This is a genomic window from Streptomyces sp. NPDC107559, assembly GCF_055657365.1.
In genome coordinates this window covers 342,763-400,145 of sequence record NZ_JBVKBD010000006.1, presented here as the reverse complement: position 1 = coordinate 400,145, position 57,383 = coordinate 342,763, and the positions used below count along the sequence as shown (strand labels likewise).

Annotated in this window: 49 protein-coding genes and 1 pseudogene (1 of these 50 running past the window's edge); 39 read left to right on the top strand and 11 right to left on the bottom strand. The window is 72.8% G+C overall.

Annotation, left to right across the window (positions count from 1 at the left end; all coding sequences use genetic code 11):
• The 5 genes in view from ACZ7OY_RS20990 to ACZ7OY_RS20970 are tightly spaced (at most 32 nt apart) and all read left to right on the top strand, a layout consistent with a single transcriptional unit that may run on beyond the window.
• Positions 1-2,685 carry the end of a non-ribosomal peptide synthase/polyketide synthase gene (locus ACZ7OY_RS20990; protein WP_471912753.1) on the top strand. Its footprint begins 24,240 nt before the window's first position, so only the last 2,685 of its 26,925 coding nucleotides appear in the window; the start codon falls outside the window, past its left edge; it ends in the stop codon at positions 2,683-2,685.
• Positions 2,686-2,688: 3 nt separating this feature from the next.
• Positions 2,689-2,904, top strand: coding sequence for an MbtH family protein (locus tag ACZ7OY_RS20985; RefSeq protein ID WP_471912752.1), 216 nt, complete (start codon positions 2,689-2,691; stop codon positions 2,902-2,904).
• A 10-nt stretch (positions 2,905-2,914) separates the two neighbouring features.
• Complete coding sequence (locus ACZ7OY_RS20980) at positions 2,915-4,162, top strand: cytochrome P450 (RefSeq protein ID WP_471912751.1); 1,248 nt, start codon at positions 2,915-2,917, stop codon at positions 4,160-4,162.
• 30 nt (positions 4,163-4,192) lie between these two features.
• On the top strand, positions 4,193-4,936 hold the full coding sequence (locus ACZ7OY_RS20975; RefSeq protein WP_471912750.1) for an SRPBCC family protein: 744 nt from the start codon (positions 4,193-4,195) through the stop codon (positions 4,934-4,936).
• 32 nt (positions 4,937-4,968) lie between these two features.
• The gene (locus ACZ7OY_RS20970) at positions 4,969-5,157 is read left to right on the top strand and encodes a hypothetical protein (RefSeq protein WP_471912749.1); all 189 of its coding nucleotides are present in this window, start codon (positions 4,969-4,971) and stop codon (positions 5,155-5,157) included.
• Positions 5,158-5,237: 80 nt separating this feature from the next.
• Here the strand turns inward: ACZ7OY_RS20970 and ACZ7OY_RS20965 are convergent, their stop codons facing one another.
• A complete protein-coding gene (locus ACZ7OY_RS20965; RefSeq protein ID WP_471912748.1) occupies positions 5,238-6,584 on the bottom strand; it encodes an NAD(P)/FAD-dependent oxidoreductase in 1,347 nt (448 codons plus the stop codon).
• A gap of 158 nt (positions 6,585-6,742) precedes the next feature.
• Here ACZ7OY_RS20965 and ACZ7OY_RS20960 point away from each other — a divergent pair, with 158 nt between their 5' ends.
• The 6 genes from ACZ7OY_RS20960 (at position 6,743) to ACZ7OY_RS20935 (ending at position 11,759) form a co-directional block, all read left to right on the top strand.
• Positions 6,743-8,503 carry a DUF885 domain-containing protein gene (locus tag ACZ7OY_RS20960; protein ID WP_471912747.1) on the top strand — a complete coding sequence of 587 codons (1,761 nt, stop codon included), beginning with the start codon at positions 6,743-6,745 and terminating at the stop codon, positions 8,501-8,503.
• Between the two features lie 187 nt (positions 8,504-8,690).
• Entirely contained in the window at positions 8,691-9,068 is a 378-nt protein-coding gene (locus ACZ7OY_RS20955; RefSeq protein WP_471912746.1) for a DUF5132 domain-containing protein, read from the top strand.
• A gap of 116 nt (positions 9,069-9,184) precedes the next feature.
• Positions 9,185-9,307, top strand: coding sequence for a hypothetical protein (locus ACZ7OY_RS20950; RefSeq protein ID WP_471912745.1), 123 nt, complete (start codon positions 9,185-9,187; stop codon positions 9,305-9,307).
• Positions 9,304-10,101, top strand: coding sequence for a thioesterase II family protein (locus tag ACZ7OY_RS20945; protein WP_471912744.1), 798 nt, complete (start codon positions 9,304-9,306; stop codon positions 10,099-10,101). The genes ACZ7OY_RS20950 and ACZ7OY_RS20945 overlap by 4 nt, the downstream gene beginning before the upstream one ends.
• Before the next feature lie 51 nt (positions 10,102-10,152).
• Positions 10,153-11,295, top strand: coding sequence for an alpha/beta hydrolase (locus ACZ7OY_RS20940; protein ID WP_471912743.1), 1,143 nt, complete (start codon positions 10,153-10,155; stop codon positions 11,293-11,295).
• Positions 11,296-11,498: 203 nt separating this feature from the next.
• A complete protein-coding gene (locus tag ACZ7OY_RS20935) occupies positions 11,499-11,759 on the top strand; it encodes a DUF5132 domain-containing protein (RefSeq protein ID WP_471912742.1) in 261 nt (86 codons plus the stop codon).
• Between the two features lie 46 nt (positions 11,760-11,805).
• On the opposite strand, the gene ACZ7OY_RS20930 is transcribed toward ACZ7OY_RS20935, so the two are convergent.
• The 4 genes from ACZ7OY_RS20930 to ACZ7OY_RS20915 form a co-directional block, all read right to left on the bottom strand.
• The gene (locus ACZ7OY_RS20930) at positions 11,806-13,656 is read right to left on the bottom strand and encodes a CATRA conflict system CASPASE/TPR repeat-associated protein (protein WP_471912741.1); all 1,851 of its coding nucleotides are present in this window, start codon (positions 13,654-13,656) and stop codon (positions 11,806-11,808) included.
• Complete coding sequence (locus tag ACZ7OY_RS20925; RefSeq protein ID WP_471912740.1) at positions 13,656-13,979, bottom strand: CATRA system-associated protein; 324 nt, start codon at positions 13,977-13,979, stop codon at positions 13,656-13,658. The genes ACZ7OY_RS20930 and ACZ7OY_RS20925 overlap by 1 nt, the downstream gene beginning before the upstream one ends.
• 69 nt (positions 13,980-14,048) lie before the next feature.
• Positions 14,049-18,218 carry a CHAT domain-containing protein gene (locus ACZ7OY_RS20920; protein ID WP_471912739.1) on the bottom strand — a complete coding sequence of 1,390 codons (4,170 nt, stop codon included), beginning with the start codon at positions 18,216-18,218 and terminating at the stop codon, positions 14,049-14,051.
• Entirely contained in the window at positions 18,215-19,033 is an 819-nt protein-coding gene (locus tag ACZ7OY_RS20915; RefSeq protein ID WP_471912738.1) for a 5'-methylthioadenosine/S-adenosylhomocysteine nucleosidase family protein, read from the bottom strand. Before ACZ7OY_RS20915 ends, ACZ7OY_RS20920 begins: the two co-directional genes overlap by 4 nt.
• Before the next feature lie 140 nt (positions 19,034-19,173).
• Between ACZ7OY_RS20915 and ACZ7OY_RS20910 the strand changes: the two genes are divergently transcribed.
• From ACZ7OY_RS20910 to lysA, 3 genes are all read left to right on the top strand, one after another.
• The gene (locus ACZ7OY_RS20910) at positions 19,174-21,375 is read left to right on the top strand and encodes a CHAT domain-containing protein (RefSeq protein ID WP_471912737.1); all 2,202 of its coding nucleotides are present in this window, start codon (positions 19,174-19,176) and stop codon (positions 21,373-21,375) included.
• Between the two features lie 259 nt (positions 21,376-21,634).
• The gene (locus tag ACZ7OY_RS20905; protein WP_471912736.1) at positions 21,635-22,018 is read left to right on the top strand and encodes an SAV_915 family protein; all 384 of its coding nucleotides are present in this window, start codon (positions 21,635-21,637) and stop codon (positions 22,016-22,018) included.
• A 14-nt stretch (positions 22,019-22,032) separates the two neighbouring features.
• On the top strand, positions 22,033-23,379 hold the full coding sequence (gene lysA, locus ACZ7OY_RS20900; RefSeq protein ID WP_471912735.1) for a diaminopimelate decarboxylase: 1,347 nt from the start codon (positions 22,033-22,035) through the stop codon (positions 23,377-23,379).
• 293 nt (positions 23,380-23,672) lie between these two features.
• On the opposite strand, the gene ACZ7OY_RS20895 is transcribed toward lysA, so the two are convergent.
• Complete coding sequence (locus ACZ7OY_RS20895; RefSeq protein ID WP_471912734.1) at positions 23,673-25,091, bottom strand: DUF2252 domain-containing protein; 1,419 nt, start codon at positions 25,089-25,091, stop codon at positions 23,673-23,675.
• Positions 25,092-25,416: 325 nt separating this feature from the next.
• On the opposite strand from ACZ7OY_RS20895, the gene ACZ7OY_RS20890 reads away from it, so the two are divergent.
• The 5 genes from ACZ7OY_RS20890 to ACZ7OY_RS20870 all read left to right on the top strand — a co-directional run bounded on the left by ACZ7OY_RS20890 (position 25,417) and on the right by ACZ7OY_RS20870 (position 30,139).
• Entirely contained in the window at positions 25,417-26,061 is a 645-nt protein-coding gene (locus ACZ7OY_RS20890; protein WP_471912733.1) for a GAP family protein, read from the top strand.
• A 315-nt stretch (positions 26,062-26,376) separates the two neighbouring features.
• Entirely contained in the window at positions 26,377-27,327 is a 951-nt protein-coding gene (locus ACZ7OY_RS20885; protein ID WP_471912808.1) for a DUF389 domain-containing protein, read from the top strand.
• Between the two features lie 102 nt (positions 27,328-27,429).
• The gene (locus ACZ7OY_RS20880) at positions 27,430-27,876 is read left to right on the top strand and encodes a DUF6325 family protein (RefSeq protein ID WP_471912732.1); all 447 of its coding nucleotides are present in this window, start codon (positions 27,430-27,432) and stop codon (positions 27,874-27,876) included.
• A gap of 13 nt (positions 27,877-27,889) precedes the next feature.
• A complete protein-coding gene (locus tag ACZ7OY_RS20875) occupies positions 27,890-29,641 on the top strand; it encodes a cation:proton antiporter (protein WP_471912731.1) in 1,752 nt (583 codons plus the stop codon).
• A 207-nt stretch (positions 29,642-29,848) separates the two neighbouring features.
• Positions 29,849-30,139, top strand: a complete 291-nt coding sequence (locus tag ACZ7OY_RS20870; RefSeq protein WP_385529168.1) for an SHOCT domain-containing protein — start codon at positions 29,849-29,851, stop codon at positions 30,137-30,139.
• 230 nt (positions 30,140-30,369) lie between these two features.
• Here the strand turns inward: ACZ7OY_RS20870 and ACZ7OY_RS20865 are convergent, their stop codons facing one another.
• Positions 30,370-31,212 carry a CAP domain-containing protein gene (locus ACZ7OY_RS20865; RefSeq protein WP_471912730.1) on the bottom strand — a complete coding sequence of 281 codons (843 nt, stop codon included), beginning with the start codon at positions 31,210-31,212 and terminating at the stop codon, positions 30,370-30,372.
• Positions 31,213-31,801: 589 nt separating this feature from the next.
• Here ACZ7OY_RS20865 and ACZ7OY_RS20860 point away from each other — a divergent pair.
• The 15 genes from ACZ7OY_RS20860 to hypE all read left to right on the top strand — a co-directional run bounded on the left by ACZ7OY_RS20860 (position 31,802) and on the right by hypE (position 47,664).
• On the top strand, positions 31,802-33,763 hold the full coding sequence (locus tag ACZ7OY_RS20860) for a hydrogenase maturation protein (protein WP_471912729.1): 1,962 nt from the start codon (positions 31,802-31,804) through the stop codon (positions 33,761-33,763).
• Between the two features lie 119 nt (positions 33,764-33,882).
• Positions 33,883-34,971: an NADH-quinone oxidoreductase subunit B family protein gene (locus tag ACZ7OY_RS20855; RefSeq protein ID WP_471912728.1), complete on the top strand. Its 1,089-nt coding sequence runs from the start codon at positions 33,883-33,885 to the stop codon at positions 34,969-34,971.
• Between the two features lie 181 nt (positions 34,972-35,152).
• Positions 35,153-36,937, top strand: coding sequence for a nickel-dependent hydrogenase large subunit (locus tag ACZ7OY_RS20850; protein WP_471912727.1), 1,785 nt, complete (start codon positions 35,153-35,155; stop codon positions 36,935-36,937).
• Between the two features lie 50 nt (positions 36,938-36,987).
• Positions 36,988-37,560 (top strand): hypothetical protein, encoded by a 573-nt coding sequence (locus ACZ7OY_RS20845; protein WP_471912807.1) that lies wholly within the window; start codon positions 36,988-36,990, stop codon positions 37,558-37,560.
• Entirely contained in the window at positions 37,557-38,204 is a 648-nt protein-coding gene (locus ACZ7OY_RS20840; RefSeq protein WP_471912726.1) for a DUF5947 family protein, read from the top strand. The genes ACZ7OY_RS20845 and ACZ7OY_RS20840 overlap by 4 nt, the downstream gene beginning before the upstream one ends.
• Entirely contained in the window at positions 38,201-38,938 is a 738-nt protein-coding gene (locus ACZ7OY_RS20835; RefSeq protein WP_471912725.1) for a DUF6084 family protein, read from the top strand. The genes ACZ7OY_RS20840 and ACZ7OY_RS20835 overlap by 4 nt, the downstream gene beginning before the upstream one ends.
• Positions 38,935-40,377: a hypothetical protein gene (locus tag ACZ7OY_RS20830; protein ID WP_471912724.1), complete on the top strand. Its 1,443-nt coding sequence runs from the start codon at positions 38,935-38,937 to the stop codon at positions 40,375-40,377. Before ACZ7OY_RS20835 ends, ACZ7OY_RS20830 begins: the two co-directional genes overlap by 4 nt.
• Positions 40,374-40,937, top strand: coding sequence for a hydrogenase maturation protease (locus ACZ7OY_RS20825; protein ID WP_471912723.1), 564 nt, complete (start codon positions 40,374-40,376; stop codon positions 40,935-40,937). Before ACZ7OY_RS20830 ends, ACZ7OY_RS20825 begins: the two co-directional genes overlap by 4 nt.
• Before the next feature lie 10 nt (positions 40,938-40,947).
• Complete coding sequence (locus ACZ7OY_RS20820; RefSeq protein ID WP_384728049.1) at positions 40,948-41,052, top strand: DUF6893 family small protein; 105 nt, start codon at positions 40,948-40,950, stop codon at positions 41,050-41,052.
• A gap of 227 nt (positions 41,053-41,279) precedes the next feature.
• Complete coding sequence (gene hypA / locus ACZ7OY_RS20815; RefSeq protein WP_351621160.1) at positions 41,280-41,675, top strand: hydrogenase maturation nickel metallochaperone HypA; 396 nt, start codon at positions 41,280-41,282, stop codon at positions 41,673-41,675.
• 3 nt (positions 41,676-41,678) lie between these two features.
• Positions 41,679-42,575: a hydrogenase nickel incorporation protein HypB gene (hypB, locus tag ACZ7OY_RS20810; protein WP_471912722.1), complete on the top strand. Its 897-nt coding sequence runs from the start codon at positions 41,679-41,681 to the stop codon at positions 42,573-42,575.
• Complete coding sequence (gene hypF, locus ACZ7OY_RS20805; RefSeq protein WP_471912721.1) at positions 42,572-45,073, top strand: carbamoyltransferase HypF; 2,502 nt, start codon at positions 42,572-42,574, stop codon at positions 45,071-45,073. The genes hypB and hypF overlap by 4 nt, the downstream gene beginning before the upstream one ends.
• Before the next feature lie 98 nt (positions 45,074-45,171).
• On the top strand, positions 45,172-45,489 hold the full coding sequence (locus ACZ7OY_RS20800) for a HypC/HybG/HupF family hydrogenase formation chaperone (protein ID WP_471912720.1): 318 nt from the start codon (positions 45,172-45,174) through the stop codon (positions 45,487-45,489).
• Positions 45,486-46,610, top strand: coding sequence for a hydrogenase formation protein HypD (hypD, locus tag ACZ7OY_RS20795; protein WP_471912719.1), 1,125 nt, complete (start codon positions 45,486-45,488; stop codon positions 46,608-46,610). Before ACZ7OY_RS20800 ends, hypD begins: the two co-directional genes overlap by 4 nt.
• Entirely contained in the window at positions 46,603-47,664 is a 1,062-nt protein-coding gene (gene hypE, locus ACZ7OY_RS20790) for a hydrogenase expression/formation protein HypE (protein WP_471912718.1), read from the top strand. Before hypD ends, hypE begins: the two co-directional genes overlap by 8 nt.
• 112 nt (positions 47,665-47,776) lie before the next feature.
• Here the strand turns inward: hypE and ACZ7OY_RS20785 are convergent, their stop codons facing one another.
• Complete coding sequence (locus ACZ7OY_RS20785) at positions 47,777-48,409, bottom strand: DUF6629 family protein (RefSeq protein ID WP_471912717.1); 633 nt, start codon at positions 48,407-48,409, stop codon at positions 47,777-47,779.
• Between the two features lie 84 nt (positions 48,410-48,493).
• Between ACZ7OY_RS20785 and ACZ7OY_RS20780 the strand changes: the two genes are divergently transcribed.
• Positions 48,494-48,796 carry a DUF4177 domain-containing protein gene (locus ACZ7OY_RS20780; protein ID WP_471912716.1) on the top strand — a complete coding sequence of 101 codons (303 nt, stop codon included), beginning with the start codon at positions 48,494-48,496 and terminating at the stop codon, positions 48,794-48,796.
• Between the two features lie 101 nt (positions 48,797-48,897).
• Here the strand turns inward: ACZ7OY_RS20780 and ACZ7OY_RS20775 are convergent, their stop codons facing one another.
• A complete protein-coding gene (locus ACZ7OY_RS20775) occupies positions 48,898-50,112 on the bottom strand; it encodes a GDSL-type esterase/lipase family protein (protein WP_471912715.1) in 1,215 nt (404 codons plus the stop codon).
• 155 nt (positions 50,113-50,267) lie between these two features.
• Here ACZ7OY_RS20775 and ACZ7OY_RS20770 point away from each other — a divergent pair, with 155 nt between their 5' ends.
• Both ACZ7OY_RS20770 and ACZ7OY_RS20765 read left to right on the top strand, forming a co-directional pair.
• A complete protein-coding gene (locus ACZ7OY_RS20770) occupies positions 50,268-50,738 on the top strand; it encodes a VOC family protein (protein ID WP_471912714.1) in 471 nt (156 codons plus the stop codon).
• A 522-nt stretch (positions 50,739-51,260) separates the two neighbouring features.
• Positions 51,261-51,533 carry a hypothetical protein gene (locus tag ACZ7OY_RS20765; protein ID WP_471912713.1) on the top strand — a complete coding sequence of 91 codons (273 nt, stop codon included), beginning with the start codon at positions 51,261-51,263 and terminating at the stop codon, positions 51,531-51,533.
• 68 nt (positions 51,534-51,601) lie between these two features.
• On the opposite strand, the gene ACZ7OY_RS20760 is transcribed toward ACZ7OY_RS20765, so the two are convergent.
• Positions 51,602-53,383, bottom strand: a complete 1,782-nt coding sequence (locus ACZ7OY_RS20760; protein WP_471912712.1) for a serine/threonine-protein kinase — start codon at positions 53,381-53,383, stop codon at positions 51,602-51,604.
• A 257-nt stretch (positions 53,384-53,640) separates the two neighbouring features.
• Here ACZ7OY_RS20760 and ACZ7OY_RS20755 point away from each other — a divergent pair, with 257 nt between their 5' ends.
• Entirely contained in the window at positions 53,641-54,390 is a 750-nt protein-coding gene (locus ACZ7OY_RS20755) for a hypothetical protein (RefSeq protein WP_471912711.1), read from the top strand.
• Between the two features lie 480 nt (positions 54,391-54,870).
• Here the strand turns inward: ACZ7OY_RS20755 and ACZ7OY_RS20750 are convergent.
• Positions 54,871-55,248, bottom strand: a pseudogene (locus ACZ7OY_RS20750) (transposase family protein); the annotation flags it as partial.
• 201 nt (positions 55,249-55,449) lie between these two features.
• Between ACZ7OY_RS20750 and ACZ7OY_RS20745 the strand changes: the two are divergent.
• Positions 55,450-56,649, top strand: a complete 1,200-nt coding sequence (locus ACZ7OY_RS20745) for a calcium-binding protein (RefSeq protein WP_471912710.1) — start codon at positions 55,450-55,452, stop codon at positions 56,647-56,649.
• Positions 56,650-57,383: the final 734 nt, after the last annotated feature.

Below are 57,383 nucleotides of genomic sequence, written 5' to 3'. Positions count from 1 at the left end.
CTGTTCGAACCGGCCACCGTGGAGCTGCTGTTCGAGCGCTGGGCACGGCTGCTGCGCACGGCGGTCGCGGACCCGGGCCGGCCGATCAGCCGGATCGACATCATGTCCGGCGAGGAACGCCGCCGGCTGCTGTCCGACTCCACCGGCGCCGCGTCCGAACTGCCGCAGGCCGCGCTGCCGGAGCTGTTCGCCCGGCAGGTGCGCGCCACCCCGGACGCGGTGGCCGTCGTGGCGGGCGCCACCGAGCTGACCTACCGGGAACTCGACCGGCGGTCCAACCGCCTCGCGCGGGCACTGGTCCACCAGGGCGTACGACCGGAGACCCCGGTCGCCGTCATGCTGGACCGCTCGGCGGATCTCGTCGTGGCGCTCCTGGCGATCATCAAGGCGGGCGGCGCCTACGCGCCCCTCGACTCGCGCTTCCCGCAGTCCCGGATCGACCTGATCCTGCGGGAGGCCGGGGCCGCGCTGGTGCTCACCGAGGACGTGCTGACCGCGCTGATCGAGGGTGAGCCCGACTCGTCCGATCCCGAAGTGCGCTGCGACCAGCGGCAGTTGGCGTACGTGATGTACACCTCCGGCTCGACCGGCCGACCGAAGGGCGTGGCCGTCACCCACCGCGACGTGGTGGGTCTAGCGCTCACCCCCGAGTACCGCGGCGGCGGACACGAGCGGGTGCTGATGCACTCCCCGACCGCCTTCGACCTCTCGACCTACGAACTGTGGGTGCCGCTCCTCAACGGCGGCCGGGTCGTGGTCGCACCGCCCGAGCGGCTCGACCTCGACCTGCTCCAGCACACGATCAGCACCCACGGGGTGACCGGACTGTGGCTGACGGCCGGCCTGTTCCGGCTGGTCGCCGAGGAGCGGCCGGGTCTGCTCGCGGGAGTGCGGGAGGTGTGGACCGGCGGTGACGTGGTCTCACCGGCCGCCGTCGCCCGGGTGCTGGCGGTCTGCCCCGGCGTCGAGGTGGTCAACGGCTACGGGCCCACCGAGGCCACGACCCTGGCCACCTGCCACTCGGTGGACAGCGTCCCCGAGAACGCAGCGACCGTGCCGATCGGCGGGCCGATGGCGAACATGCGCGCCTACGTGCTCGACGACCGTCTCCGGCCGGTGCCCACCGGCCTGGTCGGCGAGCTGTACCTGGCGGGGACGGGCGTGGCCCGCGGCTACCTCGGCCGCCCCGGCCTGACGGCGGAGCGCTTCACCGCCGACCCGTACGGGCCGCCCGGGAGCCGGATGTACCGCACCGGCGACCTGGCGTGGTGGCCGGCCGAGGGCACCCTGGAGTTCGCCGGCCGGAGCGACCACCAGGTCAAGCTCCGGGGCTTGCGGATCGAGCCCGGCGAGATCGAGGCGATCCTCGCGAGCTGCCCGGGCGTCGCCCAGGCGGCCGTCGTCGCCCGCGAGGACCGGCCCGGCGACAAGCGGCTCGTCGCCTACCTGGTGCCCGCCCCCGAGGGTGTGCCCGACGCGGGCGAGCTCTCCGGGCGACTGCGCCGTGACCTGCCGGACTACATGGTGCCGTCGGCGTTCGTCAGCCTGGACACCCTGCCGCTGACCGCCAACGGCAAGCTGGACCGGGCCGCCCTGCCCGCCCCCGAGTACGGGGCGCAGGGCGCCGGACGCGGCCCCCGCACGCCGCGGGAGGAGCTGCTGTGCGACCTCTTCGCCGAGGTCCTGGGCCGGGAACAGGTGCGCATCGACGACAACTTCTTCGATCTGGGCGGGCATTCGCTGCTGGCCGCCCGCCTGACCTCCCGCGTCCGCGACACCCTCGGCCTGGAGCTGGGCCTGCGCATGCTGTTCGAGGCACCGACCGTGGCCGGTCTCACCGAGCGCATGGTCATGGACGACCCCGACGACGCGCTGGACGTGGTGCTGCCGCTGCGTTCGACCGGGACCGGCACGCCGCTGTTCTGCATCCACCCCGGTGGCGGCATCAGCTGGTCGTACAGCGGGCTGCTCAACCACGTCGGTTCCCAGCACCCGGTCTACGCGATCCAGGCACGCGGCCTCGGCCGGCCCGAACCGTTGCCGACGTCCTACGAGGAGATGGCGGCCGACTACGCCGACCAGATCCAGAAGATCCAGCCGGAGGGTCCCTACCTGCTGCTCGGCTGGTCCGCCGGCGGGCTGATCGCCCACGCGATCGCCTGTGTGCTCCAGGCGCGCGGAGAGCGGACCGGGCTGCTGGCCATCCTCGACGCCTATCCGGTGAAGGACGTGCAGTTCGAGGAGGTACCCGTGCCGACCGAGCGGGACGTGCTCGTCGGTGTGCTCGACGTCGACCCGGACGACTTCGGCGACCGGCAGTTGACCTACGCCGAGGTCGCCGAGGTCCTGCGCAAACGAGGCAGCGCACTGGCCGGCCTGACGGAGCGGCAGGTCGAGGTCATCATCCAGATCATGATCAACAACGCGAAGCTGGCCGTCGACTTCGTCCCCGCCAGGTACGAGGGAGACCTGCTGCTGTTCAACTCCACGATCGACCGGACCGAGGACAACGCAGGGCCCGGGATCTGGCAGCCCTACATCGCCGGCCGGATCGAATCGCACCAGATCACCACCCGGCACGACCGGATGGTCCAAGCCGGCTCGCTGGCCCAGATCGGACCGATCCTGGCCACCAAGCTCGCCGAGGCCACCGGTGACACCACCCTTTCCCACCAGGAGGACTGAACCATGACTAACCCGTTCGAGGACCAGGACGGCACCTTCCTCGTACTCGTCAACGACGAGAACCAGCACTCTCTGTGGCCGCAGTTCGCGGACGTCCCCGACGGCTGGAGCGTCGCCCACGGCCCCGACACCCACGCCGCCTGCCTGGAGTACGTCGAGCGGAACTGGACCGACATGCGGCCCAGGAGCCTCGCCGACGCCATGGACGCCCAGCGATAGCGCGGCCGACGTGACCTCCACCGACACCCTGGACGAGGCCCGCGGCTCCGCGGGCCTCGCCGGGCCCGGCGACCTCGCCGCGGCGCTCCAGACGCCCGAGGCCCGCCGGGACCCGTACCCGTTCTACGCCCGTATGCGCCGCGAGGACCCGGTCCACCGCAGCGCCCAGGGCATCTGGTACCTCACCCGGTACGCCGACGTCGAGGCGGCCCTGGGCGACCTGCGGCTGTCCAACGACCGGGACCGGATGACCCGCGCCTACAGTGCGCTCGGCGGCGACCTCAAGGCCTTCAGCCGGCTCACCGACCGGCTCGGCCGGGTGATGAGCAACACCGACCCGCCGGACCACGCCCGGCTGCGCAAGCTGGCCAACCGTGCCTTCACCGCCCGGCGCGTCGAAGCCCTGCGCGACGGCATCCAGCGGATCGTCGACCGGCTCATCGACGAGGCGGTCGCGGCAGGGCCGACCATGGACCTGATCGAGGCGGTCGCCTCCCCGCTGCCGCTGTCCGTCGTCTGCGAGCTGTTCGGCATTCCGGACGAGGACCGGCCGCAGGTCAAGAGGTGGTTCCGCCGGTTCGGCCGGATGGGTGAGGACATCGACAAATCCGAGGCGGCGATCGAGCAGTACGAGGAGTACCTCGCCCGACTCGTCCGCCGACGCCGGGCCGACCCCGGCGACGACTTGATCAGCGCCCTGGTCGCGACGCAGGCGCAGGACGACCGGCTCACCGACTCCGAACTGCTGGCCACCTGCTTCGTCCTGATCACCGCAGGCGACGAGACCACCACCCACCTGGTCGGGAACGCCGTCCTCGCACTGCTGCGCCACCCCGGCCAGCTGGCCCGGCTGCGCGAGGACCCGGCGCTCGTCCGTACGGCCGTAGAGGAACTCGCCCGCTACGACACGCCGACCCAGGCGATCGTCCGGGTCGTGGCCGAGGACGTCGAGATCGGCGGGCGGACACTGCGCGAGGGCGAGCTGGCCTACCTGTTCCTCGCCGCGACCAACCGGGATCCCGAGCGCTTCGAGGACCCCGACCGGCTCGACCTGACCCGCCCCGGCAACCGGCACCTCAGCTTCGGCAACGGCCCGCACTTCTGCCTCGGCGGCCCGCTGGCCAAGCTCCAGGCGGAGGTGGCCGTCGGCACGCTGGTCCACCGGCTCCCGCACCTGCGGCTCGCCGACGGCGCGGTCCTCGACTGGCGGCACAACCCGCTGCAACGGCGGCTCGCCGAGCTTCCGCTCACCTACTGACCCATGAACGACGACGAAGGAGAAGTGACCATGGCCCGAGAGTTCGAGGTCCGCCGGGAACAGGACCTGACCGCCACGCCCCAACAGGTCTGGGACGCGGTCGCCACCGGCGCCGGCAACCTCGGCTGGCTGTACCCCATGGAGGTCGAGCCGCGCGTCGGCGGAAAGGTCACCCGGGCCGACGGCACCGTCGTGGCGTGGGAGCCGCCGCACCACTTCGCGGTCCGGGCGACCCAGGACGGCGGGTTCTCCAACACGCTCACCTACCGCATCGAGCCGGCCGACGGCGGCACGAGTCGCCTGCGGATGGGAATCCACTGGGTACACACGGGCGTCGTCGACGACACCTGGAACTGGGACACCAAGGCGGACGCGGCGGAGAAGCACGTCGACTTCTACCAGCACTCCCTCCCCGAGTACCTGAGGCACTTCGCCGGCCGCCCCGCCGTCTACGTCAGGGCCGCCCGAGCCGAGCGCACCGAGGACCCCGCCGACTTCGCCGCGCTGCGCCGACGCCTCGGCCTCGCCGACGACACGGCCGTCGGCGACCGGCTGTCGCTCGACCTCCCGGGTACGGACGGCGAACCGACGGAGGTGGTCGTGGACTGGCTCAGCCCTGATTTCCTCGGACTGCGGGGCCCGGACGCGCTGTACCGCTTCTTCAACGGCAGCTCCTGGAACTGGCCGATCTGGCTGGGCCACCACCTGTTCGCCGGGGACACGGACGAGGAGCTGTCCATCAAGGCCTGGAACACCTGGCTCAACGGCGCCTGACCCCGCCGTACGACACAACCGAAGGACCTCTGGTGGAAACACTGCTCTACGCCGCCGAACTCGTCCGGGAGGACGGCGCCTACAAGCTCGTGGTGCAGGACGTGGTGCGGGACACGGTCCAGGTCACCCCGGTTCCCGAATCCGCGGTGGCCAAGCTCCCGACCTTTCTGTCGGTGCTGAGTGCCAAGCTCGGCCCGGCGCCGGCACGCGGCCGCCGGTAGAGCGCTGCGGGCGTCACGGGGCCGGTGCCGTCCGGCAGTCGACGTGCCGGACGGCACCGGCCCCGTACCCCTGCCCGACGTCACCCCAGGACCGTCCTGGAGGCGGCCTCCTCGGCCACGGGCCGTCTGCGGGAGAAGGCCCCCAGGTCGACGACGAGGCCGGTGTGCTCCCCCGTGTACCGCAGCGGATCGCGGTCGTGGTCGTGGCCGGCCTCGACCCGGTCGACCAGGGTGGCGAGGAACCGGCCCGCCAGGGGAGCGTTCTTGAACTGGTTGCCGCTCGTGCCCATGGCGACGTAGAAGCCGGCCAGATCGGTGCGGTCGTAGACGGGGGACCAGTCGTCGGCGGCGTCGTAGACACCGGCGACGCCGGTCGGCCGGTTCGGGACGCCGAGGAGCGGGAACCGGCGTGCGGCCCTGGTCACCTGGGTCTCGAACCGGGCGGGCGTCGGACGCGGGTTGCACGCGTCGGGATCGTCGAGCCACTCCCTGGGATCGCAGGCGGGCAGCGTACCGCCGATGAGGACGTGTCCGCCGGAAGGGCGCAGATAGACCCCGAGGTCGACATCGGCCACGATCGGGCCGGACGCGGTCCCGGCGCCGCCCGCGCCCGAGGCGGTTCCGTCACCCCGACGGACCGGCGCGGCCACCTGGTGGACCTCCTCGCGCAGCGGGCGCACTCCGACGGTGAACTCGGCCCCGACCCCGGCCAGCCGGTTGAACCCGCCCGACCAGGGTCCGGCGGCGTTGACCACCACCGGTGCCGTGATGGCGGTGCCGTCGGCGAGCCGGACGCCCGCCACCCGGCCCCCGCCGCGCAGCACGCCGACGACCGTGCGCCGGAAGAGGAACCGCACCCCGATCAGGGCGGCCGCGTCCGCGAGGTTCTGCGCCGCGAGCCGGGGGTCGTCGACGAAGCCCGCGTCGGGGGTGAACAGCGCGCCGAGCTCTCCCTGCGGGCCGGCGAAGAACGCCTCGTCGAGCACGGCCCGGGGAGGCCCGTAGCGTCCCGTGTCGATACCGGGGACCCGGCGGCGCAGTGTCGCGGCGTCCCAGCGCTCGTACGGCACACCGGCCCGCTCGAACAGCGCGACGACCTGCGACGTCCCCGAGCCTGGTGCGTCCAGGAGCACCGCCCCGGTCCGCCGGAACGCCGCCAGCGTGGGGCCGGGCCCGGTGCCGAGGTGCTCGGCCCAGCGTGTCCAGCAGTGCCGGGACTCCCAGGCGGTGGCGACACCGTCCCAGGTCGAGTAGTTGAAACGGATGATCGCGCTCGACGCGCTGGTGGATCCGTGGCCGACGCCGCCGGCCTTGTCGACGACCACGACACGCCGACCGGTGCGCGCCAGCTCCAGTGCCACCGAGGCGCCGATCACACCGGCCCCCACGACGACAGCGTCCGCGCCGGACGGAGGCGTGTCTTGCATGGCGGTCATCGTGCCACCGCGACCGGCCGCGCCGGCCGGGCCTTCCCGGGCCGGACGCGAACGCGCCGGGCAATTCCCCCGTCCAGGTGAGGCCGCCCGACGCGCGGTCCACCGCACTGTTGCTGACGCTGCGTCATGTCGGCACGCACACTGGCGTCATGGTCATCAAACCAGTGGTCATCGGTCCGGGGGACTCCCCGGACGACTCGACGGCGCGCGAGATCGACCGGCTCGCGGCCTCGTACTGGGACTTCCTGCTCGCACGAGAGCCGTCGCTGCGCTCACGGCGCGGGCTGCCGGTCGAGTCGCTGCCGGGGGTGTCGGCGGCGGAGGCCGACGAGCGCGCCGGGTTCGCCGCGGGAGTGCTGGGCCGGCTGGGCGCGCTGCGGCCGGCGGAGCTGTCCGGTGCCGCCGTCGACACGGCGGGCTTCCTGCGGGCGCTGGCCGAACAGGAGGCGGAGGCGGCACGGTTCCACTGGCTCACCCCCACCGCCACGCCGTACCAGCTCTTCCGCCTCCAGCAGTACGGTGACACGGTCTTCCGCCCGTTCCGCTTCGAGCACCGGGCCGACGCGGACCGGTACGTGACCCTCGTACGGGACCTGGCCCGGTGTGTCGCGACGATCGGCGACAAGGTCGCCGGGCAGGCGGCACGGGGCATTCGCGTCCATGCTCCGGCCCTGACCGGTGTCCGCACCACACTCACCCGGCTGCGGGAGTCGGCGGCACGGTACGTCCGGGCGGACGCCGGACGGCTCACCCGGCTCGACGCGGCGAGCCGGGGCCGGCTGCGCGACGCGGTGGAACGGCTCGTGGCCGCCGAACTGGAGCCGGCGTTCGACCGCCTGGTCGCCCTCGTGGGCGACCCGCACTACCTCCGGCAGGCGCCGCAGGCCGTCGGCTGGGCCCGCTACCCGGAGGGCGAGGCGGCCTACCGGGCCTTCGTCAGGACGTACACCTCCGGCGACACGCCGCCCGAACGCCTCCACGAACTCGGCCGCGAGCACTGTCGCGAACTCGACGAGCGGATGCGGGAGATGCGCGACACGCTCGGCTTCGCCAGGGCGGAGGCGGAGTTCAACGAACGGCTCGCCACCGAGCCGCGCCTGTACGCCGCCACCCCGGAGGAGGTCGAGGCCCGCTACCGCGGACACCTCGACCGCCTCGCACCGCTGCTGCCGCAGTGGTTCGCGGTCCTGCCCAGCGCCCCCTACGACGTGGCCCGCCTCGACCCGGCGCTGGAGGGGTCGATGACGTTCGGATACTACGAACCGCCGACCGCCACGCAACCGGTGGGCCGCTACCGTTACAACGCCTCGGACCTGGCCCACCGGTCACTGCTCGGCGCGGCCGCGCTGATCTACCACGAGCTGTCGCCCGGCCATCACTTCCATCTCGCCCGCCAGGCCGAGAACAGCGCGCTGCCCGACCTGCGCCGCGAACTGGTCGCCTTCGGCGGGTTCGAGGAGGGCTGGGCGGAGTACGCGGCGGGGCTCGCCTGGGAGATGGGGCTGTACGACGACCCGTGGGACGCGTACGGACGACTGGCCCATGAGCGCTTCACCGCGCAGCGCCTCGTCGTCGACACCGGCCTCAATCTCGGGACGATGACACTGGAGGAGGCGCGCGCCTTCATGCGCGCCCACGCGGCAGCCGAGTCCGAACGCCAGATCGGCACGGAGTTGTTGCGCTACGCGACCGATCTGCCGGGGCAGGCGCTGACCTACCGGGCAGGTCACGCGGAGTTCACGGCACTGCGGGCGGCGTGCGAACGCAGTGCCGGTGCCGCGTTCGACGTGCGCGCCTTTCACGAGACCGTGCTGGCCGGCGGCACACTGCCGTTTCCCGCACTGCGGCGACGGGTGGAGCGGGAACTGCACGGGGATTCCCGGAGAGGGCCGCTCTACTCGAAGGAGTGAAGGGCACGGGGAATCTGTAGCCGCCTGCTCGGCCTCGGATACTCTCTGTAATGACTGGCGGGGGCTCGCTGATGCGGAATGCACGCATCCCGCCGAGTTCTCCCGTGTTCAGTCACGTTTCGCTGTTTCACCTCACCGTTATGTTTTCAATCACCATCTCCTCGACAGAAGAGAAGGATGTTGTGCCATGCCGCCTGTAGTACCTCCTTTCCTGATCGGTCTGATCACCGCATCCCTGGTGAAGAGGCTGGGCAAGCCCTTGATGCGAGGGCTCGTCAAAACGTCGGTGGGACTGGGAATGGAAGTGAAGCGAGCCGTCCAGGAAGCCGGCGAGGGCATCCAGGATCTCGCGGCCGAGGCGACCGCCGAAGTACTCACGGCCCAGACCGCACAAGGTGCCGAGCACGGCGGCGGCGCGCCGGAGGACGGCACCGCGGGACGGGGCGCGGCGGCCACCGGCACGACGCCCGCGGCCGCGGATGCGAACGAGGGTCAGGCCGCCGGTGGGGACAAGCCCGCCGGCAAGACCCGCAGCGCCGGTTCGGTCGCCACCAAGGTGCGCTGAGCCGGCCGGCCGGCTCTCGAGGACGACCGTTGATGGAGACAGGCCAGATGTCTGCGACCGCAACCCCTCTGTATTCCGCGGAACTCATCCAGGAAGGCGGTGCCTACAGACTCGTCGTGACCGATCGTCAGCGCCATACCGTGCAGACCGCCTATGTGTCCAGGAGGGCGGTGGAGCAGCTTCCCGTCTTCCTCTCCAAGCTCGACTCCCTGCACCAGCGAGGGCTGCGACAGCGATGACGGCGACCGAGGCGAACAAGTGGTTCCGGGTCCACCGGCGTGCGGCGGACCCCCGGCTCCGACTGGTGTGCTTCCCGCACGCCGGCGGCACGGCACAGCTGTTCCACGGCTGGTCCGCGCTGCTGCCGGAGGACGTCGAGGTGCTCGCCGTGCGCTACCCCGGCCGCCAGGACCGGCTCGCGGAAGCCTGCATCGAGGACATGGCCACCCTGGCCGACACGATCGAGGACGCACTGCGGCCTTGGCTCGACCGGCCGCCGGCGCTCTTCGGGCACAGCATGGGCGCCTGCGTCGCCTACGAGGTGGCCCTGAGACTCGAGGCCCGCGGCACCGTCCCCGAGCACCTGCTGGTCTCCGCACACGAAGCCCCCCAGCGGGCCGAGCACTTCGCACTGCACGACGCCGACGACGCATCGCTGATCAACCATGTCCGGGGTCTCGGCGACCTGCACTCGGAGGCCTACGACATCCCGGAACTGCGTGACCTGCTGCTGCCCGCCCTGCGTTCGGACTACCGGCTGCTGGCGGGCTACCACCCCGCGCATCCGGCTCCGGTCAAGGCGCCGATCACCGCGTACGTCGGCCAGGACGACCGGAGTTGTGCCCTCGACGCGGTCCGCGCCTGGTCCGGTCTCACCGCCCCGGGCTCCTTCGAACTGCGCCCGTTCCCCGGGGACCACTTCTACCTCGTGGACCGCGAGGCCGAGGTCGTCGCCGACGTGGCGGCCCGCCTCGCGCGCGCGTGCATGGCGCCCGCGGGGTTCCCAGGAGACGATGGTCGTACCGGACGCTGAGACGCGCGGTGTCCCCGGCAGCGGCCACGAAGGCCGGGACGGGAGGGAACCATGCGACCGGGCACACGTGCCGCCGACGCGATACTTCGGCTGCTCGGCCGGGATTGGGCCGGGCTGGCCATCGCGCTGCTGCCCGCGGCCGTGGGTGCATGGTGCCTCGCCGTAGGGTCCGGCTGGCGGATTCTCGGCGGTGTACTGTGGGCCGTGGCCCTCGCCCTCGGTCTCGGGTCGCTGCGCCATCTGGTGCAGGTGGCCCGGGTGCGGGTGAGGTATCCGCCCCCCGGACGCATGGTCGACGTGGGCGGCTACCGTATGCACGTCCTGGCCGAGGGGGACGGCGGACCGCGGCCCACCGTGGTCTGGATGCCGGGCGGCCATGCCGCCGGGTACGCCATGTACCCGCTGCACGCGCTGGCGCGGGAACAGATGCGCTCGGTCCTGGTGGACCGTCCGGGGTCCGGGTGGAGCGACCTGGGCCCGTTCCCCCGCACGACGGCGGCTGAAGCCGTCGAACTGATCGAAGTGCTGGAGCGGGCCGGTGAAACGGGGCCCTACGTCCTCGTGGGGCACTCGTTCGGGGGGCTGCTCATGGCCAACGTCGCCAGGCGCCGCCCCGACCTGGTGGCCGCTCTGGTGCTGCTCGACCCCACCCCGCCCGATGCCGTCGCCTTCGGCCCGGCGCTTCCGGCCCTGCGGCACGCCCCGAGGGGCCAGACCGTTCTCGCGCTGCGCCACCTCTTTGGACTGCACCCTCTCACGGGCAGGAAGGACGCGCACACCTCCGAGGACCCTGCGCAGGTTCTCGCCGTGATCGAGCTCAGGACCAAGGCGAACTGCGCCGCGGCATCGATCCTGCGGGAGCTGACGCCGGACGGCATCACCAGGGACGGCTGGCAGACGGCCGTACACGACGGGGAGCTCGGCTCGATGCCCCTTCTCCTGGTGGCGCCACGCGATCTGACGGGCGGTGGCGAGATCTTCGACGCGGTCGGCGATCCGCAGGAGAGCGCCCGGGTACGGCACTTCTTCCTCACCGTGAGAGAACGGTTCCTCGCGGCCTCCAGCGGGGCGCGGAGAATTTACACCCCGGAGGGAACCGGCCACGACTTCCCGGATCGCGTACCCGAATTCGTCGTGCAGGTGGTGGATTCATTGCTGGACCAGTGCGAGCCGGGCGCGCCGAAGCCGCTCTGAATTCCGTTGTGCGGTCGCGTTCCGCTCCGGCGGGCTTCCGCCCGAACGAATGAACAGCGTCGGTCTCTGCAGGCACATCGACCGAGGTCCGACTATCGTGATTTTGGTGGGGGCGAAATTACTGTCCAGCCTTGTCGGCCGGACAGTACTGGCTCGTTCGGCGTCGGCAGTCGTGCTGTGTACATCAAGAAGAGGGTTCACACATGCTCCCCACAGTTCCTCCCTTCCTCGTCGGCATGATGGCGGCCCCTCTGGTCAAGAGAGTGGCGAAACCGCTGGCGCGAGGCGTCATCAAGACGTCCGTCGGCCTTACTTTCGAGATCCGGCGCGCGGTCATCGAGGCCGGCGAGGAGATTCAGGGCCTCACCGCCGAAGTGGCCGCCGAGAAGCTGACGAAGACGTCTCGGGCACGGCGTGGGCGTGTCGACGGTGAGATCCCGGCGCACGGCGCCGCGGTGGGCTGAGGACCGTCTGTCCGCGAGACGCCCGTGCCCGCCCGGCCGGGGCGGCTCAACACGCATCCGGTGGAGTGCGCGGGAGGCGGGCGAGGAAGTCGAGCGCGAACCGGGCAGCGTTGCGGCTCGCCCGAGCGGTCTCGTCGGCCCGCCCCACCCGGTGGGACGCCCCGTGGACGACCAGCACGTCGAGGCGCGGATTGAGATAGGCACCTTGCAGGAACCCGTGTCCCTCGGTGTCGACGAGCAGCGCGTCGTGCGCGTGCCGGGCCAGCATCCCGGCCGTCGACGACCTGTCGTCGCCGACGACGGTGGGGCCGGTGGCCACCAACCCCAGGAAGGCCCGGGGGAAGTCGGCGTCCGGCCCCCGCCCGGTCCACGGTTCGGTGCGGGCGAGGTGCCGGGCGTACTGGATCATCCGGTAACCGGCGCGGTGCGCCCTGGCCCGCCCCAGCGTCCCCCGCGCGGTCTCCTCCACCGACTGGTAGTCGACGACCGCTTCGGCGACGACGACGTCACCGGGCCGGATCCGGCCGAGGCCGCCGCCGAGACCGACGAAGACGACCGCCTCGGGCCCGAGGGCGCTGCCCGCCCGGTCCAGTTCGAGCCCCGCCGACGCCATGCCGGGCTCGATCTGCACGAGAGCCACCTCCCAGGCGCCCTCCTCGGTCGGCAGCACGCCGGTCTCGTACAGGGTGCCGCGCACCTCGCGCAACGCGAAGGGGCCCTTCAACGCGGCCCGCAGGGCGCTGTACACGTCCTCCGAAGGGGTGACGAGCACGGCCCCGCGTCGTCGTCCCGCCGCCACCGCGGTCGCCGCGCTCGTCGCCGGGCCAGGTCCCGCCGTGGCCAGCACCTCGCGCACCGGGGGCAGTGCCGCGTCGAGCGCTGTGATCTCCTGCTCCAGCCGTGCCGTCAGCCAGTCGGCGAGCTGCCGGTCGTCTCCCAGGGGGCCGGTGGCGTCGGGCATCCAGCGCAGCGCCGCACGGAGGTTGGCGGTGATGCTGCCGCCCGCCAGCATCATGCGGTCCAGGAGGGCACGCTGACGGGAGGCGGAGTCGTTCCAGCCTCTGAGGCGGTCGACGAGCTCGTCGCGTGGCCCGGAGCTTCGGGCCAGCGCGTCCAGGGTCGAGTCGACACCGTCCCGGATGCGGCGGACCGGTCGGCCGTCGTCGAACTGGCGCACGTGGTAGCGGACTTTGGCGGCGTGCAGGAGATGCCTGGTCAGCGGGGCCGGGCGTCCGTCGCGGAAGGTGGTCCAGACGATGCCGTCGGCCCGCGACTCGTGGGCCGACGGCACGGTGAGCGCGAGCCTGCGCAGCGGGCGCCCGTCGTCGAGATCCGGACCCGGCTCCCAGACCAGGAGCGCGCCGAGGTCGGCCGTCGTGGCGAGGGGGACGGCCGTGGTACGGCCCGGCCGCCAGCAGCCGATCGCGCACGGCCCGGGAAACGCCTCCCGGACGAGGCGTGGCGCGTTCCGGCCGGCGTCGTGGACGGAGAGGAAGAGCCGGGCCTCCCCGAGCGTTCCCGGACCGCCGCCCAGGTCCTCCACCCGGCTTTCGAGCTCCGCCCAGACCGGTCCGCACGGCTCCTCGGTCTCGGGCGCCATCATCAGCGTCAGCAGCAGCACGTCGTGTTCCGCCCGGACGAACGCCTGCCAGATCCCGGCGGCCTCCCGTCGCACCGCGGCGACGCCGCCCGAGCCGCCCGCGGGGGCGGGGATCGTGTCCGGCAGCTCGGTGGGCAGGCCGAGGGCGGTGACGGGACGGTCGTAGCCGAGAGTTACGACGATCTCGTGCCACAGCGTGCGCAGTCCCCGCCAGGCCGGTTCGGCGTCGGGGCCGACGGCGGGGACGAAGACATGGGTGAGCAGTGCCGGGGCCGAGAGGGCGCCGGCGTCCTCCATCAACCGCGGCCCGGGGCGCCGGAGTCGATCCGCCGGATGAGCTCGTTGCCCAGGTCGCGTCGTGCCGCCGAGGCCTCCACCTCCGGATCGTCCTCCTCGTCCGGGCCGGGCTCCTGGCCGACCTCACGCGCGACCCGGAACCCCATCTCGTCCAGGTCCAGCACGGCCTCGCGCAGCGCCGTCTCGTCGCCGTCGTCGAGTGCCGCGGACAGTCGCGCCACGGCCTCCTCGAACAAGGTCCACTCGGACGCGGTGAGACGCATACGGAGCGTCATACCCACCGCTTCTGCTGCTTCCTGCGCCAGGGCGGGATCGACCGGCACGGGCTTCCCCTCTCCTTGTCGGCCCGTCGGACCGGGGCCGTGTCGTCGTGCGGGATGGCCGGCCCTTCTTCAGGCCCCCATGTGGATGTGCGCCGCCCACACCTCCGGAAACCCCTCCCAGCGGTCGCGCAGCCGACGGGTCGCCCGGTGCAGGGCGTACGGCGCGTCGGCCGCGCCGTACCTCCCGAGAGCGTCGTACACCTGGGTGGCGACCTGGAGGGCGTGCCGGTCGGCGACCCGCCAGAGCGTGGAGACGACGTGCGAGAAGCCGGCGAGCTGGAACGCCGCCGCGAGGTGGATCGCCTCGTCGGGCAGTACGGTGCCCCGGCGCGAGGTGGCGCAGGCCGACAGATAGGCGAACTCGGCCCGGTCCAGGCGCAGTCGGACGATCTCCGCCACGGTCAGCGGCGCCCGGAGGTGGTCGTGGACGAGGAGCCGGCTGTCGGACGCGGCGTCCAGATCGCCGTACGCGTGACAGGCGAGGTGGACCCAGTCGAATGCGGGCAGGTCGGCGAGGAGCCGGTCGCGGGTCGCCTCGGGGCCCTCCAGCACGGTGACGTCCGCGCGCGTGCGGGAGCGCAGCAGGTCCGTCTCGACGCGGGCACCGGGAATGTCCCGGGCGCCGGGCGTGCGGGACATGGCGACGCCGAGCGCGCGCACCGGGTCGTCGCCTGCGCGCCCGGGGCGGGGACGGCGGGCGTGCTTCAGGGCACGCAGATTCGGAGTGTACGAGGACACGACGCGGTCGATCACCGTGCGGGGTACGGCGTCGTCGCGGGTGTCGTGATGGCCGGCGGCGTGCAGCGGAAGCAACGACAGCAGGCCCGAGGGGCACCACCACAGCCGGGCCGGGGCGCTGTCGAAGTGGTCGAGCACCGGGCCGGTGACCTCGTCCCACAACCATCCCAGGGTCTCCTCGAAGGCCTTGCGCCCCTCGCGCCGGCCGGCGGCACCGGGCCGGGGCAGCCCGGGATCGAGGTAGGTGAGAACAGCTTCCACGCGCTGCTGCACGGCCGCCGGGGTCAGGCCGGGCAGGGGCACGGCCTCGATGCCCTCCGGGGTGAGGATCAGCGCGTCGGAGCGCAGCTCGCCGGCGGTGAGGACGACCACGGGGCCGTGGGCGGCCGTGGCGAGGAGTTCCGCCGCAGTGGGCGGAAGCTGGAAGCGCGCGAAGCCCGGCAGAGCCCGGATCCGGGCGAGGACCTCGGCCAGCTCACCGGCGGCGCGGCGCCGGGTGTCGGCCTGCCACGCGGCTCTGGTCAGCGCCGCCGCCCGGGACGGTCCGGGCGGGGGAGCGACGTCCAGTTCGGCCCGCAGCCGCTCGAACCGCTCTGCCAGCTCGGGTGCGGTGCGGCGCAGTGCGGTGACGTCGAGCCGTGCGTCGAGCAGACGGTTCGTCAGGACGTCGACCGACCGCTCCCACAGAGTCAGGGCGTCCTCGGTCCGGCCCACGCGCAGACAGCTCGCGGCCGCGTCCGCGCCGAGGCCGACCATGCCGCGCAGCGCCTGCTCCGTGTCGCCCCGGGTGTGGCCGGGCGGTGCGACCAGGCCGACCAGGTCCACGGCGGCGGCGTGCCCCTCGGCCGCCAGTTCCCAGCGCTCGCCGAGGGCGGCGGCCGTCGCCCACTGCCGTGCCGCCGCCAGCCGTACCGTCGGCGGGCCGGCCGCCACCCCGGCGGCGCGCCGGTCGTGCTCCGTGACGGACCGCAGATCGTCGGCCGAGCCCGTGCGCAGGAAGCGGCTCCACCGGGCCGCTGCCAGGTTGACCAGGTACATCGACGCATCGGGATGGCTCTCGTCGACGGCCGCCACGGCCTGGTGGCAGGCGTGGATGCCGTCGTCCAGGTACCCGGGCGTCCCGTCGCGTCCGTACCGGGCGAGCAGCGCGAGGCCGAGGTTGGACCAGTGGCCTGCCCGGCCCGGGTGGTCCGCAGGCAGCCCGTTCAACGCCTGTCGCAGGTACCGCAGCGCGTCGTCGCCGTCGTCCCCGGTGGCGCCGGTGGCGCCGGTGGCGTGCTCGTGGCGGGTCAGCAGCGCCATGCCGAGGGTGGACAGCAGCATGGCCCGGTCCGGGTGGCCGGGAGCGGCCAGGGCGACCGCGGTCCGGGCGGCGTCGACCGCCTCGTCGAGGCCTTCGGGGCGGCCGTCCGTCTCGAAGCGGGTGAGCAGCGCCGAGCCGAGGTTCATCAGCACGGTCACCCGGTCGGCGTGGTCGGCGGGCAGCACGGTGAGCGCGGTGCGCTGGCAGTCGACCGCTTCGGCCAGGTCGTCGAGCATGCCGGTGTGCCGGAACCGGGTGATCAGCGCGGCTCCCAGGTTGCCGAGCATGCCGGCGCGGTCGGTGTGGCCGGGGGCGAGGGCCGTGAGGGCGGCACGCGAGGCCGTGACCGCTTCGTCGGCGATCCGCAGGTCGCCGTCCAGCTCCGCGCGGGTACGCAGCACACTGCCGAGGTTGGCCTGGTGCACGGCGAGATCGGGATGGCCCGCGGGAAGAGAGCCGGCCACGGCGCGGGCGATCCGGACGGCCTCGTCGAGGTCGTCCGGCGAGCCGGTGCGGATCGCCCGGATCTCCAGTGCCAGGGCGAGCGTGGACCGTCGCTTCGGCCGGTGAGGGTCGTCGTCCGCGGTGGCCGCGACGGCCTGCCGGGCCAGTGCCACCGCCCGGACGAGGTCGGCCTGGTCGCCGTTCTCCCCGGCCCGCAGCTGGAGCACCTCGGCCTGGTGCGAGAGGTGCCGGGAGCGGTCCGGGTGACCCTCGGGGGTGGCGGAGAGTGCCTCGTCGAGACGGCGTTCGGCCTCGTCGAGGTCGGCGCGCGAGCCCGTGCGCTCGAACCGGCCGCGCAGGGCGGCCGCCAGGTCGGACAGTCGGTCGGCGCGGCGGACGTCGGCCGCCGGGTCGGACGGTCGGTCGGCGCGGCGGACGTCGGCCGCCGGGTCGGACGGTCGGTCGGCGCGGCGGCCGACGGCTCCCGGCGTCGCTTCCACGGCCTGCCGCAGGACGTCGACGGCGCGGTCGGCGTCCCGGCGGTCGCCGGTGTGTTCGGCGCGCCGGTGCAGGGCGCGGCCGAGGTGGACCAGGTCGGTGATGTCCGGGCGGGGGCCGTCGAGGGCGTCTTCCAGCCGGTCCACGGCCTGGTCCAGCAGGTCCCGGCGACCGGTGTGCACGCCCTGGGTGAGCAGGGCCGAGCCGAGGGCTCCCAGGGCCAGACGGTGGCGGGGTGAGCCGGGTTGGGCGCATTCCACGGCCTGGTGGGCGGCGGCCGTCGCCGCCCGGAGGTCGTCGGCGGCGCCGCAGAGCCGGAACCGGGCCAGCAGGGTGCTGCTGAGCGTGGCCAGCCGGGTGGTGCGTTCGGCCGAGCCGTCGGGCAGCGCGGCGAGCGCTCGCTCGTGCGCGTCGACGGCCTCGTCCAGGTCCGCGGCACGGCCCGGGTCCCGGTGACCGGACAGCAGGGCGTTGCCGAGGTGGAACAGGGCCGAGGCGCGGTCGGCGTCCGGGGAGCCGGGGTCCGGGCCGAGGGCGGCGCGGCGCGCCGTGGCGATCGCCTCCTGGCGGTCCTCCGGGTCTCCGGCGTGCTCGAACCGGGCCCGGAGCGCGGCACTCAGCCCGGTGAGCCGGTTCCTGGCCGACGGATCGTCCGGCCCGGCGTGGGCGAGCGCCTGCCGGGCGCTGCCGACGGCCTCGTCGAGAGCGTCCTGGTCGTCGAGGAGGCGGTGTCGCAGCCTCAGCGCGGCGCTGAGATTGGCGAGGTGGTCGGGTCGTTCGGGGTCGTCGGACGGCAGACCGTCCAGCGTCTGCCGCAGCGCCCTGATCGCTTCGTCGAGGACGTCGGTGTCCTCCGTCGTGACGGCGGACGTCAGCAGACGTGCGGCCTGGCTTCCGGCGAACAGCACGGGATCGGCGACGAGTTCGGGGTACTCGTCGAAGTACTCCGCGAGCGGCTCGGGTACCAGTTCGGGCCGCGTCGGGTACCACGGCCGGAACAGGGCGAGAGCCCGGCTCAGATCGAGTTGGTCGAGGCCGTCCGGCAGGTGCAGATACCGGCCCAGGTGGGCCAGGCCCGCGGTCCGGGTCACTGCGGCGTCGGATGTCACGTCCGGGCTCGCGTCGATCAGCTCTCGGATGAGACCGGGCGTGGTGTCGTCGAGCAGTGCGGTGGGGTCGCCGGTGTCGGCGCAGTGGTCGACGCGGGTGCCGAGTGCGGCGAGGAGGGCCTCGCGGCGGGAGGTGTGCGCGGTCACCGCTGCCGTTCGGCCGAGCGCAGGACGTCGAGCAGTTCGAAGGCGAACGCGGCGGCGTGCCGTGCGGCCCTGGGCTGTTCGGTCCGGTCGTTCTCCTCGCCCTTGTCGTTGAGCAGATCGGAGACACCGCGGACGACGAGCGCGCCGACCTGCGGGTTGAGATAGGCCCCCTGGAGGAAGCCGTAGCCCTCCATCTCGACCGCGACCGCGTCGCCGCAGTGCGCGCGCAGCAGTTCGGCGGTCCGCGAGCGGTCGTGGCCGACGACCTTGCCGCCCGCGGCGATCGGCGCGACCCAGGAGCGGGGCGGCGTCCCCTCGGGCGGGGCCGGGCGGACCCGTGCGGGCCAACGCTGTCGACGTGCCGCGGCCCGCGCGTACTGGAGCAGGAGGTGCGAGGACGACCTCGTCTTGATGCGGGGGACGAAACCGTCCTCGGAGTCCTTGCCCCGCTCGTAGTCGTAGACGGCGTCGGCGGCCACCACGTCTCCCAGGGCGACGTCCTTGACCCCGCCCGCGATGCCGACGAACAGCACGACATCCGGGGCGAACACCCGTACCGCGCGGTCCACTTCGATGCCCGCGCTGGTGTTCCCCTGCCCGGCCTCGACCAGTGGAACGGTCCAGCTGCCGTGCTCGCCGTGGAAGGTGCCGATCTCGTAGACCGTGCCGTCGGCCTCGCGCAGCGGGCGGTGCCCGTCCGCGAAGTGCTCGGCCACCGCGCCGCTCTCCACCCCGAGGGCCGTGATCACCACCGCGGTGCGGTTCCCGGCGGACCCGGGATCCGCCGTCGGGGCAGGCCCGTTGTGCTGCGTCATGGTGCGATGGTGACAGAACCCCCGTTCGTCGCACACCACTTGAGCGCTCTTCGGCCATTTGGTTCACTTGCGATCAGGCCCGCCGGTTATGTCCGGCACGCATCCTGCGGGGGCGGCTGCGGCCCGGAACAGGAGGGTCCGTGCCCGAGAACGACGGCCCTGCGGCAAGGATCCACGACCTCGCGGCAAGGATCCGTCGCGTCGCCGACGATCCCGCCGCACTGCGCTCCGACGAGGCGCTCGCCGACGTCGAGACCCTGGTCGCCACGGTCGACCGGGCCGCCGCGCCGGTCACGGACCTCGGGGCGGCCGCCCGGCTGTGCGCCCGCCGCACCGCGCTCGACGAACCGGCCGGTTCCAGCGATCCGCTGCTCACCGTCGCACTCGCCACGGTCCTCGCCGCGGCCGACCCGGCGGCCGTTCCCGCGGGTGTCGACGAACTGCTGCGCGGACTGACCGAGCAGCATCCCGGGCAGATGGAGCTGTTGCGGCAGCCCCGGGTCTGGGTGTGGAAGGCGCAGCGGCTGCCGCTGACGGACCCGGCCGCCCTGACCCTGCTGCGGCTCGCGCGGCTCGCCCTGCCGGTCGCCGACCCGACGGCCCACGACGTCGTGACGGTCCTGGCGGGCCGGCTGCTGCGTCTGCACCGGTACGAGGGCGGCGGCGCGGGCCGGCTGGCCGAGGCGGCCCTCCGCTGCCGGACGGCGGTCGCCGCGGGCGGCACCGAACACGGCGGCCTGCTCGCCAACTTCACGCTCGTCCTCCTCGAACGCTTCCGGGACGAAGAGGACCTCGATCTCCTCGACGAGGCCCTCGTCACCGCGAGACAGGCCCTGGCGGTGGCATCGGCGCCGGACCGGCCCTCGGCGCTGACCCACCTGATCACCGTCCTCGGCGCCCACGCCGAACACCTTCGCCGCAGGCCGGACGCCGAGGAGGGCGTCACCCTGGCGCGCAGGCTCCTGGCGGACGGCACCCCCGACGCGTCGGCGCTCGCCCTGCGCCGCTGCACCCTGTCCGAGGCCCTCCAGCAGTTGTACGGGCTCACCGGCGAACCGGCAGTCCTCGACGAGGCCGTCGCCCTGGCCCGGGCCGCCGCCGACGTCTGCCCTGCCGACTCACCCGGCCTGTTCACCGTCCACAACGCGCTCGGCGCCGTGCTGCACGAGCACCAGGAACGGACGGGGTCCCTCGCCGCGCTGCGCGAGACGGTCACGGCGTTCCGGTCCGCACTGGAACTCCTCGGGGACGACCGGCTCGAACGGGCGTGGGCGATGTCCAACCTCGGCTTCGCGCTGTACGGACTCGCCGGCAGGACCGCGGACGCCGCGCTGCTCGCCGAGGCCGTGGACCTGTGCCGCCGGGCGGTCGGGGCGACCCCCGCCGGGCATCCGAAGGAGGTGGGCCATCTGATCAACCTCTCCACCGCCTGTCTCGGCCTCGCCGAACGCACGGGGGACGACGGCGCGTTCGCCGACGCGGTCCGGTACGCGCGAGGCGCCGTGGCGGCGGCCCCGCCGGACCGTCCGGGACGGGCCGCGGCCCTCACCGCACTGGGCACCGCGCTGGAGACGTGCGCGCGCATGGCGGGCTTCGCCGTCGACCTCGCCGAAGCCGTCGAGGCGCACCGGACGGCGCTGCGCGCCACACCCGCCCAGGTCCCGGCCCGGGCGACCCGGCTGAGCCAGCTGGGCGTCGCGCTGCTGGCGCACGCCGAGCGCACCGGCGTCGTGGAGGAACTGACCGAGGCGCTGGCGGCCGTGGAGGAGGCCGTCGCTCTGACGCCGGCCGGTCACGCGGCGCTCGGGGCCCGGCTGACCAACCGCTCCCTGGCCGAACAGGCCCGGTACGACCGTACCGGCGACATCGCGAGCCTGCGCCGCGCCGTCCGCACCGCGCGGGAGGTCGTCGCCCTGGACGCGCGCTTCGCCTGCCACGCCGTGGCGGACCCCGCGGCGCCGTCCGCCGGCCGTCTGCTGGTGCACGACCACCGGCACCGGCCGCTCACCGTCACCGACGTGATCGCACTGGACCTGCCCCGGGCCGAACTGGCCTTCCTGTCCGCCTGCGAGACGGCCCGCACCGGCCCGGCGCTCGTCGACGAGTCGATCCACCTCGGCTCGGCGTTCCAGATCGCGGGCTTCCGCCAAGTGGTCGCCACCCTCTGGCCGGTGAGCGACCGCCGTGCGGTCCACCTCGCCCGAACGGTGTACGAGGCCATCGCCCGGGCCGGTACCACGGCGGTGGTGCCGACGGCCCTGCACGAGACCGTACGACGCTGGCGCGACACCTGGCCCGACCACCCCTCGCTGTGGGCGGTGCATGTGCATTCGGGGGCCTGACCCGCTGCTCCACCGTCCCGTGTGACGTACCAGGGGCCGGATGTCGGCCGGGTCCACGGGGCGGGGTCCTCGCCTCGCACCCCGGTGGCGCTGTCAGCGTCGCGTCAAAGACGCCCGGGTCCTCGTCAGTGTCCCGTCAGGGCAGGTCCGGCCGTGAGGGGTCACGGGCATAACGTCGGCAACGAACCCCGGCCGGCCTCCCCGCGGCCGGGGAACCACAGGTCCGAGCCCCCACTTCCTGCCCTTCGGGAGGCACCCCATGGCACAACTCCTCCACGGCGAGGACCCCGAGCCCGCCGATCGGTTCCCGGCCGGACCCCTGTACGTACCGGTCCGGCCGGGACGCTCCGGGTGCGCGGCGCGGCTCTTCCGCACCCCGCTCGGCGACCGTACGGCCGTCGGCTTCACCTCCGAGCGTCGGCTGACCGCCACGCTCGGCCCCGGCCAGGCATGGATCCGGCTCGCCGAGTCCGCGCTGCGCGCGCTGACCGCGCCCCTCGGCGTCACCGCCGTCACGGTCGACCCGCAGTTCACCGCCCCGGCGCCCGCACGGGTCACGCCCCCCGCCCTGGTCGCACCGATGCTTCCCGTCCCACCGGCCGGGCCGGTCACGCACGAGATGTCCGCGCTGCGGAACGCCTGAGAGGGGCAGCCACCATGAGCACGGTTCACGAACCCACCACCACGGCAGGCGCCGTCACCGCCGCGGTCGGCCTGTCCGTGTGGCCCGCCTCCACCCGCGAACGCCCGCACGGCGACCTCGCCGTGGGCGGCGTACCGCTCGCCGAGCTCGCCGACCGCTTCGGCACACCCGTCTACGTCCTGGACGAGGCCGAGGTCCGCGACCGCTGCCGCACCTACCGCGACGCCTTCCCCGACGCCGAAGTCCTGTACGCCGCCAAGGCGTTCCTGTGCCGCGCGATGGCCCACTGGATGGACGAGGAGGGCCTCGGCCTCGACGTCTGCTCCGCCGGAGAACTCGAACTGGCCGTCATCGCAGGCTTCCCGCCCGAGCGGATCGTGCTGCACGGCAACGCCAAGTCCCCACGCGACCTGGAGACCGCCCTGCGCCTCGGCGTCGGCCGCATCGTCATCGACAGCCCCTCCGAGATCGCCCGGCTGGCCGCCGCCGTCGGCCCGCACGGCCACCAGAAGGTGATGGTCCGGGTGGTGCCCGGCATCAGCGCGGGCGGCCACGAGAAGATCCGCACCGGCACCGACGACCAGAAGTTCGGCCTGTCCATCGCCGACGGCTACGCGGCGCACGCCATCGCGCGCATCCTCGGCCAGCCCCAGCTCGAACTCACCGGCCTGCACTGCCACCTGGGCTCGCAGATCACCGGGGTCAAGCCGTACCTGGTCGCCGTGCGCCGCATGGTCGGCCTGATGAGCCGGCTGCACGAGCAGCACGGCCTGGTCCTGTCCGAACTCGACCTCGGCGGCGGCCACGGCATCGCCTACCGCCCCGGCGAGCAGGCCCTGGACCTCACCACGCTGGCCGGCCGGGTACGCGCCGAACTCAAGGAAGCCTGCGCGACGGCAGGACTGCCCGTCCCCCGCCTGATCATCGAACCCGGACGGGCCATCGCCGGACCGGCGGGCATCGCCCTCTACCGCGTCCTGTCCGTCAAACATACCGGCGAGCACGTCTTCGTCGCCGTCGACGGCGGGATGAGCGACAACCCGCGCCCCGCCCTGTACGGCGTCCGCTACGCCCCCCGGCTGATCGGCCGGCGCAGCACCGCCGCCCCGGCCCGGGTGACCGTGGTGGGCCGGCACTGCGAAGCCGGCGACGTCCTCGCCGCCGACGCGGACCTGCCCGCCGACGTACGCCCCGGCGACCTGCTCGCCGTCCCCGTGGCCGGCGCCTACCACCTCTCCATGGCCTCCGGCTACAACCTGGTCGGCCGCCCGCCCGTGGTCGCCGTGCGCGACGGCCGGGCCCGCCTCCTCGTCCGCCGGGAGTCCCTGGAGGACGTCCGCCGCCGCGACGTGGGCCTGTGACGGCCGCCTGATCCCCCGGGCGGGCCGGTCTCCCTCCCTCGCCGACCGGCCCGCCCGGGGTCCGCCTGCGCCGTGCCCCACGGTCACGGCCGGGGCCCGTCGACGCGCTCGTCCAGGGCAAGTGACCGCCGCGTCCGTGGTCGAGCAGGGCGGCGAAGATGCTCGGGGAGTCGAAGCGCGGCGCCACGAACCAGTCGATCACCCCCTGGGACGACACCGGGGCAGCGGTCTGGAGATCACCGACGGGACCGTGCTCGGCGATGGGCGGACAACGGTCCGTGCCGGTCTCCTCGTCACGCCGTCCCGGCCGTCACCCGTCCGCTGCGTACGGCGTCCAGGAGCGCCTGGTGGTCCCGCTCGTTCTGGTCGGCGTAGCGCTCGGCGAAGGGCACCAGCGCACGGTCGAAGACGTCGCCCCCGCCCAGATAGGAGGCGATCGCGATCCGGTCCCCCGACCTCGCGTGCGCGCGGGCCAGCGTGGCCCCGCACAACTCGCCGAAGGCCCGCATCCCGGCCGGGACCATCGACTCCGGCTGCGCGGCGCCCTTCCAGTCCCGCAACTGCCGTACGTAGAAGTCGCGTCGGCGGCCGTCGATGCCGTCGGCGCGTTCCCAGCCGAGGAAGATGTCGCTGGTGGCCTGCATCAGCCGCTGGCCGGAGACCACCCGCTCGCCCTCCGTGCCGTGGCGGCCGACCCCGGCGAACGGCGCCAGCACCGAAGGGGCCGCCTCCTTGGCCTGGAGGATGAGCGGATCGTCGTCGTCGCGGCCGAGCAGCAGCACGATCCAGCACCGGGTGCCCACGCTGCCGACCCCGACCACCTTGCGGGCCACGTCGCCGAACCGGTACTGCTCCAGCAGGAACCGCCGGTCCGGCTGGAGGCTGCGGCCGTAGTGCTCGATCAGCTCGCGCAGCTGCTCCTCCAGCGCCCCGCGTTCGACATCCGGAAGGAGCTCCGTGAGCGGGGTGATCAGCGGAGGGTCCGCGGCGATCCGGGGCCTGCCGTCGACGACGCGGGTGAGCTTGGCGAAGGCCTGGCGGCTGTCACGGGTACGCGCCTTCGCCACCGACTCCGCCCAGCGGGCCCGGGTCCGCGCGCTGCCCTCCGACACGAAGCGGTCCCGCACCCACTCCTCGTCGAACCGGGCGTACCAGACGGGCAGATCGCCCATCCCGGCATAACGCCGCATCCACTCCCGGTAGGACCGGACCGTCGACCGTACGACGCCGGCCCGCTCCCGGGCGCTGAAGCCGTTCGCCCGGCCCGCGACGACGAAACTCGCCGACAGCCGCTTGACGTCCCACTCCCAGGGGCCCGGCAGGGTCTCGTCGAAGTCGTTGATGTCGAACACCAGCCGGCGCTCCGGCGAGGCCAGCAGCCCGAAGTTCAGCAGGTGCGCGTCGCCGCACAGCTGCGCCCTGAACCCCGACCGGGGCGTGCCCGCCAGGTCCCCGGCCATGACGGCGGCGGCCCCCCGGAAGAAGCGGAACGGCGACCCGGTCATCCGGCCGTAGCGGATCGGGACGAGTTCGGGCACCCGGGTCTCCGACTGCGCCTCCAGGACGGCCACCGGATCCGGCCGCTGCGCGGTGGGCGCGAACTCGGCATGACTGGACCGGGGCACGGACGACCGTGCGGTCCTGCCCAGCGCGGCACGTTCCTGCGGAGTGCGGTGCCGGGTGCCCGCATCGGCCGGGTGAGGGGTGGTCATGGCACTCACTCCGAGTGTGGTCGCCGGCGCGCGCGGCGCGGGCTGGGAGGGTCGGCGGGGATCGACCGCGCCGATGCCCCGTAGATGCCCCGTAGATGCCCGGTGTCGACGTCCTCGGAGCGTGTCAGGACCCGCCGGGAGAAGCGGACGTCTCGGCCGGACACCACGGTAGCCCCGGGCCTCGTACCCGGCGAGCCGAGCCGGGCCGACCGGGACGGCCGCCGCACGGCCGGGCGCGGAGTTGTGGGTGGGGGAGGGGACGGCGACGATGAGGGCATGTGCGGTTCCACGACCGGGTGCCGCGTGCGGTCCCGAGGGGGCGGCGATGCTCCTTGACCTGCTGATCCTCGGTCTGGCGATCGCTTTGAACCCGCTGCCGGTCACCGGGTTCGTGCTGGTGCTGTCGGCCCCTGCCGGGATCTGGAACGGGCTGGCCTTCGTGCTCGCCTGGCTGGCCTGCTTCGTCGGGATCATCGCCGCGGTGCTGCTCGTGACGGGCGGTCAGCCGCCGCCCCCGCGGTCGCCGCCGTCCGAGGCCGCGCTGGCCGCCAAACTCGCCATCGGCCTGGCCCTCGTGTGGTACGCGGAGCACGCCCGCCGCAGGATGGGCACCCGGCCGAAGCGGTCCGGGAGCACGTCGCGGGTCGACCGGATCAACCCGTGGAGCGCCGCCGGCCTTGCCCTGCTCCTCCAGCCGTGGGGATGCGTGGCCGCGGGTGCCGCCACGGTGGTGGCGGCCGACCTCTCCCACGCGGCCTCGTACGCGGCACTGTTCGGCTACTGCCTGCTGGCCACCTCCAGCCTGCTGACCATGGAGGTCTACGCGACCTTCGCCCCCGAGGCGGCCGCCGAGCGGCTCGGGAAGCTGCGCGCATGGCTGGAGGGTCACAAGGAGCAGACGATCGTCGCGGTCTCGCTGCTGGCGGGGCTGTGGCTGGTGGGCCGGAGCATCTACGGGCTGACCGCCTGAGCCGACGCCGAGGCCGACAGGCGCCGAACGGTACGTCGTACACACGGGCCCGCCGCGTGCCGCACGCGTACGTCGTACACACGGGCCGGCCGCGTGCCGCACGCGTACGTCGTACACACGGGCCGGCCGCGTGCCGCACGCCTACGTCGTACACACGGGCCCGCCGCGTGCCGCACGCCTACGTCGTACACACGGGCCCGCCGCGTGCCGCACGCCTACGCCGAGTTGCCGCCCCCCGGCCGCGCCGCGTTAATGGTGGGGCGCCCGGCCCGGGCCGTGATCCGGCGCATGCCGCTGCGTCACACGGAGGTCCGCATGGACATGATCCACGTACGGGCGGTGAGCCCTCCGGACCTCACGGAACACGCCATGACCCTGCTGCGGGCCGAGCCCGGCGTGGTGAACCTGGTGCTCCAGCCGGACAGCGTATTCAGCCCCGACGGCGACGCCATCGAGTGCGACGTCCTGACGGGCGCCGCGAACGACGTGCTGCGCGGCCTGCGCGACCTCGGACTCGTGCGGCGCGGCTCGATCGTCCTCGACCCGGTCGACACCGTGTTCTCCGACCACGCGGCGAAGGCGGGTGCCGAGGTGTTCGGCGCGCGGCTGAGCGCGCCGGTGTGGGAACAGGTGGAGGCCCACATCAGGGCCGAGGGGAGATATCCCCCGAGTTTCTACCTCTTCCTGGTGATCGCCGGGCTCATCGGCGCGGTGGGCATCTTCACCAACTCCCAGATCCTGATCGTGGGGGCCATGGTGGTCAGCCCCGAGTACGGCGCCATCACCAGCGTCGCCCTCGCGATCGACCAACGCTCGCGGCGGGGGGTCCGGCGGGGGCTCTGGGCCCTGTTCGAGGGATTCCTGCCCGTGATCGTCACGACCTTTCTCTTCGCGCTCCTCGTCCGAGGTCTCGACCTGCAGCCGAAGGCGTTCGCCCTGGGGCTGAGGCCCGTCTCGAGGCTCATCAACTCGCCGAACTTCTTCTCCCTCGTGGTCGCGGTGCTGGCCGGGATCGCCGGCATCGTCTCGCTGGCCGAGGCCCGCACACGAGCACTGCTCGGCGTCTTCATCTCGGTGACCACCATTCCGGCGGCGGCCGACATCGGGGTCTCGTGCGCGTTCGCCGAATGGTCCGAAGCCCGGGGATCACTGCTGCAACTCCTGCTCAACATCGTGGTGCTGATCGTGGTCGGGACCGGCACGCTCAAATGCCAGCGCGCGATCTGGCGGCGGCTCGGCGCACGCGCGCGAACCCGCTCGGTGTGAACCGAAATGCGGCCGCATCGGTCCGGTGATGCAATGGACTCCGGTTCAGGGACAATGCCGTGACCAGCCAGAGGTGACATCGTGGGCGATGAGTTTGTCGAGATGGGACCGATCGATTACGCGGTCGTGGAGTTTCCCGGAAACCACATGACCGGTGAGGGTTTCCCGCTGCTGGTCGATCTGGTGGAGCGTGGCATCATCCGGATCCTCGATCTGATGTTCATCGGAAAAGAAGAGGACGGCACGGTGGTCGGTATGGAGATCACCGACTTCACCGGCGACGGGGCACTGGACCTGGCCGTCTTCCAGGGGGCGTCCTCCGGACTCCTCGGCCACGACGACGTGCAGGAGGCGGGCGCCGCGCTGGAACCGGGCAACTCCGCCGGGATCATCGTCTACGAGAACCTCTGGGCCGCGCCCTTCGTCACCGCCCTGCGCCGCGGCGGCGCGCAGCTGGTCGCCTCCGGACGCATCCCGGTGCCGGCCGTCCTGGAGGCCCTCGACCTGGCGGACGAGACCGGCGCGGGCGAGCCGTCGCCGACGACCTAGCGCCCCCAGCGCGGTGACGGAAGACCAGGTACTCCTGGGCCTCGCGCTGATCGTCGTCCTGGCGACGGGCTCCCAGGTGGTGGCGCACGTACTGCGCGTCCCCGCGCTCATCGTCCTGCTGCCGGTCGGCTTCACGGCCGGCACGCTGACGGACAGCGTCAACCCCCAGGCGCTGCTCGGCGACGCCTTCTCCCCGCTGGTCTCGCTCGCCGTCGCGGTGATCCTCTACGACGCCGGGCTCGGCCTCGACCTGAGCAGGCTCCGCGGCCACACGCGCCGCGTCGTGGTCCGGCTGATCTGGATCGGGGCGCTGGTCACCTGTGTCTCGACGGCCCTGGTGGCCGTACCGCTGCTCGGCCTGTCACACAGCGCGGCGGTGATGCTCGGGGCGATCATCGTCGTGTCCGGTCCGACCGTCGTCGGCCCGCTGCTCGGCTTCGTCCGGCCGACCGAGCGGCTCCAGCGCATCCTCGTCTGGGAGGGAACGCTGATCGACGCCGTGGGCGGCGTCCTGGGTGCCCTGGTCTTCCACGCCGTCGTGGCGGGCGAACACCGCGGCGTCGCGGGCGGGATCGGACAGTTCCTGATCAGCACGGCGGTCGGCGTGGCGGGAGGCGTGGCCGGAGCGGCCCTGGTGGTGACGGCGCTGCGCAGGCTCCGGCTCGGCGAGGTGCTGGGCACGACGGTGCAACTCGCCGTGGTGGTCGGCGTGGCGGCCCTCTGCGACCTGGCGCGGGACGACACCGGACTCATCGCCGCCATCCTGATGGGCCTGGCGGTGGCGAACCTGCCCGGCCTGGACGAGGCCGCCCGCAGGCCGTTCTTCGAGACCCTCGTGAACCTGGTCATCGGCCTGCTGTTCATCTCCATCTCGGCCACCGTCACCCCGCAGTCCCTGCGGCATGTGCTGCTGCCGACCCTCGGGCTCGTGGCCGTCCTGGTCCTGGTGACCCGGCCCGTGGTGGCGGCCCTGTCCACGCTGGGGACCGACGTGCCCGCCGGGGAACGCTGCTTCCTCGGGTGGATGGCGCCGCGCGGGATCGTCGCCGCCGCCACCGCCTCGACGTTCTCGGCCACCCTGGTCGACAAGGGGGTCGGCGGCGCGGCGCGGATCCTGCCGGCCACCTTCGTGGTGATCGTGGCCACGGTCACCCTGTACGGGCTGAGTGCGGTGCCCGTGGCGAGACGGCTGGGCGTGGTGCGCCCGGCCCGTTCGCGACCGCTGCTCGTGGGCGGCGATCCCTGGGTGGTCGACCTGGGCCGGGCCCTGAGGTCGGTGGGTCTCGACGTGGTCATGTGGGCGGCGCGCGAGGCGCAGCGCGACAGCATCAGGGCCGCCGGGATCGAGCTCGCCGAGGGGGAGTTCATGGCCGCGGCCACCGGCGCCGGTGCGGAGGCCGAGGGCCTCACCGGGGTCCTGCTCCTGACCGGCGAGGACGATTTCAACGCACTGGCGGCCATGAACCTGGAGGGCAGTGTCGAGGGCACCGTCTACCGGCTCGGGGCGTCCGTGGAGAACCAGGGGGTGATCGCAGCCCCCTCCCTCCAGGGGCGGGTGCTCTTCGCTCCCGAACTCACCGCGCCCGAGCTGGCCCGCCGCCATGCCGGGGGCGCCCGTGTCGTGACCCGCCGGGTCGAGGGTCCCCTGGAGGCCGGGGCCCGGCTGCTGTTCCTGGTCCGCGAGGACGGCAGGCTGCTCCCGGTCACCCGCACCGGCGGCCCGAGCCCGCGGCCGGGGGACATCGCCGTACTCCTCACGGCTTGAGGGGCGGCCGTGCCGGAGTCGGCCGGGGGCCCGGCTGTGCCGGAGTCGGCCGGGCTCGGATCGGCCGGGCGGGCCGAGGTGCGGGGGTACCCGCGCGGTGCTCCAATGGAATCCGGCGAGCGCGTGGGCAGCCGCGTGCCGGCCGGCAGTCAGGCAGGTCGGAGGCCGGACGGACAGTCCCGCGCCTCCTGCGAGAAGGGAACCACCGTGCCAGGTCTCCTCCGCGGGGTAGCCCGCACAGCCGTGGTGGCCGGCACGGCCACCGCCGTGTCGAACCGTGTCTCACGCCGTCAGCAGGGCCGGTGGGCCGAGCAGGAGTACCAGCAGGCCCAGGTGCAGGCCGCTCCGCAGCCCGCTGCCCCGCCCGCGACCACGACCCCGCTCACGGACGACATGAGCAGCAAGATCGATCAGCTGAAGCAGCTCGGTGACCTCAAGGCCCAGGGCGTTCTCACCGAAGCCGAGTTCGCGGAGCAGAAGCGCAGGCTCCTCGGCTGAGCTGCCCCGCGGGCGCAGGCCACGAGGACGCGGCCGGGCGGCCGGTTTCCGACGAAGGGTCCGGGCGCCCGACCACGCGGCCGGGCTCCCGATGGGGCGGCCGGTTTCCGACGAAGGGGCCGGGCTCTCGACGAGGCGGCCGGGCTCCCGACCACGCGGCCGGGCTCCCGACCACGCCCGTGCGCGACCGCGCGCGGGCGTCGTCGGGCCTACCGCTGCGGCGCGCTGTCTCAGCGGGCCGTTCCGAAGTCCTGCGTCCAGTAACTGCCGGGCTGCGCGAGACCGACGCCGATCTCCTTGAAGGAGCAGTTCAGGATGTTGGCCTTGTGGCCGGGGCTGGCCATCCAGCCGGCCATGACCTGCTCGGGGCTCGCGTAACCGTAGGCGACGTTCTCGCCGTAGGCGCTCCAGCTGTAACCCGCCCCGGTGATCCGGTCGCCGGGGGCGGACCCGTCGGATCCGGTGTGCGACATGTTCTGGTGCGCCGCCATGTCGGCGCTGTGCGCCTGGGCGGCCTTCGTCAGGGTCGCGTTCACGGTCAGGGGCGAGCAGCCGACCTTGCTGCGCTCGGCGTTGACGAGCTCGACGACGCGCGCGGTGGCCGTGGTCGCCGTGGCGGTGGCCGAAGGCGTCGCGGTCGGCTTCGGGGTGTTCGCCGGCGCCGGGGCGGCCGTCGACTCGGGCGTGCTCGTGGCCGCCGGGGTGTGCGCGGGGGCGGGCGGCGCGGTCCACGGAACGTGCGGGGTGCGGGTGCCGTGCCCGGGTGTCGCGGCCGCCTTGGGCTTGTGGGTCTTGGTCTTCGCCCGGTGGGAGGGGGCGTCGGCCGCGGAGGTGGTCTTCGGCGTCGCCGTCGCGGTGGGGGTGTCGTTCTCGCCGTCCCAGACGCGGTTCCAGAGGAACTGGTCCCGCCAGTCCGCGCTCAGGGTGTGCGCCGCGGTGGGGGTGGAGCCGGTGGCCCCGCTGCCCGGCCAGTCGACGCAGGCCATGGCGGCGGACGGCACGCCCACGGCCGCCACGGCGACGGCGGCGATGACTATCCGCCGGAACTGCTTGCTCTTGCGATGCCTTGCCATGCGTGACCTCACTCGGTAGTCGCGGAGCGCCCTCGTGCGGCTGGCTCTGCGCGGACTCCGCTTCTGCGAGCGCGGAGACGTCCTGCCGGTCGACATTCTTAGGACGTCCTCATATGGGGCGCAAAGGGCGCGTGGACCCCCTCGCTACTACGTCGCTTCGTAGGCTTTGGGGGTTCTTGCCACGAGGGTGGGGGCGTGCTGACCGGGCGTCCGTGGCGCCCTTCGCGCGCCTGTCGACACGTCAGAAAGCCTCAAGGGCAGGACGGTGGGGGCGTACGCCGGGCGGGTGGATCTTCATGGCTTCGGACGGAATGCCCGCTTGGGTCAAGACGGACAAATCTCATATGTCGCCAGAGTGGCATCTACTACCCGGCATGGTTGATACGGAGAGACCGGGTGACGCATGTCACGGAACCAGGTCTTCCGGTTCTGGCCGGCCCTCGTCCGGCGCCCGACGCGGCCCTGTCAAGCTCGCGCGTGCTTTCAGGTGACCTCACCGCCTGTCTCCGCGGTGGAGCGGCTCGGCAACCCCGACCATCGCAGTCGGCGGGGACGTTCTCGTCCGCACCTCGCCCTCCGGGAGGCAGTCGTGCACATCCTGCTCGTGGCCGGCGCGTTCAACAGCCTCACGCAGCGTGTCCATGCCGAACTGCGGGATCGCGGCCACACCGTGGCGGTGGAGCTCGCGCTGCCCGGCCGGTCCCTGCCGGAAGCCGTCCGGCGGCACGCGCCGCAGCTCGTCCTGGCGCCGATGCTGAAGACGGTCGTCCCCCGGGAGGTGTGGTCGGCGTACACCTGTCTGATCGTGCATCCGGGTCCCGTCGGCGACCGGGGCCCGTCCTCGCTCGACTGGGCGATCCACGAGGGCGCCGACCGATGGGGCGTGACCGTCCTCCAGGCCGAGGAGGAGCTGGACGCCGGTCCCGTGTGGGCGTCCGTCTCCTGCCCGCTGCCCGCCGTGGGCAAGAGCGACCTGTACCGCAACGAGATCGCCGACGCCGCCCTCGCGGCCGTCCTGCTCGCGGTGGACCGCTTCGTGAGCGGAACCCATGTGCCGCTCCGTCAGCGGTCACCCGACGCAGCCGACCCGGCCGGAGTCGCCCGCGCGTCCGAGGCCGAAGCCGCCCCCGGGTCCGACGCCGGAGTCGCCCGCGCGTCCGAGGCCGAAGCCGCCCCCGGGTCCGACGCCGGAGTCGCCCGCGCGTCCGAGGCCGAAGCCGCCCCCGCGTCGGCGGTCGAAGCCGTCCCCGCGTCGGCGGTCGAAGCCGTCCCCGCGTCGGCGGTCGAAGCCGTCCCCGCGTCGGCGGCAGAAGCCGCCGCCGCGACCGCAGCCGAGGCCCTGCCCGGCCTCGCGGCCGCCATGGTCGTCCTGCCGCGCACCCGTCCCTACCTGGACCAGAGCGTCCGGCGCATCGACTGGTGTGCGGACGGCACGGAGACCGTCCTGCGCAAGCTGCGGGCCGCGGACTCGCGGCCCGGGGTGCTGGACGTGCTGCTCGGCGGGGAGTGGTATCTCCACGGCGGTCACCCCGAGAGAGGGCTGCGCGGCCGCCCCGGCGAGCTGCTGGCCACCAGGGCCGGGGCGCTGTGCCGGGCGACGAAGGACGGCGCCGTGTGGATCCCCGAACTGCGGCCCCGCCGTCGACCGGGCGGGCCGCGCACCTTCAGGCTGCCCGCCACGCAGGCCCTCGGCGACCGGCTGCCCGCGCTGCCGGAGCTGCCCGCACCCCCGCTGTCGTCCCCGCGAGCCCACAACGGCACCTGGACGGACATCCGTTACCGGGAGGACGGCGAGACGGGCTTCCTCTCGTTCTCCTTCCCGGGCGGCGCGATGAGCACCGGGCAGTGCCGCCGGCTGCTCGCCGCGTACCGGGAGGTCTGCGAGCGGCCGACCACGGTGCTCGTGCTCGGCGGTCCCCGTGACTTCTTCTCCAACGGCATCCACCTCAACGTCATCGAGGCCGCCGCCGACCCCGCCGCCGAGTCCTGGGCGAACATCAACGCCATCGACGACCTGGTGGAGGCGGTGCTCACCACGACGGACCGGCTGGTGGTCGCCGCCGTGGCGGGCAACGCGGCGGCCGGCGGCGTGATGCTCGCGCTGGCGGCCGACGAGGTGTGGTGCCGTTCGGGCGCCGTACTGAATCCGCACTACCGCCTGATGGGTCTGTACGGCTCGGAGTACTGGACGTACACGCTGCCGCGCCGGGTGGGCTCCGCCACGGCCGAGCGGATCATGAGTGAGGCGCTGCCGATGAGCGCCGTGGGCGCCCGGCGCGTGGGCCTCGTGGATCGGGTGCTCGAGTGCGCTCCGCAGGACTTCCCGGCGCGGGTCGGCGCCCTGGCGTCCCGGCTGGCGTCGCTGCGGGGCGCCGGCGCACGGATCGCCGCGAAGAAGGCGGAGGCCGAACGCCGGCAGGGCGTGGCGCCGCTGGCGGGTTTCCGGGAGCGGGAGCTGACCCGGATGCGGCGGACGTTCGAGGACCCCGACGCCCCCTACCACGCACTGCGTCGCGCGTTCGTCCGCAAGGACGGCCCGCTGCGCTCATGACATCGCCGTCACCGGAACGGCCCACGCCGACGACCCATCGGGTCCCGATCGCTGATAGCAAGAACAGTGATGGTCGAAATATTTGCTTTTGTTCCTCAAAGCCGCGAGGAGGCGGTCCCATGACTGCAGCAACGCCGCGCCCGGTCGACGCTGCGGACGGCGGAAGTGCGCCCGCAGACGAGGCACCCACGATCCACATTCTCTGGATCAACGCAGGGCTGAGCTGCGACGGCGACTCGGTCGCGCTGACGGCCGCCATGCAGCCGAGCATCGAGGAGATCGTGCTCGGTGTGCTGCCCGGCCTGCCGAAGATCCAGGTGCACTGGCCGCTGATCGACTTCGAATGCGGTCCGGTCGGTGGCGCCGACACGTTCATCGAGTGGTTCTTCAAGGGGGAGCGGGGCGAGATCGACCCGTTCGTGCTCGTCGTCGAGGGGTCCATCCCCAACGAGGCGATCAAACCCGAGGGCTACTGGTGCGGCTTCGGCGACAACCCGGAGACCGGCCAGCCCATCACGACCAGTGAGTGGATCGACCGGCTCGCCCCGAAGGCGCTCGCGGTCGTCGCCATCGGCACCTGCGCCACCTACGGCGGCATCCACGCCATGGCCGGCAACCCGACCGGCGCCATGGGTGTGCCCGACTACCTCGGCTGGGACTGGAAGTCGCAGGCCGGCATCCCCATCGTGTGCGTGCCCGGCTGCCCGATCCAGCCCGACAACTTCTCCGAGACGCTCACGTACCTCCTGTACCAGGCCGCTGGCGCCGCCCCGATGATCCCGCTGGACGACAAGCTGCGTCCGGCCTGGTTGTTCGGCGCCACCGTGCACGAGGGCTGCGACCGCGCCGGCTACTACGAGCAGGGGCAGTTCGCCGAGACGTACGACTCGCCGAAGTGCCTGGTCAAGCTCGGCTGCTGGGGTCCGGTCGTCAAGTGCAACGTGCCCAAGCGCGGCTGGATGAACGGCATCGGCGGCTGTCCCAACGTCGGCGGCATCTGCATCGCCTGCACCATGCCGGGCTTCCCCGACATGTTCATGCCCTTCATGGACGAACCGCCCGGGGCCCGGGTGTCCAGCACGGCGAGCGGCGCGTACGGCGCGGTGATCCGCAAGCTGCGGTCCGTGACGGCCAGGACCGTGGACAAGGAGCCCAAGTGGCGCCAGACCGGGGAGCGCATCACCACCGGCTACCGGCCGCCGTGGTGAACCCCCGACCCACGTGAACCCCCGACCCACGTGAACCCCCGACCCACGTGAACCCCCGACCCATGTGAACCCCCGCCCCATGCGAGCCCCCCGGTCCACGTGAGCCCCCGATCCATGTGAGCCCCCGACCCGACCCACCCCCCCCCACACCCGCGCGCAACGAAGGGCACGGCACACCGAGATGGCACCGACGACGAAAGCGGCCGGCGACGGCACCGGCCTGGTGGAGATGGCCTGGGACCCGATCACCCGGATCGTGGGCAGCCTGGGCATCCACACCAAGATCGACTTCAAGCAGAAGCGGGTCGCGGAGTGCTACAGCACCTCGTCGGTCTTCCGCGGATACAGCGTCTTCATGCGCGGCAAGGACCCCCGCGACGCGCACTTCATCACCAGCCGCATCTGCGGCATCTGCGGTGACAACCACGCCACCTGCTCGGTGTACGCCCAGAACATGGCGTACGGCGTGAAGCCCCCGCACCTCGGTGAGTGGATCCTCAACCTCGGTGAGACCGCGGAGTACATGTTCGACCACAACATCTTCCAGGAGAACCTGGTCGGGGTCGACTACTGCGAGAAGATGGTCAAGGAGACCAACCCCGGTGTCCTGGAGCTGGCCGAGCGCACCGAGGCCCCGCACGCCGCCGAGCACGGCTACCGCACGATCGCCGACATCATGCGCTCGCTGAACCCGATCGAGGGCGAGTTCTACCGCGAAGCCCTCCAGGTCAGCCGCTACACCCGGGAGATGTTCTGTCTGATGGAGGGGCGCCATGTGCACCCCTCCACGCTCTACCCGGGCGGTGTCGGCACGGTCGCCTCCGTGCAGCTCTTCACGGACTACCTCAGCCGCCTGATGCGGTACGTCGAGTTCATGAAGCGCGTGGTGCCCCTCCACGACGACCTGTTCGACTTCTTCTACGAGGCCCTGCCCGGGTACGAGGAGGTCGGCCGCCGGCGTGTGCTGCTCGGCTGCTGGGGGGCGCTGAACGACCCCGAGTACTGCGACTTCACGTACGCCAACATGACGGACTGGGGCCGGCGGATGTTCGTCACCCCCGGTGTGATCGTCGACGGCAAGCTGGTCACCAACGACCTCACCGAGATCAACCTCGGCATCCGCATCCTGCTGGGCAGCTCCTACTACGAGGACTGGGAGGGCCAGGAGCAGTTCGTCACCCACGACCCGCTCGGCAACCCGGTGGACCCGCGCCACCCGTGGAACCAGCACACCATCCCCGCCCCGCAGAAGCGGAACTTCGACGACAAGTACAGCTGGGTCATGTCACCGCGCTGGTTCGACGGCAAGGACCACCTCGCCCTGGACACCGGCGGCGGCCCCCTGGCCCGCCTCTGGTCCACCGCCCTGTCGGGACTCGTCGACATCGGCGGCGTGAAGGCCACCGGGCAGAGCGTGGTCATCACCCTGCCGCGCACCATGACCAAGCCGGAGACCACCTTCGAGTGGAAGATCCCCCGGTGGTCCAACGCGCTGGAACGCAACCGCGCGCGCACCTACTTCCAGGCGTACTCCGCCGCCGTCGCCCTGCACTGCGCGGAGCAGGGGCTCGCGGAGGTCCGGGCCGGACGGACCCAGACCTGGGAGAAGTTCGAGGTCCCGGACGAGAGCATCGGCTGCGGCTTCACCGAGGCGGTCCGCGGCGTGCTCTCCCACCACATGGTGATCCGCGACGGCAAGATCGCCAACTACCACCCGTACCCGCCCACCCCCTGGAACGCCAGCGTCCGCGACTCCTACGGCACCCCGGGCCCGTACGAGGACGCGGTCCAGAACACCCCGATCTTCGAGGAGAACCCCCCGGAGAACTTCAAGGGCATCGACATCATGCGGGCCGTCCGCAGCTTCGACCCCTGCCTGCCGTGCGGCGTCCACATGTACGTGGGCGGCGGCAGGACCGTGCAGAAGATGCACGTGCCCACCGGTCTGAGCGGACTGGGCGGTTGAGCGCGGTGACGTCGACGGACACGGCGCCGTCGACGAGGACGGCGAGCGCGGTGAACGCGGCGAGCGCGGCGGGCAGGGTGAGTGCCGAGCAGGCCGGCCGCCGGGTCGAGGAGGTGCTGGACCGGCTGGCGGCCGGCGGGGACCGCGCCGCCGCCGAGGCGGCCGAGGAACTCGTCAGATCCCTCATGGACTTCTACGGCTCCGGTCTGGCCCGTGTCGTCCGGCTGCTGTCGGCGGGCGCCGGCCGGCGCCCCGGTGGCGACGCCCTGTCGGTCCTGCTCGGCGACGAACTGGTGGCGAGCCTGCTCGTCCTGCACGATCTCCACCCCGAGGACCGCGACGCCCGTATCGCCCGTGCGCTGGACAGCGTCCGGGAACACGCCCTGGAGGTCGCGGACTTCGACGAGGCGACCGGCACCCTGGAGTTGCGGACCGGCGCGGCGGACTCGGGTTGCGGCTGCGCCGCCACCGCCGGATCCGCCCGGCAGGCCGCCGAGGACGCGCTCGCCTGCTTCGCGCCGGAGGTGCGGGCGGTCGACATCCGCACCACCCCCGCGGGACCACCCCTGCTCCAGATCGGCAAGGGCCCGGGCGGCGCCCCCACGGCGGCGAGGACACCATGAGCGCATCCCGCAACGGCTCCGGCGGCCTGCGCAGATTCCTGGCCGAGCGGCCGCCCCGCCCCGAGCGGTGCGAACTGTGCGCGGTGGCGGTGCCCGAGGAGGACCACCGCCACCTGGTCGACACCGAGAAACGGGCACTCGTCTGCGCCTGCACCGGCTGCGCCCTGCTGATGGAGCGGCCGGGCGCGGCGGCCGGCCGCTTCCGCGCGGTCCCGGACCGCTACCTCACCGACCCCGGCCACCACCTCGACGAGGCCGCGTGGGAGGCGCTCCAGATCCCGGTCGGCGTCGCCTTCTTCTTCCGCAACGCGGCGCTCGACCGGCTGGTCGCCCACTACCCCAGCCCGGCCGGGGCCACCGAGAGCGAGCTCGAACCGGCGGTCTGGACGGCGGTGCTCGGCGACAGCCGCCTCGCCGGACTGCTCGAACCCGACGTGGAGGCGCTGCTGCTGCGGCGCGTCCACGGGCGGTGCGAGAGGTACCTCGTACCCATCGACGTCTGCTACGAACTGGTGGGCCGTATGCGGCTGTTGTGGCAGGGCTTCGACGGCGGGGCCGAGGCCCGCGCCGCCCTGGACACCTTCTTCGCGCAGATCGCGGTCCGAGCCGAGCCGGTACACCTGGCCGAGGCGGGCCGACCGTGACGGAGTTCTCGTTCGCCTGCACCGGCGTACGCGCCGACCGGTACGCCGCCGGGCCGACCCTCGTCTTCCGGCTGAGGGTCACCGCGTCCGGCGGCGCCCGCGTGCACGCCCTCGCGCTGCGCTGCCAGATCCGTATCGAACCCGCCCGCCGCGGTTACGAGCCCGCCGAGGCCGAAGGCCTGAAGGACCTCTTCGGCGAGCGCTCGCGCTGGGGGAGCACCCTCCAGCCGGTGCAGTTCGCCCAGGTCTCGGTGATGGTGCCCAGCTTCACCGGCGAGACGGAGACGGATCTCGTCGTGCCCTGCACCTACGACCTGGACGTCGCCGCCAGCCGCTACCTGGACGCGCTCGACGGCGGCGAGGTCCCGCTGCTGATGCTCTTCTCCGGTACGGCGTTCACCGGGGCCGGAGGATTCCGGGTCGAGCCCGTGCCCTGGGACCGGGAGGCGTCCTTCCGGATGCCGGTCACGGCCTGGCGGGAGATGGTCGAACAGCACTTCCCCGGGTGCGGCTGGATCCGGCTGCCCCGCGCCACCATGGACGCGCTGCTCGCCTACCGCTCCCGCCACGCCCTGCCCTCCTGGGAGGCGACCCTGCGGGCGCTGCTCGACGACAGCGCGCCCGCCCACCCACCGCGTACGGACCCGCCCCGCACCGAAGGCCTCCGTACGGACGCCCTTCCCGCCGATCCGTTCGCGGCGCTGACGCGAAGCACCGGAAGGACCGCCCCGTGACCGTGACCGCCTTCACCCCGGCCACCGAGGAACGGTTCGCGCTGGCCCGGCAGGTCGCCGACGCCGTCCTCTTCGAGGGCTACGTCCTCTACCCGTACCGCGCCTCGGCGGCCAAGAACCGGCTGCGCTGGCAGTTCGGGGTGCTGGTGCCGCCCGCCTGGGGCGCCGAGTGCGAGGAGCACGAGTTCCAGCACACCGAATGCCTGATGGAGCCGAAGGCGGGCGCGACCCTGTCGGTCGAGCTGCGCTTCCTGCACGCCCGGCGGCGGACCGTGCAGCGGTTGAACCCGGACGGCGGCTTCGAGACGGTTCCCGAACTGCGCCTGGAGGACCGGGTCCTGGTCCCCTGGGACGAGGGAGCCGAGGAGCACGTCGAGGTCGTCGCCGCGGTGGACGACCTCCTGGGCGACGGCGTCACGGCCCCGTTCACCCGGCCCGCCCGGGAGGAGACCGAGCCGGTCCTCGACGCGGGCGGCCGCACCGTCGGCCGGCTGGTGCGCCGGTACGAGCGGGTCGACGGCGTCGTGCGGCTGTCGGCCTGCGAACTCGACGGCCCCTACCGGACGCTGCGGCTGACCGCCGTGGTCGAGAACACCGGCACCTGGACACCCCCGGACGGGCGGACCGCCGACCGGGACGCCGCGCTGCCGCACTGTCTGGTCGCCGCGCATCTGCTGATGGGCCTGAGCGCCGGGTCGTTCCTGTCCATGACGGATCCGCCGGAGTGGGCGAAAGGCGCCGTCGCGTCCTGCCGCAACCTGCACACCTGGCCCGTGCTCGCCGGGGAACCGGGCCGCGCGGACCTGGTGCTGTCCTCGCCGATCATCCTGGACGACCATCCCGCGATCGCCCCGGAGAGCCCGGGAGCGCTCTACGACGCCACCGAGATCGACGAGATCCTGGCACTGCGCACCGCCGCCCTCACCGACGAGGAGAAGCGCGAGGCCCGCGGGACGGACGAGCGGGCCGCCGCGGTGATCGACCTGGCGGACTCGATGCCCCCCGAGGTCCTGGAACGCCTGCACGGTGCGGTACGCGGCCTGCGCGAGGTGACCGGCGCCGGACCGGCGAACCCGGTCGGCGCCGCGGGCCCGGGATTCCCGGACGAGTTCGGCGTGCAGCGCCAGGACACACCGTGGTGGGATCCCGCGAGCGACGCCGGCTTCGATCCGGCCCGAGACCGCGTCGTGGTGGAGGGCCGCTCGCTCGGCGCGGGGAGCCGCGTACTGCTGCGGCCGGGCCTGCGGCGCACCGACGCCCAGGACCTCTTCCTCCAGGGCCGCAGCGCCAAGGTCGAGGCGGTGCTGCACGACGTGGACGGCGCGGTGCACCTGGCCGTCACGGTCGAGGGCGACCCGGGCGCCGACATCCGCCGCGAACAGGGCCGTTACCTGTACTTCCAGCCCGACGAGGTCACACCACTGGAGGACCCCGTATGAACGCCTCCGCGGACCGGACCCACGCCCCGGACGGCAGGGTCCTGGTCGCCGGCATCGGCAACATCTTCCTCGGCGACGACGGCTTCGGGGTCGAGACCGTGCGCGCGCTCACCCGCAGACGGCTGCCCGACCGCGTCGAGGCCGTGGACATCGGCGTACGGGGCGTGCATCTCGCGTACCAGGTCCTCGACGGCTACGACACCCTGATCCTGGTGGACGCCACCCGGCGCGGCGAGGCACCCGGAACGCTGTACCTGATCGAACACGACGGCGCGGCAGGGGAGGCGGCGCCGCCCGGTGCCGCGCTCGACGGGCACCGTATGACCCCCGACACCGTGCTCGCGCTGCTGGGGACCCTGTGCGCCGGAACCGGCGGACAGCCGCCCGGGCGCGTGCTGGTGGTCGGCTGCGAACCGGCCTCGGTGGAGGAGGGCATCGGCCTCAGCGCGCCGGTGGCCGCCGCCGTACCGCAGGCCGTCCGGCTGATCGAAGAGTTGCTGCGGGCCGACGAGCCGGGAGAGTCCGCGCCGCGGGCCACGGTCGGCGAGGCCGCGAAGTGAGGAGACAACCATGCTGAAGACCCTTGCCTGTGGCGCGGCCGCGGCCGTCGTCGCCGCCGTCCTCGTGCAGTCCCTGCCGGACATCAGACGCTACTTGCGCATGCGCAGCATGTGAGCCGGTGCCCTTCCGGCGGGCCCCGCACCCGGTGCCCTTCCGGCCGGAAGGGCACCGGGTGCGTTGCGGCGAACGGCGTACCCGCCCGGCCGGCGACGGCGCGCCGGTCCGCCGCCCCCGGACGGCTCCCTTCTAATGAGGGCGGCGGACGCTCCGCCCGACGGGCCGGTCGACCCCCTGGCGGTCGGCGGCGGTCGGCGCGGACCGGCCCGGGCGGACGGAGACCGATGCACGAGATGTCCATCGCGCTGGCGGTGATCGGCCAGGTGGAGGAGGCGGCCGAGCGGGCCGGTGACGTCACGGCCGTGCGCTCGGTACGGCTCCTGGTGGGCGAACTGGCCGGTGTCGTGCCCGACGCCCTGGCCTTCTGCTTCGAACTGGCCTGTGCCGGGACCGTCCTCGAAGGCGCCGAACTGGTCACCGAGACCGTGCCGGGACGGGCCCGCTGCGCGCCGTGCGCGCACGAATGGGCCGTCGGCATCCCGCCCCTGCTGAGCTGCCCGCGGTGCGGCGGAGCCGGTACCGACCTCCGGGCGGGCCGTGAACTACAGATCGCCGCAGTGCACTGGGACGACGGCAGGACGCCCGAACCAGCCCGCGAACCGATCCCCGAGGAGCGCTGAACCATGTGCCGCGTGGTCGACCTGAGGCAGGCCGTACTGGCCAAGAACGACGCGGGCGCGCAGACCCTGCGCGCCGAACTGACCGCGCGCGGGACCGCGGTCGTCAACATCCTCTCCAGCCCCGGCAGCGGCAAGACCGCCCTGCTGGAACGCGAGCTGCTGCTCGCGCGCGAGCGGTCGGTGCCCGTCGCGGCGCTCACCGCCGACCTCGCCACCGAGAACGACGCCGTACGGCTCGCCCGCTCGGGCGTACCGGTCAAGCAGGTCCTCACCGACGGCCTCTGCCACCTGGAGTCCGCGATGCTCGCCGGGCACCTGCGCGGCTGGCTGCCCGACGACACCCGGCTGCTGTTCGTGGAGAACGTCGGCAATCTCGTCTGCCCCGCCTCCTACGACCTCGGCGAGACGCTGCGCGTCGTCCTCGCCTCCGTGACCGAGGGCGAGGACAAGCCGCTGAAGTACCCCACCGCCTTCGGCCTCGCCCAGCTGGTGGTCGTCACCAAGACCGACCTCGCCGAGGCCGTCGACTTCGACGAGGCCGCGTTCCGCGCGCATGTCGAGCGGGTCAACCCCGGCGTCGAGGTGGTGCTGACCTCCGCACGGCACGGCCGGGGGGTCGGCGCCATGCTGGACCGGGCGCTGGCGGCGGCGGACGGCGCGCCCCCGCACGTCCCGGTCATGGCCCGCACAGCCGACGCGCACACCCACGCCCACGCCCACGAGCACCCGCTGCCGGAAGGCCACACGCACGAGCACCCGCCCGGTTACAGCCACAGCGACAGCCACAGCGACAGTCACAGCCACAGCCACAGCCACAGCGACAGTCACAGCCAGGTCGGCACCCACGCCCACGCCCGTCCCGGCACCCACGCCGACGCCGTGCCCCGCACCCACCCGTGAGCGCACCACCGACCGCGCCCGCACGCGCCGGCGACCCGCCGCAGCGCCGCCGCGTCACCGTCCGCGGAGTGGTCCAGGGCGTCGGCTTCCGGCCCTACCTCTACACCCTCGCCACCGCGCTCGACCTGACCGGCCATGTGACCAACACCCCGGAGGGTGTCGTCGCCGAGGTCGAGGGGGCACCCTCGGCGGTCGCCTCCTTCTGCGAGCGGATCGCCGCCCAGGCGCCACCGCTGGCCCGGGTGGAGTCCGTCGACCACCAGGAGGTGCCCGCCAGCGGCGGCGGCGCGTTCACCATCCTGGCCTCCCACACCGACGGCCCCGCCCGCACCCTGGTCTCGCCCGACACCGCCACCTGCGCCGACTGCCTGCGCGAACTGGCGGACCCGGCCGACCGCCGCCACCGCCACCCGTTCGTCAACTGCACCCACTGCGGGCCGCGATTCACGATCGTCACCGGGGTGCCGTACGACCGGGCACACACCACCATGGCGGACTTCGCGATGTGCGCCGACTGCGCCCGGGAGTACGCCGATCCGGCCGACCGCCGCTTCCACGCCCAGCCGGTCGCCTGCCCCGCCTGCGGGCCCCGGCTGCGCCTGCTCGTCCCGGCGGGGACTCCCGGCGGCCCGCCCCGACCCGCCCCCGGGGCGGACCCGGTGGCCGACGCCCGTGGACTCCTGGCGGCCGGAGCCGTGCTCGCGGTGAAGGGCCTGGGCGGCTACCACCTGGCCTGCGACGCCACGAACCCCGACGCGGTCGCGGCGCTGCGCCGCCGCAAGGCGCGCGGCGACAAACCGTTCGCCGTCATGGCGCGGACGGTGGACGACATCGCGCACCTCGTGAGGGTGGGACCCGAGGAGCGGGCCCTGATCGAGAGCGCCGCCCGGCCCGTCGTACTGCTGCGTCGGCGTACCGTGCCCCACGCGCAGCCGGAGTCGGGTGCGCTGCGGCCGGCCGCCGCCGTCGCGCCCGGCAGCCCGGACCTCGGCGTGCTGCTTCCCTACACGCCCGTGCACCATCTGCTGCTCGGTCTGCCCGGCGACCCCGACGGACCCCGGCTGCTCGTCATGACCAGCGGCAACGTGGCCGGTGAGCCGATCGTCACCGACGACACCGAGGCGCTGCACCGGCTGGCGCCGCTGGCCGACGCCTGGCTCACCCACGACCGGCCGATCCAGGTGCCGTGCGACGACTCCGTCGTACGGATCTGCGACGGCGAGCCGCTGGTGATCAGGCGCGCCCGCGGCTACGCGCCGCTGCCCGTGCCGCTCCCGGTGCCCGTGCGGCCCGCCCTCGCCGTGGGCGGCGACCTGAAGAACGCGTTCTGTCTCGGCGAGGACCGCAGGGCCTGGCTGTCCGCGCACATCGGTGACATGGACGACCTGGGCACCCAGCGGGCCTTCGAACGGGCCACGGTCCAGCTGGAGTCGATCACCGGGGTGCGGCCGGGACTGCTGGCGGCCGACCGGCATCCCGGCTACCGCTCGGCCGGCTGGGCCGAGCGCAACGCGCGCGGGCGGGCCGTCGTACGCGTCCAGCACCACCATGCCCATATCGCCGCCGCCATGGCCGAACACGGGCTGGACGGCGGCCGCCGGGTGATCGGCGTCGCCTTCGACGGCACCGGACACGGCGACGACGGCACGGTCTGGGGCGGCGAGATCCTGCTCGCGGACTACGACGGCTTCACCCGGTTCGGTCATCTCGCCCCTGTCCCGCTGCCCGGCGGCGACACCGCCGTACGCCGCCCGTACCGCATGGCGCTCGCCCATCTGCGTGCGGCAGGCCTCGCCTGGTCGGCCGACCTGCCCTGCGTCGCCGTCTGCCCGGATGACGAACTCCGAGTACTGGAGCGTCAGTTGGCGCGCGGTCTGAACTGCGTCCCCACCTCCAGCATGGGCCGGCTCTTCGACGCCGTGTCCTCGCTCCTGGGGGTGTGCCACCGGGCCGGTTACGAGGCTCAGGCGGCCGTCGAGCTGGAGGCGGCCGCCGTAGGGGCGTCCGAAGAGGACACCGGCGCCTACGCGTTCGCACTGCGCGCCCGGAGACCCGACGAAGGCCCGTACGGCATGGACGGCCCGTACGGCATGGACGGCTCGTACGGGTCCGACGACGGTGGTACGGGCGATGGCGGCCCGGACGGCGACGGCGTGCTGCACGCCGATCCCGCGCCCGTCCTCGCGCGCATCGTCGGCGAATTGCGGGCGGGCGTGGACACCGGTCTCGTCGCGGCCCGTTTCCACCGGGCGGTGGCGGCCCTCGTGCACGCGGTCTGTGTCCGGGCCCGCGCCCGGCACGGGCTCGACACGGTCGCCCTGACCGGCGGGGTGTTCGCCAACACCCTGCTGTCCTCGGCCTGTTCCGCCGCCCTGCGCGCGGACGGCTTCACGGTCCTGCGCCACCGCCTGGTCCCGCCGGGCGACGGCGGACTGGCGCTCGGCCAGCTCGTGGTGGCCGCCCGCGTCAGGGACCGGCCCCACGACGCCTACGGGTGACCGACCGCCCGCACCGCCGGACGGACAACTGCCCGACGGCACTGGACACATGCCCGGCAGCACGGGCGACGCGAACGACCCACAGCGAGGAGAGGCCCATGTGCCTGGCGGTACCCGGCCGAGTGCTGGACATCGAGGAACGCGACGGCACCCGGATGGCCAGCGTCGACTTCGGCGGCGTGGTCAAGGAGGTGTGCCTGGAATACCTGCCCGACCTCCAGGTCGGCGAGTACGCCATCGTCCACGTCGGGTTCGCCCTGCAACGGCTGGACGAGGAGTCGGCGAAGCGGACGCTGGAGCTCTTCGCCACTCTCGGCATGCTCCAGGAGGAGTTCGGCGACCCCTGGGAGGCGGCGGCGGGCGGGGCCGCGCCGACCGAGGCCGGCGGGCACGTCATCGAGGAGACACGGAAGTGAAGTACATCGACGAGTTCCAGGACCCCGGGCTGGCCCGCAGGCTCCTCGACGACATCCATGCCACGGTGACCCGGCCGTGGGCGCTGATGGAGGTGTGCGGCGGACAGACCCACACCATCATCCGCCACGGCATCGACCAACTCCTGCCGGACGAGGTCGAGTTGATCCACGGGCCGGGCTGTCCCGTCTGCGTCACCCCGCTGGAGGTCATCGACAAGGCGCTGGAGATCGCCTCCCGCCCCGAGGTGATCTTCTGCTCCTTCGGCGACATGCTGCGGGTCCCCGGAACCGGACGCGACCTGTTCCAGGTGCGCGGCGAGGGCGGCGACGTACGCGTCGTCTACTCGCCCCTCGACGCGCTGCGGATCGCGCAGCAGAACCCGCACCGCCAGGTGGTGTTCTTCGGCATCGGCTTCGAGACGACGGCGCCCCCCAACGCCATGACGGTCCATCAGGCCAGGAAGCTCGGCATCCGCAACTTCAGCCTGCTGGTGTCGCATGTGCGGGTGCCCCCCGCCATCGAGGCGATCATGCGGTCCCCGAGCTGCCGGGTCCAGGGCTTCCTGGCCGCGGGTCACGTGTGCAGCGTGATGGGCGTGGGGGAGTACCCGGAGCTGGCCGAACGCCACCGGGTGCCGATCGTCGTCACCGGGTTCGAGCCGCTGGACATCCTGGAAGGGATCCGTCGTACCGTCCGCCAGCTGGAACGCGGCGAACACACCGTGGACAACGCCTACGCCCGCGCCGTCCGCCCCGAGGGCAACGCGGCCGCCCGGGCCATGCTGGAGGACGTCTTCGAGGTCACCGACCGCGCCTGGCGCGGCATCGGCGTCATCCCCGACAGCGGCTGGCGGCTGTCCGAGAAGTACCGGGCCTACGACGCCGAGCACCGGTTCGCCGTCACCGGCATCCGCACCCTCGAACCGGAGGAGTGCCGCAGCGGCGAGGTCCTCCAGGGACTGCTCAAACCGCACGAGTGCGAGGCCTTCGGCACCCTGTGCACCCCGCGCACCCCGCTCGGAGCCACCATGGTCTCCAGCGAGGGCGCCTGCGCCGCGTACTACCTCTACCGGCGACTGGACATCCCCAACGCTGCCCGGGAGGCGAGCCCCGTTGTCTGAGATCACCCTCGACCCCGAGACCTGGTCCTGCCCCGCCCCGGTGCGCGACAGGCCCCGGATCGTCATGGGCCACGGCGGCGGCGGGGCGCTCTCCGCCGAGCTGGTGCGGGACATCTTCGCGCCCGCCTACGGGGGCGCGGTCCTCGCGGGCATGGGCGACGCCGCCGCGCTCACCCTGGGCGGCGTACGGCTGGCGTTCTCCACCGACACCTTCGTGGTGCGGCCGCTGTTCTTCCCCGGCGGCAGCATCGGCGACCTGGCCGTCAACGGCACCGTCAACGACCTCGCGATGAGCGGTGCCCGCGCCGCCTACCTCTCCTGCGGGTTCGTCCTGGAGGAAGGCGTCGAGCTGGAGGTGGTCGACCGGGTGGCCAAGGCCCTGGGTGCCGCGGCGCGGGCCGCCGGCGTCGAGGTGGCGACCGGCGACACCAAGGTGGTGGAGGCGGGCCACGGCGACGGGATCTTCATCAACACCGCGGGCATCGGGCTCATCCCGGCGGGTGTGGACCTGCGGCCGCAGCGGGTCGTGCCCGGCGACGTCGTGATCGTCAGCGGCGGGATCGGCGTCCACGGAGTGGCGATCATGAGTGTCCGGGAGGGTCTGGAGTTCGGCGTGGAGCTGGAGAGCGACTGCGCGGCGCTGGGCCCCCTGGTCGAGGCGATGCTCGCGGTCACCCCGGACCTGCATGTGCTGCGCGATCCCACCCGCGGCGGACTGGCGGCCGCGCTCAACGAGATCGCGGCGGCCTCCGGCACGGGCGTGGTCCTCCGGGAGCGCGACCTGCCCGTCCCGCCGGCCGTGGCCAACGCGTGCGCCATCCTGGGCCTGGACCCCATGTACGTCGCCAACGAGGGCAAGCTGGTCGCCTTCGTCCCGCGCGAGAGCGCCGACGCGGTCCTGACGGCGATGCGGGCCCACCCGCTGGGCGCCGACGCGGCGATCATCGGCGAGACCGTCGAGGAACACCCCGGCATGGTGGTGGCCCGCACCCCGCTGGGCGGCACCCGCGTGGTCGACCTGCCGATCGGGGAACAACTGCCGCGGATCTGCTGACGCGGGGCCGCCGTCACCGGGTGGCGCCCGGCCGTCGAGGGGCCACCCGGTTCCGTGCTCCCGCGCACGGACGGCGGGTACGTGACCTCGTACCGCACCGGTGTCCCGGTGGTCACCCGCGCGCGGCCACCGCCCGGGCCGGGCGGGCGCGCACCCAGCCGAACACCACCACCGAGCACACGGCCGCGAGGGCGCACCAGGTCGAGACGAACTCCAGGCGCCACAACGCCCAGCAGACCGACGCGCCGACGCCGACCAGGACGCCCAGCACCAGCAGCCGCCGGTCGCCGGACAGCAGCAGCGAGCCCACGGTGGCCAGCAGGTAGCCCGCGACGAGCACGGGCGCGTGGGACAGACCGACGACGTAACCGACCGTGTGACCGCGGATCTCGGCCGTCACGGTTCCGGTGGCCAGGGCGTACCCGAGCGCCGCGGCGGTGAGCACCCCCGCGGCGAGGGGCAGGACCAGGCGTCGGCGGGCGGTCGGCGAGGCGGCGCACAGCACCGCGACCGGCATCCACAGCGCCAGCAGGGGCATCGCGATGACGGCCCAGACGACCGTGGCGGGTCCGCCGCCCCCGCCCGAGTGCCAGACCACCGCCTCCACGAGCTGATGCGCTCCGAGCAGCAACGGCAGTGCGGCCAGCGGCAGTTCCCGGATGTCACGCACTCGTGCCACGCAGGCTGCCCCGACCGCCGCGACCGCGGTGCCCGCCACGAGGTCGGCCGTCGCGCTCCAGCACATCAGGCCACCCCGGCTTCGTCGTCGGGTCCGTGCACTTCGCCGCAGGCCACGTTGTGTCTCTCCCCGGTGGAGGCGGGGGCGCCGGTGACCGGCGCCCCCGAGGATGATTGGCTGGCCCAGGCCACCACACCACAACCCGGCACCGCCGGACCGCAGGAGGACTTCGCCACCATGAGCACCCCCTACACGTACGAGTACAAGGTCGTCACCTTCCGGGAGTCGCTGATCGGCGACGCGCTGGACAGCGACAAGCTGGAGAAGGTCCTGAACAAGCACGCCGAGGACGGCTGGGCCCTGAAGGCGATCACCGCCGCCGACGTCAAGGGTCGCATAGGCCCCGGAGCGGTCGAGGGCCTGCTGCTGACCCTCGAGCGTCCGCGCGGCTAACAGCCCCTGAAATCAGCATGGTTGGACCAGCCCCCGGCGGTCGGCGTGACACGAACGCCGACCGCCGACTGTCCCTTTGATCGACGCATTTTGACGAGACGTCAGTCGCTCTCGGGGGCGAACGGTCCGTCGGTGCCGAAGGCCAGCTCGGCGAAGCGCTCGCCGATGCGCCGGTGGGCGGCGGGGCCCGGATGCAGCAGGTCGGGCAGCGGCAGCTCGGCGAAGTCCGCCTCGCCGTACAGGTCGAGACCGTCGAGATGGTGCAGATGAGGGTCGTCGGCCGCCCGCGCGGCCGTGATCCGGGCGAGTTCCTCCCGGATGACCCGGAGCGTCAGTTTCCCGGCGGCCCGCTCCGCGGGATCACCGGCCGCCCGGAACGTCATCCCGCCGTCCTTGAAGTCCGGGAAGGTGGGCCCCGGAGTGTCCTCGTGCAGGGGGCAGTGGATCGGGGAGACGACCAGCAGCGGCGTGGTCGGGTGCCCCTCGCGGACGGTGTCGAGGAAGCCGTGGACCGCCGGGGTGAAGGCACGCAGCCGCATCAGGTCGGCGTTGACCAGATTGATGCCGATCTTGACGCTGATCAGGTCGGCGGGGGTGTCGCGCAGGGCGCGGGCGGTGAACGGGTCGAGCAGGGCGCTGCCGCCCAGCCCCAGGTTGACCAGCTCCACACCGGCGAGGGAGGCGGCGAGGGCGGGCCAGGTCGTGGTGGGGCTCTCGGCGTTGGAGCCGTGGCTGATCGAACTCCCGTGGTGCAGCCACACCTTGCGGCCCCGGTCGACCGCCGGCTCGACGGGCGCGTCCGTGCGTACGGCGATCAGCTCGGTGATCTCCGTGTACGGCAGCCAGATCTCGATGTCCTTCTCGCCGGAGGGCAGTTCGCCGAACCGGACACTGCCGACCGGTCCGGGCCTGGTCTCCCGGGTGCCGGTGGCCATGTCCACGCTCAGCACGTTCCCGCCGGACGCGACGGCCCGACCGGCCGGACGGCCGTCCACGAGAAGGTCGTACACGCCGTCCGGCCGACTCGGCAGGCCTGGATATTCCATCTTGGTCGGCAGAACGTCCAGCTCGACGGCGGTGGCCCGGGTGCGGAACACCAGCCGCACGCCGGACGGCTGCGCCTCGGCCATGGCGAGCTGCTCGTCGGAGCACTGCGCACGGGCGCGGGCGGGCAGCCGGTGCGGGAGCAGGCCCCGCTCGGTGCGTTCCAGTTCGAGGGCACCGCGTACGAGCTCCGCGGTGACAGGTGTGGTGATCCAGTCCGTCGCCCGCCCTGTCGCGGCGGATCCGGTGAAGTCGTCGCGTTCGGTGGTCATGATCGCAGCGTGCCAACCGGACCCCGGCTTCCGCAAATGTCTGCGGTGCGGCGAAGTCGTCCGCTCCTCGACCAGCCGGCGAACCACCGATGAGTTCTGCCGACCGTGCACGTCTACAGGACGTACGCCATCGAAACGCAGACTGGAGACCCACCATGACCACTCCCGCCCACGCAGGCCGCATGCTGTTCGTGAACATGCCCGTGGCGGACCTCGAACGCAGCAAGGAGTTCTTCGCGAAGCTCGGATTCGGCTTCAACCCGAAGTTCACCGACGAGACCGCCGCCTGCATGCTGGTCGGCGAGCATGCCTTCGTCATGCTGCTCACCCGCGAGAAGTTCGCGGAGTTCTCGAAGCTGCCGATCGCCGACCCTCGCACGCACGCGCTGGCGCTGTACTGCTTCAGCGCGTCGTCCCGCGCCGAGGTCGACACGGTCAGCGCCGCCGCACTCGCGGCGGGCGCCACCGAGGTGGACGGCGCGGAGGACTACGGCTTCATGTACTCGCGCAGCTTCTTCGACCTCGACGGCCACGGCTGGCAGGTCATGTGGATGGACCCGGCGGCGGTGGAACAGGGCCCCGAGGCATTCGCGGCCGGCACGCAGGACGCCGTCGCCTCGGCCTGACCCGCCACCGCGTAGGGCGGGTGGTCGTGCCGCACGGCTTCGGCCTGGGGCTGGCGTTGGTGAGGTTGTTGAGGGGTGGGCTTTCGCCACGAACACGGACACGGCCAACCCGGGCACGCTTCAGGCGTACGCCATCTGCGCACAGGTAGTGAAGACCTCGGTCCTCACGACCCCCTGACGCCGACCGCTCCAGCGGGCGGGAACCACGCGACACGGAACCATGCATGCTCGTCCGACGAGAACGGGGCCCAGCCGGGAGACCACGGCTGGGCCCCGGCGGCGCGCGAAAGTCTCGCGGGCATGAGCTACGAGCCGGCTGTCCGGGAAGGCGAGAGACCAGCGGACGACTCGACCGCCGGCCGAGTTTCAGAGACTTCCACGCCCGCTACATCGACTCGGATACCGACCCCCGCCCACCGAGGGCATCGCGGCCTGTGCCGCCGGGCCCCTTGAGCGCCGGTGCGATGTGACCGAGCACGTCCCCCGGTCGGCCGGCCCCTTCAGTGGTGGCAGTCTGGCCCCATGAGTAGGACGACAGATCCCGGTAATCCGAACGACCTTCAGGTCGGCGACGTCTATGAGGACTGCTCGTTCCACCCGGTCCTGTGCACTGCGGTCGATGAGGTAGGGGGTGTGGTGCTCAGTGGTGTCTCGCTCATCGACGGCACCTTCCCCCGCTCCTGCGACGCTCTGCACTGCGGTCCCATACGGATCCGCGTCGAGGACGTCATGGCCATCAAGCAAGACTTTGACGGCTACGCCCGTCGGCGGAAGCAAGAGCTACGGATCTCGTAGAGGATCTCGCACTGAGCGGCGGGCCTGACGATGTCCGTCATGCCTGAGATGCGCTACCCGGGTCGTTATTAGGAGCCGCACAGGGAGACGACCTTCTGCTCCTCCTCCGAGAGGCTTGGGCCGGGTGTGGGAGTGGCTGCGGCGCCCCCGGCCCCGCCCTGGCTCTCGGCCTTCCGGCGTTTGCTCTCCTTCTTGCAGGCGGAGGCCTGCACGGACAGTTGCTGGACCTTCCTCCGGGCGTTCGGCAAGTCGCCCTCCGTGATCGTGTTCTCGACCAACTTCTGCTGGTAGGGCGGCAGGTACCTGAGTTCGATCTCGGGATGGTCGTTCTCGACCTTCGACAGCGACATCCAGGCCAGGTCCTGTTCGATGCCGCGGTAGAGCGCGACGTGGTCGCCGTTCGCGCCGACGTAGTACTGGGTCTGCGTCCACTGGTAGCAGCCGATGAGGCCGCCGACGAGGACCGTGAGGCCGATGCCGAGCGGGATCACGTTCTTGAGCGGCCAACGGATGCGGAGGCGTCGGGCGGCGGGCGCCGGGACCGGAGCAGCGATGTCCGGCGGCCTGGCAGGCGCAGGCGGGATCCACGGCAGGCCTGTCGGTGCAGCGGCTGCCGTGGACGGGGCAGGGGTGCGGCCGAGTGGCTGGAGTGCGGGGTCCGGTGCGGGAGGTTCTGTCGGGCGGGGAGGGGTGCTGTCGGGGACGGGCGGCGGGAGCGGACGGGGTTGTCGGGGCTCGCCGGGGGTGTGGTGTGTCCCGGGTGCTGCCGGGGCGGCAGCCGCAGTCGGCGGTGAGCGGTGGGGCAGGTCGCTCGACGACGGCGGGGGTGGCCACGGTGGTGCGGAGGCATCCGGGGTCCCGGGTAAGGGACGGCGGGGAGTCTCGGGCTGTGCGGGACCCGCATTCGGCGGTGTCGGAAGGGTGTGGGGGACGGGGGCGGAGGCGTGCTCTTGGACGAACCGGGCGACCTGGGCGGGCATCCAGCCGGGCTCGGTGAGCGCCGGTGAGGCGGTGGAGGCTCGGCTGTCCTCGTCCGCGCCGTCCCTGCTGGTGAGTTGGTCGAGAAGGTGGGCCACGGTGGGGCGCCGCTCGGGCTGTTTGTCCAGGCAGGCGGCCACCACCTCGCGCAGTTCGGGCGGGAGGGCCGCCAGGTCGGGCGGTTCGTGGACGACGCGGTAGTGCAGGGCGTGCGGAGTGCCGGTGCCGAACGGGCCGACCCGGGTGGCGGTGCAGGCCAGCAGTACGCCGAGAGAGAAGACGTCGCTGGCCGGCCCGACCGGCTGCCCGGTGATCTGCTCGGGAGACATGAAGCCGGGCGTGCCGATCGTCATGCCGGTGTGGGTCAGCACGCTGGCCTCGCCGGCCGCCGAGATCCCGAAGTCGATCACACGGGGGCCGTCGGCGGCCAGCAGCACGTTGGACGGTTTGAGATCGCGGTGAACGATGCCGGCTTTATGGATCGCCTCCAGTGCCTCGGCCAGCCCCGCGCCCAAAGCGAAGATCGGCCGCGCCGGCCAAGGACCATGCCTGGCGATCGCCTCCCCCAACGGGATGCCGGGGACGTAGACGGTGGCCAGCCAGGGCGGCGAGCCGTCCGCATCGGCGTCCACCACGCCGGCGGTGAAGGCCCCGTTGACCCGCCGGGCCGCGGCCACCTCACGGGCGAAACGGCGCCGGAAGTCACCGTCCTCGGCCAGCTCGCGGCGCACGGTCTTCACCGCGACCGCACGCCCGCCGGGCGAGCGCGCCAAGTACACCTGGCCCATTCCTCCGGCACCGAGCCGTGCCACGATCCGGTAGCGCCCCACGTGCCGCGGGTCCTCCGGCTCCAGGGCTTTGAACGTTGCCATCCCAGATCCCCCTGTGCCCTGCTCTACGGCCCCCAGACTGTGCCCGTAGATGGCGCATCATTCCCGACATGCCCCCTGATGTTCAATCCAGGATGCAGGCAGACGGCTTGAGAGGTCCCCCGCTTCCCGAAACATGAGGGGCGCCCCACAAGGGACGCACCTGCGAGCTGGTTCACGGCCTGTGCGTTGTCGCGCTCGTCGATGCCCGAAGGGGATGTGCGCGGTCGGAATCGGCGTCGTCTGCTTGGATACCCGAGATGACGACGAGTTCTGCTGTCCCCCGCGCGGACGACGCCGATTCCGACCGCCTGAGGGCCCTGCTGGAGCGTGCCGCGACGGGTCGGGACAGTCAGGCCTGGAGCGACCTTTGGACGGAGCTCTACCACAACGGCTCTCTGGAGGTCGCCCATCCGCTGGTGCTGCACACGCTGGCCGACATGGCGCAGGCCGACCATGCCGACACGGCAGCTTCGGCCCTCCACCTGGCCGGCGCCCTGCTCGTCCAGTCCGACCAGCGATACGAGACCCGGAACCTGCGCCACCAGTACGCACCGGAAGTCGCACGACTGCTGGGCGCCGCGACCCGCTGGCGGCAGGTCACCGTCGACCGGAATGACTACTGCCATCTGATCGAGGCGGTCCTGAACCTGGAGGGCGACATCCACTGGGCGGAGGACTTGATCTGGGGCATCGTCAGCGGCGAATACGAGCTCGAGTGCCCGGACCCAGACGGGTGCGCGTCGCTGTGGGTGATTCTCGGAGAACGGGGCTTCTTCAGTACGGCGGAGGACTACGCCCTCTCCGACGACGACGTCGAGACCTTCCCTCTCCATCCGGCCGATCCCGGCACCCTGGAAGGTCTCGGTCGGCGCCTCCACGACCTTGCCCGGGCCGACGGCCACGAGGAGATCGCGCGCGCCTTGACCCATGCCTTCGGGGAGGCGACCTGCCCGGAGTGTGAGCAGCGCTTCTCCGTCGTCGGGCAGGTCGTCGCCCGTTCCAGCTGAAGACCGCGTCGGGGCTGTGCGTTCTTGAACCCACGACCGCTTCGCCCCGAAGCAACTTGCACGAGGGCACTGCCTGGGGTCGGTGTGCTTCTCGCCTGCGCCGACGGTCCGCGGACGTCCGCGCTCGGCGTTGTCACGCAGTTGGACACGCACCGCTCAACGGTCGATCACGTACAAGGCCGTTGTCGGTGCCGGCCTTTAGGGTCTCAGGCGCGCGGTCGGCTTTCGGGGGTTCCAGCTCTCAAAGGAATGGTTGCATCCCCGGCCTGTCTGGGGGCGGCCCGGAGAATCGTCCGGCACCCAACCGACGGCCGGGCTTTGTCGATGGCCAGGCAGTAACCTGCCGGCGACGGCCGCGCACCACCTCTGTCCCGTGCGATGGCGGGTGCACTCTTTACAACCGTGGTGGTGGGGTCTAGGGCTGCGTTCGGGGGCGTTCACCTGCGTTCAACGGCGGCTCGTCACCAGGCTGGGATCGAAGGGCCGGGTTCTCGGCCTGCCCGGGCCGCGTCGGGGCACGGGGATGCGGGATATCGCCGTCTCGAAAGCGGGGCTTCAAGGGCTTGGCCTGCGGTGACGGTGAAGGCCAGCGGTCGTGTAGCGCCGTCGGCGGCCAGGTGGACCTTGGTGCTCAGCCTGCCGCGGGAGCGTCCAAGTGCGTGATCGGCGGGCTCGCCGGTGCCTGTCGCTGCTTTTGCGTGCGCCGGCGGCGTGCTGGTGGGCCCGGACGACCGTGGAGTCCACCGACATCGTCCAGTCGATGTCGTCGTCGGCGTCCGCCGATGCCAGGACGGCGGCGAAAATCCTCTCCCAGGTGCCGTCGATGGGCCACCTGATCAGCCGTTTGTGAGCGGTCTGTGATCACTAATCGGACAGGCGCATCCGCTCAACTGATCAGCCCATCAAAGAGACACGCGATAGGTGTTGCCGAGGGCGAAGAGTGCAACGCCCGCTGGCCCGTTCGAGGGGCGGCGTGTGGCAAACGGATTCACATCCGTCCGAAGCGCCATGACGTGAGGCAGACCTCCTTCTGCCACCCCTCAGACCAGGAGGTCCTGCATGGCTCGGCTCCTCACGGCCGGCATCGTCTCGGCGGCACTGATCACGCTGGGAACTCCGGCGACCAGCACTGCCGCCGCCCCGCCCACCTGTTTCGGCATTCCCGCGACCCTCACCGGCGCGGGCACCCTCACCGGTACGCCGGGCCGCGACGTCATCGTCGGCTCCGCGGGAGCCGACGTGATCGACGGCCGCGGCGGCAACGACATCATCTGCGGCCGCGGCGGCGACGACCGCCTGATCGGCGGCCTCGGCAACGACAGGATCGACGGCGGTGACGGCAACGACGCGATCCGCGGTGACGTGTCCGTCTTGAGTGGAGACGCCAAGGGCGGCGGCAAGGACGTCCTGTACGGCGGAAACGGTGACGACGACATGGTGGGCGACTCGCAGAGCAACAGTGGCAACGCCGAGGGAGGCGGCAACGACGTCATGTACGGCGGTGGCGGCGCCGACTTCATGGTGGGCGACTCGGAGACCGACGCCAACGGCGACGCCAAGGGCGGGGGCAACGACCGGATCTACGGCGACGACGGCGACGACGAGCACATCACCGGCGACAGCGTCGCACTCGGCGGCAATGCCGAGGGCGGCGGCAGGGACTACCTGGAAGGCGGCAACGGCGACGATGGTTTGCTCGGGGACTCGGCCGCCCCCTTCCAGGGGTCCGCAACCGGCGCGGGCGACGACGTGCTCCGTTCCGGACCGGGTACCGCCGAAAGCATCGTCGGAGACAGCGAAGGCATCGACGGAGTCCATGGAAGCGGTGGCGACGACATCATCGATCTCGGCGCCGACGGCGGCATCTTCGCCATCGGCGACCACAACATCGGCGACCCCGCAGGCGGACAGGCGACGGGGGCGGGCAACGACCGGATCACCGGCGGCACGGCGGACGAACTCCTCTTCGGCGACAGCTCGGTCGGCGACGACTCCCGGACGTTCGCGGGCAAGGACGTGATCGACGGCCGCGGCGGCGACGACCGCCTCTTCGGCGACAACGTGAACTTCGACGGGGACGCGAGCGTCGGCACGGCCGGCGGCCGGGACGTGCTCCACGGCGACGCCGGCAACGACGCCATCTTCGCAGGCCCCGCCAACGATCTCCTGGACGGCGGCGCGAACACCGATTCCTGCGACGGCGAAGCCGGCAACCACGACGTCGCCCTGCGCTGCGAGTCTGTCACCAACGTTCCCTGACCTCAGACCCGCGTGGGCCAGTCGTTGGTTCAAGGGAGTGAGGAACCCGCTCGCGGCGCCGCCCAGCGGCGGTCCGATGATCGTGGTCGTCCCGGCCGTGGACTCGAATCAGGCGTTGGCGACGAGCAAGTCCGACAGCAGCAGCTTCAGAGATGCGCCGGAGGCGGCGCGGAAGGTGACCGAAGATTCGGGTGTCAGCCAACCCGCACCGCGTAGCGCGCGCCTGCTTGCCGCTTGAGGGGGGTTGCCGTCAAAACGCCCCGGACCATCCCGGCCCGGGGCGTTTGCCCTGGTCACGCTTGTGCCCCCGGCAGGATTCGAACCTGCGACACCCGCTTTAGGAGTTCGATCCGGGCCCGGCGTGGTGGGGACTCGCCTCGCGCACTGGCGCCGTACATTGCCGCCGGTTGTCGCCGTCGTCCGTGCTCGTTGATGTCAACGTTGGATGTCAGCGGAGCAGTTGCGGGATCGGGCAGACCTCCAATGGTTCGTCCGGCCGGTCTGCCCAGCTCCACCAGACATGCCGATCGGCACACCGCCATAGCGGCCGGCAGGTCCGCCGACCATCGTCCTCCTGTTTGACGAGCACAAGGCCGCCGGACTTCATGGGCTGGCTGCACTCGGGACAGGCCGGGGCGTCGTCGGTCAGGCGGGGCACCCTAACGGAGCGACCGCTTCGTCCCGAAGCAACTTCGGCAACGAGTTGAACAGGGGACGGGGTGCCATTGACCTGC

Excerpts from the sequence above, each read along its gene's own strand:
- ACZ7OY_RS20800 (WP_471912720.1), top strand. The coding sequence starts at position 45,172 with ATGTGCCTGGCGGTACCCGGCCGAGTGCTGGACATCGAGGAACGCGAC.
- ACZ7OY_RS20890 (WP_471912733.1), top strand. The coding sequence starts at position 25,417 with ATGCTCCTTGACCTGCTGATCCTCGGTCTGGCGATCGCTTTGAACCCG.
- ACZ7OY_RS20765 (WP_471912713.1), top strand. The coding sequence starts at position 51,261 with ATGAGTAGGACGACAGATCCCGGTAATCCGAACGACCTTCAGGTCGGC.
- ACZ7OY_RS20935 (WP_471912742.1), top strand. The coding sequence starts at position 11,499 with ATGCTCCCCACAGTTCCTCCCTTCCTCGTCGGCATGATGGCGGCCCCT.
- ACZ7OY_RS20965 (WP_471912748.1), bottom strand. The coding sequence starts at position 6,584 with ATGCAAGACACGCCTCCGTCCGGCGCGGACGCTGTCGTCGTGGGGGCC.
- ACZ7OY_RS20885 (WP_471912808.1), top strand. The coding sequence starts at position 26,377 with ATGGACATGATCCACGTACGGGCGGTGAGCCCTCCGGACCTCACGGAA.
- ACZ7OY_RS20840 (WP_471912726.1), top strand. The coding sequence starts at position 37,557 with ATGAGCGCATCCCGCAACGGCTCCGGCGGCCTGCGCAGATTCCTGGCC.
- ACZ7OY_RS20975 (WP_471912750.1), top strand. The coding sequence starts at position 4,193 with ATGGCCCGAGAGTTCGAGGTCCGCCGGGAACAGGACCTGACCGCCACG.
- ACZ7OY_RS20960 (WP_471912747.1), top strand. The coding sequence starts at position 6,743 with ATGGTCATCAAACCAGTGGTCATCGGTCCGGGGGACTCCCCGGACGAC.
- ACZ7OY_RS20770 (WP_471912714.1), top strand. The coding sequence starts at position 50,268 with ATGACCACTCCCGCCCACGCAGGCCGCATGCTGTTCGTGAACATGCCC.
- ACZ7OY_RS20945 (WP_471912744.1), top strand. The coding sequence starts at position 9,304 with ATGACGGCGACCGAGGCGAACAAGTGGTTCCGGGTCCACCGGCGTGCG.
- hypA (WP_351621160.1), top strand. The coding sequence starts at position 41,280 with ATGCACGAGATGTCCATCGCGCTGGCGGTGATCGGCCAGGTGGAGGAG.
- ACZ7OY_RS20785 (WP_471912717.1), bottom strand. The coding sequence starts at position 48,409 with ATGTGCTGGAGCGCGACGGCCGACCTCGTGGCGGGCACCGCGGTCGCG.
- ACZ7OY_RS20985 (WP_471912752.1), top strand. The coding sequence starts at position 2,689 with ATGACTAACCCGTTCGAGGACCAGGACGGCACCTTCCTCGTACTCGTC.
- lysA (WP_471912735.1), top strand. The coding sequence starts at position 22,033 with ATGAGCACGGTTCACGAACCCACCACCACGGCAGGCGCCGTCACCGCC.
- ACZ7OY_RS20760 (WP_471912712.1), bottom strand. The coding sequence starts at position 53,383 with ATGGCAACGTTCAAAGCCCTGGAGCCGGAGGACCCGCGGCACGTGGGG.
- ACZ7OY_RS20915 (WP_471912738.1), bottom strand. The coding sequence starts at position 19,033 with ATGACGCAGCACAACGGGCCTGCCCCGACGGCGGATCCCGGGTCCGCC.
- ACZ7OY_RS20745 (WP_471912710.1), top strand. The coding sequence starts at position 55,450 with ATGGCTCGGCTCCTCACGGCCGGCATCGTCTCGGCGGCACTGATCACG.
- ACZ7OY_RS20880 (WP_471912732.1), top strand. The coding sequence starts at position 27,430 with ATGGGACCGATCGATTACGCGGTCGTGGAGTTTCCCGGAAACCACATG.
- ACZ7OY_RS20755 (WP_471912711.1), top strand. The coding sequence starts at position 53,641 with ATGACGACGAGTTCTGCTGTCCCCCGCGCGGACGACGCCGATTCCGAC.
- ACZ7OY_RS20955 (WP_471912746.1), top strand. The coding sequence starts at position 8,691 with ATGCCGCCTGTAGTACCTCCTTTCCTGATCGGTCTGATCACCGCATCC.
- ACZ7OY_RS20865 (WP_471912730.1), bottom strand. The coding sequence starts at position 31,212 with ATGGCAAGGCATCGCAAGAGCAAGCAGTTCCGGCGGATAGTCATCGCC.
- ACZ7OY_RS20825 (WP_471912723.1), top strand. The coding sequence starts at position 40,374 with ATGAACGCCTCCGCGGACCGGACCCACGCCCCGGACGGCAGGGTCCTG.
- ACZ7OY_RS20855 (WP_471912728.1), top strand. The coding sequence starts at position 33,883 with ATGACTGCAGCAACGCCGCGCCCGGTCGACGCTGCGGACGGCGGAAGT.
- ACZ7OY_RS20775 (WP_471912715.1), bottom strand. The coding sequence starts at position 50,112 with ATGACCACCGAACGCGACGACTTCACCGGATCCGCCGCGACAGGGCGG.
- ACZ7OY_RS20930 (WP_471912741.1), bottom strand. The coding sequence starts at position 13,656 with ATGGAGGACGCCGGCGCCCTCTCGGCCCCGGCACTGCTCACCCATGTC.
- ACZ7OY_RS20850 (WP_471912727.1), top strand. The coding sequence starts at position 35,153 with ATGGCACCGACGACGAAAGCGGCCGGCGACGGCACCGGCCTGGTGGAG.
- ACZ7OY_RS20940 (WP_471912743.1), top strand. The coding sequence starts at position 10,153 with ATGCGACCGGGCACACGTGCCGCCGACGCGATACTTCGGCTGCTCGGC.
- ACZ7OY_RS20820 (WP_384728049.1), top strand. The coding sequence starts at position 40,948 with ATGCTGAAGACCCTTGCCTGTGGCGCGGCCGCGGCCGTCGTCGCCGCC.
- hypB (WP_471912722.1), top strand. The coding sequence starts at position 41,679 with ATGTGCCGCGTGGTCGACCTGAGGCAGGCCGTACTGGCCAAGAACGAC.
- ACZ7OY_RS20895 (WP_471912734.1), bottom strand. The coding sequence starts at position 25,091 with ATGACCACCCCTCACCCGGCCGATGCGGGCACCCGGCACCGCACTCCG.
- ACZ7OY_RS20905 (WP_471912736.1), top strand. The coding sequence starts at position 21,635 with ATGGCACAACTCCTCCACGGCGAGGACCCCGAGCCCGCCGATCGGTTC.